General features: G+C 40.5%; 43 protein-coding genes, 6 tRNA genes and 3 rRNA genes (1 of these 52 only partly in view). 10 read left to right on the forward strand and 42 right to left on the reverse strand.

What is annotated here, in order from left to right:
• From MKL36_RS12275 to tcuB, 5 genes are all read left to right on the forward strand, one after another.
• Nucleotides 1-953, forward strand: the 3' portion of a protein-coding gene (locus MKL36_RS12275) for an MFS transporter (RefSeq protein WP_000383636.1). Its footprint begins 358 nt before the window's first position; the window shows 953 of its 1,311 coding nt (coding positions 359-1,311); the start codon falls outside the window, past its left edge; the stop codon is at nt 951-953.
• Between the two features lie 92 nt (nt 954-1,045).
• Nucleotides 1,046-1,840, forward strand: a complete 795-nt coding sequence (locus tag MKL36_RS12280; RefSeq protein ID WP_000749505.1) for a substrate-binding domain-containing protein — start codon at nt 1,046-1,048, stop codon at nt 1,838-1,840.
• Between the two features lie 131 nt (nt 1,841-1,971).
• Nucleotides 1,972-2,901, forward strand: coding sequence for a LysR family transcriptional regulator (locus MKL36_RS12285; protein ID WP_021511522.1), 930 nt, complete (start codon nt 1,972-1,974; stop codon nt 2,899-2,901).
• Nucleotides 2,902-3,004: 103 nt separating this feature from the next.
• On the forward strand, nt 3,005-4,411 hold the full coding sequence (gene tcuA, locus MKL36_RS12290; RefSeq protein WP_000543960.1) for an FAD-dependent tricarballylate dehydrogenase TcuA: 1,407 nt from the start codon (nt 3,005-3,007) through the stop codon (nt 4,409-4,411).
• Nucleotides 4,401-5,534 (forward strand): tricarballylate utilization 4Fe-4S protein TcuB, encoded by a 1,134-nt coding sequence (gene tcuB, locus MKL36_RS12295; protein ID WP_021511523.1) that lies wholly within the window; start codon nt 4,401-4,403, stop codon nt 5,532-5,534. Before tcuA ends, tcuB begins: the two co-directional genes overlap by 11 nt.
• Nucleotides 5,535-5,638: 104 nt before the next feature.
• On the opposite strand, the gene MKL36_RS12300 is transcribed toward tcuB, so the two are convergent.
• The 3 genes from MKL36_RS12300 to MKL36_RS12310 form a co-directional block, all read right to left on the reverse strand.
• Complete coding sequence (locus tag MKL36_RS12300; RefSeq protein ID WP_021511524.1) at nt 5,639-6,868, reverse strand: CaiB/BaiF CoA transferase family protein; 1,230 nt, start codon at nt 6,866-6,868, stop codon at nt 5,639-5,641.
• 52 nt (nt 6,869-6,920) lie between these two features.
• A complete protein-coding gene (locus MKL36_RS12305; RefSeq protein ID WP_021511525.1) occupies nt 6,921-8,243 on the reverse strand; it encodes an MFS transporter in 1,323 nt (440 codons plus the stop codon).
• A 221-nt stretch (nt 8,244-8,464) separates the two neighbouring features.
• Complete coding sequence (locus tag MKL36_RS12310) at nt 8,465-9,685, reverse strand: acyl-CoA dehydrogenase (protein ID WP_001016271.1); 1,221 nt, start codon at nt 9,683-9,685, stop codon at nt 8,465-8,467.
• Between the two features lie 245 nt (nt 9,686-9,930).
• Here MKL36_RS12310 and MKL36_RS12315 point away from each other — a divergent pair, with 245 nt between their 5' ends.
• Nucleotides 9,931-10,878, forward strand: coding sequence for a LysR substrate-binding domain-containing protein (locus MKL36_RS12315; RefSeq protein WP_021511526.1), 948 nt, complete (start codon nt 9,931-9,933; stop codon nt 10,876-10,878).
• A gap of 104 nt (nt 10,879-10,982) precedes the next feature.
• On the opposite strand, the gene MKL36_RS12320 is transcribed toward MKL36_RS12315, so the two are convergent.
• Complete coding sequence (locus MKL36_RS12320) at nt 10,983-12,158, reverse strand: zinc-binding dehydrogenase (protein ID WP_021511527.1); 1,176 nt, start codon at nt 12,156-12,158, stop codon at nt 10,983-10,985.
• 401 nt (nt 12,159-12,559) lie between these two features.
• Between MKL36_RS12320 and add the strand changes: the two genes are divergently transcribed.
• Nucleotides 12,560-13,555 carry an adenosine deaminase gene (gene add / locus MKL36_RS12325; protein WP_031223055.1) on the forward strand — a complete coding sequence of 332 codons (996 nt, stop codon included), beginning with the start codon at nt 12,560-12,562 and terminating at the stop codon, nt 13,553-13,555.
• Between the two features lie 148 nt (nt 13,556-13,703).
• Here add and MKL36_RS12330 read toward each other — a convergent pair.
• The 14 genes from MKL36_RS12330 to rpe form a co-directional block, all read right to left on the reverse strand.
• Nucleotides 13,704-13,780: transfer RNA gene (locus MKL36_RS12330), tRNA-Pro, on the reverse strand.
• Between the two features lie 4 nt (nt 13,781-13,784).
• Nucleotides 13,785-13,860: transfer RNA gene (locus MKL36_RS12335), tRNA-His, on the reverse strand.
• Nucleotides 13,861-13,893: 33 nt separating this feature from the next.
• Nucleotides 13,894-13,970: transfer RNA gene (locus MKL36_RS12340), tRNA-Arg, on the reverse strand.
• Between the two features lie 56 nt (nt 13,971-14,026).
• Nucleotides 14,027-14,103, reverse strand: a tRNA-Pro gene (locus tag MKL36_RS12345).
• A 142-nt stretch (nt 14,104-14,245) separates the two neighbouring features.
• Nucleotides 14,246-15,310, reverse strand: a complete 1,065-nt coding sequence (nadA, locus tag MKL36_RS12350; RefSeq protein ID WP_001278265.1) for a quinolinate synthase NadA — start codon at nt 15,308-15,310, stop codon at nt 14,246-14,248.
• A gap of 146 nt (nt 15,311-15,456) precedes the next feature.
• Nucleotides 15,457-16,677: a bifunctional glutamate N-acetyltransferase/amino-acid acetyltransferase ArgJ gene (gene argJ, locus MKL36_RS12355; protein WP_021511529.1), complete on the reverse strand. Its 1,221-nt coding sequence runs from the start codon at nt 16,675-16,677 to the stop codon at nt 15,457-15,459.
• Nucleotides 16,678-16,813: 136 nt separating this feature from the next.
• Nucleotides 16,814-17,293, reverse strand: coding sequence for a methylated-DNA--[protein]-cysteine S-methyltransferase (locus tag MKL36_RS12360; RefSeq protein ID WP_004710459.1), 480 nt, complete (start codon nt 17,291-17,293; stop codon nt 16,814-16,816).
• 11 nt (nt 17,294-17,304) lie between these two features.
• The gene (locus MKL36_RS12365; protein ID WP_002115842.1) at nt 17,305-17,625 is read right to left on the reverse strand and encodes a DMT family transporter; all 321 of its coding nucleotides are present in this window, start codon (nt 17,623-17,625) and stop codon (nt 17,305-17,307) included.
• 148 nt (nt 17,626-17,773) lie between these two features.
• Entirely contained in the window at nt 17,774-18,769 is a 996-nt protein-coding gene (locus MKL36_RS12370; RefSeq protein WP_021511530.1) for a cation transporter, read from the reverse strand.
• A gap of 28 nt (nt 18,770-18,797) precedes the next feature.
• The gene (locus MKL36_RS12375; protein ID WP_021511531.1) at nt 18,798-19,553 is read right to left on the reverse strand and encodes a copper resistance protein B; all 756 of its coding nucleotides are present in this window, start codon (nt 19,551-19,553) and stop codon (nt 18,798-18,800) included.
• Complete coding sequence (locus tag MKL36_RS12380) at nt 19,540-21,474, reverse strand: copper resistance system multicopper oxidase (RefSeq protein ID WP_021511532.1); 1,935 nt, start codon at nt 21,472-21,474, stop codon at nt 19,540-19,542. Before MKL36_RS12380 ends, MKL36_RS12375 begins: the two co-directional genes overlap by 14 nt.
• A gap of 40 nt (nt 21,475-21,514) precedes the next feature.
• On the reverse strand, nt 21,515-21,910 hold the full coding sequence (locus MKL36_RS12385; protein WP_031223058.1) for a hypothetical protein: 396 nt from the start codon (nt 21,908-21,910) through the stop codon (nt 21,515-21,517).
• 101 nt (nt 21,911-22,011) lie between these two features.
• On the reverse strand, nt 22,012-22,833 hold the full coding sequence (locus tag MKL36_RS12390; RefSeq protein ID WP_021511534.1) for a Cof-type HAD-IIB family hydrolase: 822 nt from the start codon (nt 22,831-22,833) through the stop codon (nt 22,012-22,014).
• A gap of 356 nt (nt 22,834-23,189) precedes the next feature.
• Nucleotides 23,190-23,876 carry a ribulose-phosphate 3-epimerase gene (rpe, locus tag MKL36_RS12395; protein WP_000043044.1) on the reverse strand — a complete coding sequence of 229 codons (687 nt, stop codon included), beginning with the start codon at nt 23,874-23,876 and terminating at the stop codon, nt 23,190-23,192.
• A 184-nt stretch (nt 23,877-24,060) separates the two neighbouring features.
• On the opposite strand from rpe, the gene MKL36_RS12400 reads away from it, so the two are divergent.
• Nucleotides 24,061-24,333: a DUF2218 domain-containing protein gene (locus MKL36_RS12400; RefSeq protein ID WP_000843454.1), complete on the forward strand. Its 273-nt coding sequence runs from the start codon at nt 24,061-24,063 to the stop codon at nt 24,331-24,333.
• Here the strand turns inward: MKL36_RS12400 and fghA are convergent, their stop codons facing one another.
• The 6 genes from fghA to MKL36_RS12430 all read right to left on the reverse strand — a co-directional run bounded on the left by fghA (nt 24,334) and on the right by MKL36_RS12430 (nt 29,516).
• Complete coding sequence (gene fghA, locus MKL36_RS12405; protein ID WP_021511535.1) at nt 24,334-25,182, reverse strand: S-formylglutathione hydrolase; 849 nt, start codon at nt 25,180-25,182, stop codon at nt 24,334-24,336.
• The gene (locus tag MKL36_RS12410; RefSeq protein ID WP_000566251.1) at nt 25,151-26,602 is read right to left on the reverse strand and encodes a C13 family peptidase; all 1,452 of its coding nucleotides are present in this window, start codon (nt 26,600-26,602) and stop codon (nt 25,151-25,153) included. The genes fghA and MKL36_RS12410 overlap by 32 nt, the downstream gene beginning before the upstream one ends.
• Nucleotides 26,603-26,738: 136 nt before the next feature.
• Complete coding sequence (locus MKL36_RS12415; protein ID WP_021511536.1) at nt 26,739-27,530, reverse strand: class I SAM-dependent methyltransferase; 792 nt, start codon at nt 27,528-27,530, stop codon at nt 26,739-26,741.
• Between the two features lie 11 nt (nt 27,531-27,541).
• Nucleotides 27,542-28,207, reverse strand: coding sequence for a tRNA (adenosine(37)-N6)-threonylcarbamoyltransferase complex dimerization subunit type 1 TsaB (gene tsaB / locus MKL36_RS12420; RefSeq protein WP_021511537.1), 666 nt, complete (start codon nt 28,205-28,207; stop codon nt 27,542-27,544).
• Between the two features lie 132 nt (nt 28,208-28,339).
• Nucleotides 28,340-28,867 (reverse strand): gamma carbonic anhydrase family protein, encoded by a 528-nt coding sequence (locus MKL36_RS12425; RefSeq protein WP_002000137.1) that lies wholly within the window; start codon nt 28,865-28,867, stop codon nt 28,340-28,342.
• Nucleotides 28,868-28,889: 22 nt separating this feature from the next.
• Entirely contained in the window at nt 28,890-29,516 is a 627-nt protein-coding gene (locus MKL36_RS12430; protein ID WP_002000136.1) for a CoA pyrophosphatase, read from the reverse strand.
• Nucleotides 29,517-29,630: 114 nt separating this feature from the next.
• Here MKL36_RS12430 and MKL36_RS12435 point away from each other — a divergent pair, with 114 nt between their 5' ends.
• Nucleotides 29,631-30,179 (forward strand): NUDIX hydrolase, encoded by a 549-nt coding sequence (locus tag MKL36_RS12435; RefSeq protein ID WP_000006665.1) that lies wholly within the window; start codon nt 29,631-29,633, stop codon nt 30,177-30,179.
• A gap of 46 nt (nt 30,180-30,225) precedes the next feature.
• On the opposite strand, the gene filF is transcribed toward MKL36_RS12435, so the two are convergent.
• The 6 genes from filF to filA form a co-directional block, all read right to left on the reverse strand.
• Nucleotides 30,226-32,151, reverse strand: coding sequence for a putative pilus system protein FilF (gene filF, locus MKL36_RS12440; RefSeq protein WP_021511538.1), 1,926 nt, complete (start codon nt 32,149-32,151; stop codon nt 30,226-30,228).
• 18 nt (nt 32,152-32,169) lie between these two features.
• A complete protein-coding gene (filE, locus tag MKL36_RS12445; protein ID WP_407070904.1) occupies nt 32,170-33,453 on the reverse strand; it encodes a putative pilus assembly protein FilE in 1,284 nt (427 codons plus the stop codon).
• 14 nt (nt 33,454-33,467) lie between these two features.
• Complete coding sequence (gene filD, locus MKL36_RS12450) at nt 33,468-35,132, reverse strand: putative pilus system OmpP1/FadL family transporter FilD (protein WP_086374032.1); 1,665 nt, start codon at nt 35,130-35,132, stop codon at nt 33,468-33,470.
• A gap of 12 nt (nt 35,133-35,144) precedes the next feature.
• The gene (gene filC / locus MKL36_RS12455; protein WP_021511114.1) at nt 35,145-36,332 is read right to left on the reverse strand and encodes a putative pilus system protein FilC; all 1,188 of its coding nucleotides are present in this window, start codon (nt 36,330-36,332) and stop codon (nt 35,145-35,147) included.
• 44 nt (nt 36,333-36,376) lie between these two features.
• A complete protein-coding gene (filB, locus tag MKL36_RS12460; RefSeq protein ID WP_002015438.1) occupies nt 36,377-37,210 on the reverse strand; it encodes a putative pilus system C39 family peptidase FilB in 834 nt (277 codons plus the stop codon).
• 297 nt (nt 37,211-37,507) lie between these two features.
• Entirely contained in the window at nt 37,508-38,362 is an 855-nt protein-coding gene (gene filA, locus MKL36_RS12465) for a putative pilus system protein FilA (protein ID WP_000781583.1), read from the reverse strand.
• A gap of 318 nt (nt 38,363-38,680) precedes the next feature.
• Here filA and MKL36_RS12470 point away from each other — a divergent pair, with 318 nt between their 5' ends.
• Nucleotides 38,681-40,069: an anthranilate synthase component I family protein gene (locus MKL36_RS12470; protein WP_021511113.1), complete on the forward strand. Its 1,389-nt coding sequence runs from the start codon at nt 38,681-38,683 to the stop codon at nt 40,067-40,069.
• 3 nt (nt 40,070-40,072) lie between these two features.
• Here MKL36_RS12470 and hisC read toward each other — a convergent pair whose 3' ends face one another.
• From hisC to MKL36_RS12530, 12 genes are all read right to left on the reverse strand, one after another.
• Nucleotides 40,073-41,158, reverse strand: a complete 1,086-nt coding sequence (gene hisC / locus MKL36_RS12475; RefSeq protein ID WP_021511112.1) for a histidinol-phosphate transaminase — start codon at nt 41,156-41,158, stop codon at nt 40,073-40,075.
• A 69-nt stretch (nt 41,159-41,227) separates the two neighbouring features.
• A complete protein-coding gene (hisD, locus tag MKL36_RS12480; RefSeq protein ID WP_031222762.1) occupies nt 41,228-42,517 on the reverse strand; it encodes a histidinol dehydrogenase in 1,290 nt (429 codons plus the stop codon).
• Nucleotides 42,518-42,622: 105 nt separating this feature from the next.
• Nucleotides 42,623-43,306, reverse strand: a complete 684-nt coding sequence (gene hisG / locus MKL36_RS12485) for an ATP phosphoribosyltransferase (RefSeq protein WP_001000724.1) — start codon at nt 43,304-43,306, stop codon at nt 42,623-42,625.
• The gene (gene murA / locus MKL36_RS12490; protein ID WP_000357156.1) at nt 43,306-44,562 is read right to left on the reverse strand and encodes a UDP-N-acetylglucosamine 1-carboxyvinyltransferase; all 1,257 of its coding nucleotides are present in this window, start codon (nt 44,560-44,562) and stop codon (nt 43,306-43,308) included. Before murA ends, hisG begins: the two co-directional genes overlap by 1 nt.
• A gap of 6 nt (nt 44,563-44,568) precedes the next feature.
• Nucleotides 44,569-44,820 carry a BolA family iron metabolism protein IbaG gene (gene ibaG, locus MKL36_RS12495; protein ID WP_001083680.1) on the reverse strand — a complete coding sequence of 84 codons (252 nt, stop codon included), beginning with the start codon at nt 44,818-44,820 and terminating at the stop codon, nt 44,569-44,571.
• Between the two features lie 138 nt (nt 44,821-44,958).
• A complete protein-coding gene (gene hpf, locus MKL36_RS12500) occupies nt 44,959-45,297 on the reverse strand; it encodes a ribosome hibernation-promoting factor, HPF/YfiA family (protein ID WP_001167461.1) in 339 nt (112 codons plus the stop codon).
• A 168-nt stretch (nt 45,298-45,465) separates the two neighbouring features.
• The gene (locus tag MKL36_RS12505; RefSeq protein ID WP_021511110.1) at nt 45,466-46,914 is read right to left on the reverse strand and encodes an RNA polymerase factor sigma-54; all 1,449 of its coding nucleotides are present in this window, start codon (nt 46,912-46,914) and stop codon (nt 45,466-45,468) included.
• A gap of 252 nt (nt 46,915-47,166) precedes the next feature.
• Nucleotides 47,167-47,281 (reverse strand): 5S ribosomal RNA (gene rrf / locus MKL36_RS12510).
• A gap of 184 nt (nt 47,282-47,465) precedes the next feature.
• Nucleotides 47,466-50,358: ribosomal RNA gene (locus MKL36_RS12515) — 23S ribosomal RNA — on the reverse strand.
• 340 nt (nt 50,359-50,698) lie between these two features.
• Nucleotides 50,699-50,774: transfer RNA gene (locus tag MKL36_RS12520), tRNA-Ala, on the reverse strand.
• Nucleotides 50,775-50,829: 55 nt separating this feature from the next.
• Nucleotides 50,830-50,906: transfer RNA gene (locus tag MKL36_RS12525), tRNA-Ile, on the reverse strand.
• Nucleotides 50,907-50,965: 59 nt separating this feature from the next.
• Nucleotides 50,966-52,502, reverse strand: a 16S ribosomal RNA gene (locus tag MKL36_RS12530).
• Together the 16S, 23S and 5S rRNA genes with 2 tRNA genes alongside form the textbook arrangement of a ribosomal RNA operon.
• Nucleotides 52,503-52,676: the final 174 nt, after the last annotated feature.

Raw genomic sequence — 52,676 nt, forward strand, 5'->3', positions numbered from 1 at the left:
GGCGTCTATTACAAGGCTTCTCGGCAGGTGTTGAATCTGGCGGTGTTTCAATTTACCTCGCTGAAATTGCAACCGATAAAAATCGTGGCTTTATTACTAGCTGGCAGTCTGGTAGCCAACAAATTGCGGTTGTGTTTGCGGCCTTACTTGGTTATTGGCTCAACACCATTTTAACTCATGCTCAAGTGGGTGAATGGGGCTGGCGTATTCCGTTCTTAATTGGCTGTTTAATTATTCCTTTAATCTTCTTGTTCCGTCGTACTTTAGAGGAAACTGAAGACTTTAAAGCGCAAAAAACTCATCCATCTTCAAAAGAAATTTTCAGCACACTTGTAAGCAACTGGCGCATTGTACTTGCCGGCATGATGATGAGTGCGATGACTACGACAACTTTCTACTTTATTACGGTTTACACCACGGTGTATGCGAAACGTACTTTAGAAATGTCGGTAACAGATAGCCTTTTAGCAACCGTGTTTGTGGGTTTGTCGAATTTCTTCTGGTTACCAATGGGTGGCTTACTTTCCGACAAAATTGGCCGTCGTCCAGTATTAGTGGGTATTACGACTCTTGCGATCTTTACCAGCTATCCGGTTTTAAGCTGGTTGGTGAGCGACATTAGCTTCTCAAACCTACTTATTACCCTTGCTTACTTCTCGTTCTTCTTTGGTATGTACAACGGCACTATGGTCGCAACACTTGCCGAAGTGATGCCAAAACGTGTACGTACCGTTGGCTTCTCTTTAGCATTTAGTCTTGCAGCCGCGATTTTTGGTGGTATGACTCCAATGGCTTGTACCTTCCTTGTCGAAAATACAGGTAATGCAAGCACACCAGCGTTCTGGCTCATGCTCGCTGCAGTATGCAGTCTCATCTCAAGCTTGTATTTATGTCGTGGTTCTAAACAGAAAGATCCTGACGCAATTGCTGAACCTGCAAAGGTTAGCGCTTAAAACAACTCATTCCTTAACCTGAAATTTTAATAAACAGTACGGCAGACCTTAAATCTCCGTACTGTGCTTTCTTGCAATTCAAGTGAGGCACTATGAAAAAGTCCCCTATCTTCATAACCATTTGCCTAGCTGGTGCAGGCTTAGGATCTACATTTGCCAATGCAGATACGCTCGAAGTAATTAGCTCAGGCGGTTTCTATTCATCTATGGAAAAACTCATTCCAATATTTGAAAAGCAAACTGGTCACACGGTTCACCTCTCATCTGGTTCGTCTATGGGTGAATCACCGACTGCAATTCCAAATCGACTCAATCGTGGTGAACGTTTTGACATTGTTGTGTTGGCTGCTCCTGAACTAAGCAAACTCGCAGAAAAAGGTTATGTTGACCCAAATTCACAAAGCGCTTTAGTGAATTCAAGCATTGGCATGGCTGTGCCTAAAGGTGCACCAAAGCCAGACATTAGCTCTGCAGCAAAATTTGAAAAAGTTTTATTAAATGCCAAGCACATAGGCTATTCTGCAAGTGCGAGTGGTACTCATCTTGAAAAAGATGTTTTCCCAAGCTTTCCACCTGTCGAATACAAAGTAATTTCTAGTAAAGCAGAAAAAGTGGTAGGCGACCGCGTTGCAAAACGTATTGCCGAAGGCCAGTTTGATATTGGTTTCCAGCAAATTAGTGAAATCAAACCTTTTACCGGCAAATATGGTCAAGTTGAGTTAGTTGGTCCAATCCCTGCGCCTTACCAAAAAGTTACCGTATTTGCTGCTGGTATTGGTAAAAACTCGGAACATGCAAAAGTCGCAAAAGAACTTATTCAATTTGTGAAATCGCCTCAAGCGACACAAATTATTGAAGAACAGGGTCTTGAGCAGGTTAAACAATAAAAGCTCTAAAAGGCAGCATTTTGAGAGGATGTTGCCTTTACTCTTTGAACGGTTTACTCAAAGCAATAGAACAAAATGTAGAGCAATAAACCAGTGTAGAATAATTAACAAAGGTCAAAGTAGAATTTGCCGTGGAACTTAAACAATTAAAATATTTTATTGCAGTGATCGAGTCAGGAAGCTTGGGTAAAGCTGCAAAAAATCTCGATATTGGAACGTCTGCATTAAGTCAGCAAATCTCAAAATTAGAAAGCGAGCTTTCTATTCGCCTTTTACAACGTACTGCTTTGGGTACAGTTCCCACCCCTGCGGGTTTAGCTTTTTTTCAACAGGTTCAACTGGCACTTAGACACCTAGACCATGCCGTAGACTCTGCGTACTCCTCACGTTTAAGTGGTCACGTCACCGTGGGTTTTTCACCGAGTGTTGCGGCTGTTATAGGCACGCATTTTTTAAAACTCATGAGAAATCGTTATCCCGATATTAAAGTCCGTTTAATCGAAGGCTTATCGGGTGACCTCAAAGCTTTGGTGAATGCAAGGCAGCTCGATGTCGCGATCATCTTTAGTGACGATGTCGACCCACAGTGGGCCATACAGCCTTTAGTCAAAGAACAGATGTTTTTAATCTCGCCTAAAGAAGTGCTGAGTCAGTACGACCTTGAAAGCTGTATCGACACTCAAACCATTACCCATTCACAGCTTAAAGAACTTCCCTTGATTTTACCGAGCCAACGACATGGGCTGCGCTTGTTGCTCGAACAGAAAATTCACCAACTTAAAGTGGCCTATGAAATTGATGGGCTGCACTTGTTAATGGAAAGCATTAGCCAACTCGAAATGGCAACCATTCAACCTGCGGGTGCATCGTTAAACTCACGGCAAGACCTGTGTTTACTGCGCGTTGTAGAACCTGCTATTGAACGTATTAATTATTTAATTAGTCTCTCTGAAGAAGAGCTCTCACCTGCTACTTTAGCCACCAAAGTAGTAATTCGTGCCTGTGTAACTAACTTGATTAATGAAAAGCGCTGGCCCGGTGCGGAACTCATAAACACTTAAGCCATTAGTGTTTATTTTTACTAAACACCCATTCAAACCTAGCCTCTCACTTCATCTTCCCTTTTGAAGCTACATTAGCCCTAGCTGAGAAAGGGAGAAATCCATGCATGATGTAATTGTGATTGGTGGTGGGAATGCCGCACTGTGTGCCGCGCTCACAGCAAAAGAAAGTGGTGCTTCTGTGCTTGTCATAGAAGCAGCACCTAAAGAATGGCGTGGTGGTAACTCACAACACACTCGTAACCTTCGCTGCATGCATGATGCTCCTCAAGACGTATTGGTCGATGCTTACCCCGAAGAAGAATATTGGCAAGACCTACTTAAAGTCACTGCGGGCAAAACCAATGAACACTTAGCCCGTCTAGTCATTCGTAGCACGGCAACTTGCCGCGACTGGATGCGTAAACATGGGGTGAATTTTCAGCCACCGCTATCGGGTGCTTTGCATGTTGCACGCACCAATGCCTTTTTTATGGGTGGCGGTAAAGCCCTCATTAATGCCTACTACCGTAGCGCTCAAGAACTTGGTATCGAAATTTTATACAACACAAAAATTAAAGATCTAAAGTTAAACCAAGGACATTTTGAAGCTGCAATTGCTGAAGATGGACGTGTATTTAAAGCAAAAAGCTGTGTCTTGGCCGCAGGTGGTTTTGAGTCAAATTTGGAATGGTTAAGAGAAGCATGGGGGCAAAATGAAAACGGCGAATGGCCTGCCGATAATTTCATTATTCGTGGTACCCGTTTTAATCAGGGCAACTTACTCAAATTTATGATAGATCAAGGCGCCGATATTATTGGTGACCCATCACAATCACATTGCGTCGCTGTAGATGCACGCGCACCCTTATATGACGGTGGTATTTGTACTCGTATTGACTGCGTTTCATTAGGTATTGTGGTCAATAACAAAGCCGAACGTTTTTACGATGAAGGCGAAGACTTCTGGCCAAAACGTTATGCGATTTGGGGTCGTCTTGTTGCCAAACAGCCACAGCAAATTGCCTATTCGATTATCGACTCAAAAGCAATTGGTCGCTTTATGCCCCCTGTGTTTGCAGGTGTAAAAGCAAATAGCATTCAAGAGTTAGCCGAAAAAATCGGGCTGGATGCAAAAACCTTATGCCATACCGTAGAAGAATTTAATCAAGCCTGCGTACAAGGCACCTTTAACCACACGGTTTTAGATGACTGCACCACCGAAAATATTGTTCCCAACAAAACCCATTGGGCTGTTCCTCTCGATCAACCACCCTTCTATGCCTATGCCCTTAAACCCGGCATTACCTTTACCTATTTAGGTTTAAAAGTCGAAGACGATGCTGCGGTGCGTTTTAACAATAAACCAAGCCGCAACCTATTTGTCGCAGGTGAAATGATGGCAGGTAACGTACTCGGACAGGGTTATACCGCAGGCGTTGGTATGTCGATCGGCACAACCTTTGGACGCATTGCCGGAAAAAATGCAGCCCACTATGCACTTTCACAAGGAGTTGAACATGAATGCTAGTACTAAAGCCCTAATTCCAGTTGTTCAGCTCTCTGACCATGAGCAGGAAGTTCAAAGAGCGCTACAGATTTGTAATGCTTGTCGTTACTGTGAGTCTTTTTGTGCTGTATTTGCGGCCATGACCAAGCGTCTTGAGTTTAATCAAGCCGATATTCATTACCTCGCAAACCTGTGCCATAACTGTGGTGCATGTTTACATGCTTGCCAATATGCTCCACCACACGAGTTTGGGGTAAATATTCCAAAAGCGATGGCGCAAGTACGTTTAGAAACTTATCAAGAATTTGCTACACCTCAGCCTTTAGGTCGACTTTATAAGTCTGTAGGTATTCCTTTTGTCTCGGCTTTAACACTCATTTTCTTTTTGTGCATGTTAGCCGTGGTGTGGTACAAAGGCACCGACCTGTTTGCAGGCTATCAAGGCAATTTCTATGCGATTTTCCCGCATAACTTTTTAGCGCTACTGTTTGGAGCGACCTTTACAGTTGCGATTGTTTTGCTCGGTATTGGAATTAGTAAATTTTGGCGACAGACGTCTAAAGTTATTCACGACAAAGTTGAAAAACCCGACCTTATTCAAGCCTCTCAAAATATTTTAACGCTTAAATATTTAGATGGTGGACATGGCAAAGGCTGTAATGAACAAGATGATCGTTACACACAAATCCGCCGTGTGTTCCATCACCTCACCTTTTATGGCTTTATGCTGTGCTTTGCAGCCACAGGTGTAGCGACTTTATATCACTATTTTCTTGACCTACATGCGCCGTACCCTATCTTTAGCTTGCCTGTAATTTTAGGCACTTTAGGTGGAATTGGCTTAGTTGTCGGGCCTGCTGGCTTACTCTATTTAAATCTTAAACGCCATCCGTTGCATGGTGACCGTGAGCAAAAACCTGTAGATCGAGGCTTTATTTTCCTTTTAATTTTAGTCAGTGCTTCAGGCTTAGCTCTCATGGCATTTCGTAATACCCCTTACATGGCACTTTTACTGATTTTCCATTTAGCCACGGTCATGACATTCTTTATTACCATGCCTTTTGGAAAGTTCGCACACGGTTTTTACCGCAGTGCTTCTTTACTCAAATTTGCCATTGAAGAGCGTATTTCGAAGAAGTCATAATGTTTAAGATTAGAAAAACTTCCTAATAAAAAACCGCTATAAAAGCGGTTTTTTATATTCAACTACAATGATAATTGAATGGACATATTGAAAACGGCAATAGCTTAAGCAATTTTTCCATCAATAATGCCTTTCTCTTTTAATGCAGCAAGCTCTTCTGCTGTTTTAAATCTCGATAAGATTTGAGTAGTATGTTCACCAAGCTCTGGAGGTGCATGATGATATTCAACGGGAGTATCAGACAACTTGATTGGTGAGCCAATGGTTTGGAAGTTTTCATTTAAACGATGAGGAATGTTCACCACCAAGTTGCGATATACAATTTGTGGTTCAGCTAAAGCATCTTCAATAGAGTTGATAACACCTACTGGTACTTTTAACGCATGAATCATGTCGACCCATTCTTTGGCAGTTTTTTGCAAAAAGTGCTCCGACAATAAAGGGATCAGTTCATTTCGATATTTTACGCGGTCTTGGTTGCGCACAAACTTTTCATTTTCGAGCAACTCTGGATAACCAATCGCAATACACAGATCTTTAAACTGTTTGTCGTTACCGCAAGCAATAATAAATTCTTTATCTTTAGCCTTAAAAGTTTGATACGGCACAATACTTGGGTGTTGATTACCCATGCGTTGTGGCGCTTTACCTGAAGCTAAATAATTCATTCCCTGATTTGCCAGTGCCGCGACCTGTACATCAAGGAGTGACATATCAATATACTGACCACGCCCTGTGTGCGAACGTGCAATCAGTGCCGCTTGAATGGCAATGGTGGAATACAATCCAGTTTGAATATCTACCACAGCCACTCCAACTTTTTGTGCACCACCACCTGCTACATCATCAGGCTCACCGGTAATGCTCATTAAGCCTGACATACCCTGAATAATAAAATCATAGCCGGGCTCTTCTGCACGTGGGCCATCTTGCCCAAAACCGGTAATCGAGCAATAAACAATGTTCGGGTTCAACTCACTTAATGACGCGTAGTCCAAACCATATTTAGCCAAAGATCCTGTCTTATAATTTTCAATCACGACATCGGCAGTCTTGGCAATTTCATAAATTAAAGCCTGACCTTCGGGTGTGGTAATGTCCACTGCAACCGAATATTTATTGCGGTTGGTACACTGGAAATAGCCAGATTCACGGGTCATGTTTCCGTCTTGATCGGGCATCCATGGTGGGCCCCACATACGGGTGTCATCACCTACTCGAGGACGTTCAATTTTAATGACTTCCGCGCCAAGGTCTGCCAAGATTTGCCCACACCAAGGCCCTGCAAGCACACGACTTAAATCTAAAACCCGAATTCCTTGTAATGCACCCATAACGATACCCTTATCTTTTTAGAAGGTACTCAACGTACCTCCCTGTCATTGTTTATGATTGTCTTTGTGGATCGTACTGACGATCTTGAATAAATAAGCCCGGCAATACACCCGCAACAAAATACGCAGCGCCCATCACAATAAAGGCCATGGTAAACGTACCACCCGATGCCAAGAAACCAATGGTAGCTGGTGCAATAGCGGCTCCGACACGACCAATGTTATAGGCACCGCCAATGGCTGTTCCGCGCACGTCGGTTGAAAAACTTTCAGCCATATAAGTCGCGTTTACACCATATGGAATGCCATATAAGAAGCCAAAAGTGATCAATAAATACAAAATATTGTCAGGAGTATTGAAGAAAATAATGATTGGCAAGAACACGGCGCTAGCTATTGTTCCAAACACAAAAACGGCACGGCGGTTAAATTTGTCTGCAAGATACCCTGCTAAAATTTTGCCTAGAATCATTGCAGTATATGAACCCACCATATAACTGGTTAAGTTTTTAAAGTTCATATGCACTTCTGTTTCTAAATAACTTGGCATCCAGTTGTTAATACCGTAATAACCAAACTGTAAGAAGAATGCTGTGGTCATCCACAACAGAAACATTTTACGGTGCTTAAAGTTATTAAAGATTTGCTTGTAGATACTGCTACTTTTTGGCTTTTCAGCTACTACTCTTTCTTTAGGCTGTCTGTTGACTTGCAAGCTTTCAATTTTGGTGAGCTGCCAAGATTTTGGCTCCGGCACAAATCGTTGTAGGAAAATATTAACGAAAGCAGGTACTACAGTCAGGAAGAATAAAACGCGCCAGCCATAATCTGGAATAATTGCGCCAGCTAATAACGTTGCAGCAATATAACCTACGGTCTGGCCCGTCTGTAATGTGCCCAAGACCGTTGTACGGTAAGTCGTCGGCACATATTCAGCCATTAAGGTATTACAGGCCATATAGAGTGCTCCGATTCCCAAAGCACCAATAAAACGTAAAGCCATAAATTGCTCGAAGCTTTGCGTAAAGCCTAACAAACAAGTCGCTACAGAAAAGAAAGTCACCGAGTTGGCAATGGTTCGTACGCGACCAAACTTGTCACATGCCCAACCACCCAAAATACCGCCAATCCCCATCCCTGCCAAAGAAGCACTACCTAAGGCACCTGCTTGAAAGGTACTTAAACCAAACTCTGCCTTTAAACTGGTCAAGCTATAAGACAGCAGCATAATATCAATGCCATCGACTACCATTGCAAAATAGGCAAATAACAACGCCCATTTCCATGTATTCGGTCCGATCTTTTCATATGTTCCAAGATTGCTTGGAAATGTATTTCTTAATTCTTTCGATATTACTTGAACGTCATTGTTCATCTTTTGTTCTTCATTTTCCCAAATGAGTCATCAGTAGCCTACTTATGTTTTCTGTATGACTTAATCTTCTATATTTTCATCATCTTATATTTAATTTTAAGTACACAGAGGCACATCTTTACATGAGTATCCTTACGATGAATCTTGTCATTTTCCATAAATTTTTGCGTAAAAATCCCTAAAGGTGCTCCCGAAAGAACACCTCTATTTTTAAAAATGAGTTAGTTACTAAATGCGGCAATGCCAGTTTGTGCACGACCTAAAATCAAGGCATGAACGTCATGTGTACCCTCGTAGGTATTTACGACTTCAAGATTGACCAAATGGCGTGCCACACCAAACTCATCACTAATGCCGTTTCCACCCATCATGTCACGTGCCATGCGGGCAATATCAAGCGCCTTTCCACAGTTGTTACGCTTAATTAGAGATGTACCCTCAACTGATGCAATGCCTTCATCTTTCATGCGGCCAAAACGTAAAGCTGCCTGTAAACCCAAAGCAATTTCAGTTTGCATATCTGCCAGTTTCTTTTGAATCAATTGATTTGCAGCCAGCGGGCGACCAAATTGTTTACGGTCCATGGTGTATTGATGTGCTGTATGCCAACAGAACTCGGCAGCACCCATCGCCCCCCATGCAATGCCATAACGAGCACTGTTCAAACAGGTAAATGGGCCTTTTAAGCCTCGAATTTCAGGGAATGCATTTTCTTCAGGTACAAAAACGTTATCCATCACGATTTCACCCGTAATCGAGGCACGTAAACCGACCTTGCCATGAATAGCTGGCGCAGATAGGCCTTCCCAGCCCTTTTCTAAAATGAAGCCGCGAATATCACCGACATTGCCTTCAGCAGAAACTTCTTTTGCCCAAACCACAAATACATCTGCAATTGGACTGTTGGTAATCCACATTTTGGCGCCACTTAAACGGTAACCACCTTCAACTTTTTTAGCACGGGTAATCATACTGCCCGGATCTGAACCATGGTCAGGTTCGGTCAAACCAAAACAACCAATGTATTCACCAGTAGCCAGTTTAGGTAAGTACTTCTGCTTTTGCTCTTCAGTACCAAATTCATGAATCGGAACCATGACTAATGAGCTTTGCACGCTCGCCATAGAGCGGTAGCCCGAGTCGACATATTCAATTTCACGCGCAACCAAACCATAACTCACATAGTTCAAACCCGCGCCGCCATATTGCTCAGGAATGGTTGGGCCAAGTAAGCCAAGCTCTCCCATTTCACGGAAAATAGATGGATCTGTTGTTTCATGACGGAATTGTTCAAGTACACGGGGTTGCAAACGTTCTTGACAATAAGCATGAGCCGCATCACGAATCATGCGCTCATCTGGGCTAAGCTGTTGCTCAATTAAAAATGGGTCTTGCCAGTTAAATTGAACTTTTGCTTTTTTTGTTGTCACCATGTGATTCATCGCATCCTCTGCTTGATTTGATCTTCTTTATTTAACTCGATGTTATGCGTGAAAAATGCAGTAATCAAACGATAAATGTTCATGCAGATATGCGACTTACGCATATTTAAAATGGGTCGCATTAAATTTAACTATTTAATTCGTTGTATTTCATTAAAAATGACTTATTTTTATACTAAACTCGGATATCTGCATTTAGGTCATATGCTGTTTTGAAATATGATGACAAATAAAAGGATTTATTTATGCGAAGAAGTATCCCGTCCATTCAGGGTCTAATTTGCTTTGAAAGTGCAGCGAAACATCTAAGTTATACCTATGCTGCGCAAGAGTTATGTATTACCCAAAGTGCAGTCTCGCGCCAAATTCAGCAGTTAGAAGATTTCTTGGGTGTTGAACTCTTTATACGTACTCGGCATGGCGTTGAACTCACCATTGCAGGTCAGCAGTATTTTAAAAGCATCAAGCCCTACTTATTAGGACTAGAAAAATGTACGGCCGATGTGATTTCTCATAAAGGTTTAGGTGGAACATTAAAGTTAGGTGTAGTTCCTACCTTTGCAACGCGCTGGCTGTTACCCAAACTTCATCTTTTAAATCAAAAACACCCTGAAATTACGGTTCACTTAGAAACCAGTACCAAACCTTTTTTATTTAACGACAATATTTTTGACGCTGCTATTTTTGCAGGAACGCAGCAGCAAATTGACCATTGGCCCGGCATACAAGCACATTATTTAATGGATGAAGAAATTGTACCTGTGTGCTCACCAAGACTAATCGAAAAGTATTTTCCAAATGCTGTGATGATCAATGAAAATACCTATGATCTAAGTCCTGAAGATTTACTGAAAATCCCCCTACTGCAACAAACCACTCGGCCTAGCATTTGGCAAGAATGGTTTCTCACTCATCACATGCAGCACCCTAAACCTTTTGATGGACAGCGCCATGAGTTATTTTCAATGCTTGCTGTTGCTGCTAGCCATGACATGGGAATGGCCCTAATTCCGCAAATGTTGATTGAGTCTGAACTACAAAAAAAGGAACTGGTGATTGTTTCTAATAAAAAACTAAAAGGCAGCCGAAAATACTATCTCATTCACTCAAGCCAAGACATCTCACCGACTATTCAAAAATTTGTTGAGTGGATTTACCAAGAACTAGAACAACTAAAGACCAATACGAATTAGCTGAGCAGCCCTGATTTATGTCAAATATTGCGATCTATAACCATAAAAAAGATTGTGATTAATCAAATCACAATCTTTTTAGTTAAGCGTAAATAACTTTGAAATTAATGACTCATTAATTGAATATCTGAACCACTACGTTTCGGATCAATCAGAATCTTGGCATGCTGTTCAGGGTCACGTAATGCCTCAAATGCACTCGTAACACCTTCTAGGCCAACAACACCGGTAATGAGCGGTGAACAGTTCACTTTACCTTCCGCAATCATGTGCAGCGCATCTCTAAACTCAAGCGGTGTATAGCCCAACACAAACTGAATTTCTAGCTCTTTATTAATCGCAAGTGCTGGTTCTATTTTGTCACTTTGCATACATACACCCACCCCAACAATTCGAGAAAACAGAGGTGCACCTTCAATAATTTGCTGCAAAACACCCGGCACGCCGACGCACTCAAAAATAACAGGGCGTTTTGGCAGAGCGCCCAATTTATCAATCATGCGCCATCCATGCCACCACGGTAAGCGAGTCGCTTGTAACTTATCAAACAGCCCCATGCCCATGTTAATCGCATCAGAAACATTACCAAGCAAACCAAATTCTTTCCAGTTGGCGAATGGCGATGTCTCTTTAGGGTCTACCACAATATCCGCACCGCATTGCTCGGCAAGCTTACGGCGGTTTGGTGAAAAGTCACTGGCAACTACAGTTTTCACCCCAGCTGCTTTAAGCATTAAAATGACACCTAACCCAACAGGACCACAACCAATCACAATCGCAGGTTCACTAGTTTTTACACGGCTACGGCGAACAGCATGCAATGCAACCGCCATAGGTTCGGTCATGGCAGCACTATCCGCATCTAAACCATTCGGTACTTCAAACATCAAGCTTGATTGAGCCAATACTTGCTCGGCATAACCACCCGAAGCATTTGGGGAAAGTCCCGTAGACAAATAACCATGCTGATCTACATTCAAAAGCGGCATTGCACAAACGAGTGTGTCGGCTTTAAATTTATGGCGTGTTTTTGGACCGTAGTCTAAAACCTTGCCGCAAAACTCATGTCCTAGTACAAATGGGTCTGTAGACTTGGCTAAACCATTAAACCCGACACGTGCAGCCAAATCATGCATGTGGTCGCAGTGGTGCTGCATATGTAAATCTGAACCACAGATCCCACATCGCACCACTTCCAATAAAACTTGTCCTTTTGCAGGCGTTAAGTTCGGTTGGTCTACTACTTGCAATGTTGCTTGATGACAAAGTACCGACTTCATTTGAGTGCTTCCTATTTCTTCTTTTTCATTTACTTGCCTGAAATAGATTTCTACAGATAAATTAATCGCTTTATCGGTTTGGTCTTTAGCAAGCCTTTATTCATCTTTACAAGTAAAAGGCAAAATACCAATGACCATTCTTCAGCCAATCCACTCTTGAAGAGTCAACAAAAAACAGGCTCAGCGAAATTAAAAACAATAAAAATCTTGGTGCTTGTATCTTACACAGACTGTGTTGTCTTCTTAGGCCAGAACAATGTCATCAAAATTAAAACTTATACAAATATAGTAAGTTCAAAAACTCAACTCAACCATTTTCACAAAAACATAGCAAAACCAAACTTTTATCAGTGCATCTAAACAGGCATGATGAATTGATGCAAACAGATAAGAAGAAATCTATGATTACAAAAACGCTTCCGCTTACAGATATACACCGCCACCTTGATGGCAACATCCGCATTCAAACCATTTTAGAGTTGGGGCAACAATACAATTTAGATTTGCCTGCTTACGACATTGAATCTTTACGACCACACGTACAAGTGATGGATAACCAACCCGACTTATTAAGTTTTTTATCGAAGCTCGATTGGGGCGTAAAGGTATTAGCGAGCCTAGATGCCTGTAAACGTATTGCTTTTGAAAACATGCAGGATGCAGCACAGCAAGGACTAGACTATGTAGAACTACGTTTTTCACCGGGTTATATGGGAATGACCCATCAACTTCCACTTGAAGGCGTAGTTGAAGCTGTGATTGCTGGAATAAAAGAAGGTAGTCAGGCGTACGGCGTAAAAGCGAATTTAATTGGTATTATGAGTCGTACTTTTGGTCAAGAAGCCTGCGAAAAAGAATTAAATGCCCTCCTTGCCCATAAAAATGATATTAAAGCACTGGATCTTGCTGGAGATGAGCTTGGTTTTCCGGGCAATTTATTTATTGATCACTTTAAAAAAGCACGTGATGCAGGTTGGCACATTACCGTACATGCAGGCGAAGCTGCTGGCCCAGAAAGTATTTGGCAAGCCATTGAAGAATTAGGTGCAGAACGGATTGGACATGGTGTTAAAGCAGTTCAAGATTTAAAACTTCTAGATTATTTGGCTAAACACCAGATTGGGATTGAATCTTGTCTCACCTCAAATATTCAAACCAACACAGTGCCTTCTTTAGCAGAGCATCCATTAAAGACTTTTTTAGAACATGGAGTGCTTGCTACCATTAATACAGATGACCCTGCTGTTGAAGGTATTGAAATACAACATGAATATTTAACTGCTGCTCCACTGGCAGGTTTAAGTCCTGAGCAAATTTATATAGCTCAACAAAATGGACTTAAAATCGCATTTTTATCAGAACAAGAAAAAGATGAGTTAAGGCAGAAATATCAATAGCAGAGAACAGAACTTATTTAAACAAGTTCAAATATTGGAGTGTGTATGAATTAAAATTTAAATATATAAAAACAAAAAAATTCCTTCTGTCTGTAAGACTAGAAGAAATTATTTTCAATATTTGAGAAAGCTTGAACGCTTTTAAATATGGTCGGAGCAGTAGGATTCGAACCTACGACCCCCTGGTCCCAAACCAGGTGCACTACCAGGCTGTGCTATGCTCCGAAATTGGGGTGAATGACGGGATTCGAACCCGCGACAACTGGAATCACAATCCAGGGCTCTACCAACTGAGCTACATCCACCATCAAATAAGTTCTATGTACCAAGCTACCAAATGGCGCGCCTGACAGGATTCGAACCTGTGACCATCCGCTTAGAAGGCGGATGCTCTATCCAACTGAGCTACAGGCGCTTAACCGATGATGCTTATCATGCGATACTTCGCCGATCTTAAAATATTCTTTTAAGTGGTCGGAGCAGTAGGATTCGAACCTACGACCCCCTGGTCCCAAACCAGGTGCACTACCAGGCTGTGCTATGCTCCGATCTATCTCAGCTTTTGCTGTATCGCACATCGTGCGGTACGGTGTGCATTCTAGGCGCGACGCCCTCAGACGTCAACACCTATTGTCAAAAAAAGTTAAAAATCCTTATCAAATGTATATTTAACAAGCATTTTGAGGCTTTTTAACGTTTTAACGATGCACTAAAGGCTAACATTCGATCTAAAGGCATTTTGGCACGTTCAGCAAGCGCTGGATCAACGTGTATTTCTTGATCGCCTTTTTGTAAAACTTCTAAAATTCCATCAAGTTCATTCATTGCCATCCACGGACAATGCGCACATGAACGACAAGTTGCTCCCTCACCCGCCGTTGGAGCTTCAACTAAAATCTTATCTGGTACTGCTTGCTGCATTTTGTAGAAAATACCACGGTCAGTTGCCACAATGAGTCTTTCATTTGGCAAAGTCTGTGCAGCTTTAATGAGTTGAGAAGTACTACCTACCGCATCAGCAATTTCTACTACCGACTCTGGCGACTCTGGATGTACCAATACAGCAGCGTCTGGATACAGTGCTTTCATGTTGGCAATGCCACGTGCACGGAATTCTTCATGCACAATACATGCGCCATCCCAAAGCAACATATCTGCACCAGTTTTCTTTTGAATATAGCGACCTAAGTGCTGATCTGGTGCCCAAATAATTTTTTCGCCCAAACTGTCTAGGTGCTCAACAATTTCAACTGCACAGCTGGAAGTCACTACCCAATCCGCACGTGCTTTAACAGCAGCCGATGTATTGGCATAAACCACTACGGTGTGGTCAGGGTGTTGATCACAAAATGCTGTGAACTCATCGACTGGACAACCTAAGTCAAGTGAACAAGTTGCTTCAAGTGTCGGCATCAGGATTGTTTTTTCAGGAGACAGAATTTTAGCTGTTTCTCCCATAAACTTAACACCAGCTACAACCAGTGTAGAGGCTGCATGATCTCGTCCAAAACGGGCCATTTCTAAAGAGTCAGAAACGCATCCACCTGTTTTTTCTGCAAGTTCTTGTACATCGGGATCGCAATAGTAGTGAGCAACAAGGACAGCATCACGTTTTTTGAGCTCTGCTTCGATCTGTGCAAACTTTTGTTGTTTTGCTTCTTCACTTAGGCGGTTGTCTTTTGGTTCACCTAAACGGTCTAAATGCGCTTGTACAATGTTTTTTGCATCGTTGGCAATTAAAGTCGCATCACTCATAAAACGTCTTCTCTATCCTTCATGCTGGCATACCTGCTCGCATATAACGTTACTGCTTAAATGATTTACTAAATTGAATCATTTAATATCAAAAGATGGGGCTAATAAAAAAGCCTCTTTGTCGAGGCTTGATTATAACTGAATATTTACGAACGGTAATCTGCATTAATCTTGACATAGTCGTAAGATAAATCGCAGGTGTAGACCGTGTCTTTGGCTTGACCGCGACCTAAATCAACGCGAATGGTAATTTCGGTTTGTGCCATAACACGAGCACCTGCTTCCTCGGTATAGTCCTCGGCTGCGCCACCATCTTTACAGATTTGAACTTCATCTAACCACACCTGAATTTTAGACACGTCTAAGTCTTTAACTCCTGCATAGCCAATTGCCGCTAAAATACGTCCCCAGTTCGGGTCAGATGCAAACAGTGCAGTTTTAACGAGTGGAGAATGTGCAATGCTATAGGCAATGTCACAACACTCTTGAGTGTTACCACCACCCTCTACCGCAACAGTAATGAACTTGGTCGCACCTTCGCCATCACGTATAATTAACTGTGCTAAGCGGTTCATGACACGAGCAAGCACTTCTAATACTTTTGCGTAGCGCACATCGCTATCTGATGTAATTTCAATGCCACCAGCCTGACCAGTCGCCACAAAAATACAAGAGTCATTTGTTGAAGTATCGCCATCAATGGTAATACGGTTAAATGAATGCTCAACCGTTGTCTTTAATAGCTTTTGGACTAAATCACGGCTAATAGGCGCATCTGTTGCCACAAAGCTCAACATGGTTGCCATGTTTGGACGGATCATGCCTGCACCTTTACTAATACCGGTCATGGTATAAGTAATGCCATCAAGTTCAAATTGTTCAGATGCACCTTTAGGGACTGTATCTGTCGTCATAATGCCAGTTGCTGCATCATTCCAAGCAGCATCTTGTACGCTATTTAATGCAGGTTGAAGACCAGCAAGTAAACGTTCCATTGGAAGCTGTTCACCGATCACCCCTGTAGAAAACGGAAGTACTTCAAAACTGTTCACACCAGCAAGCTCAGCTAACCTCGCGCAAGTAGCTTGAGCATTTTTTAAGCCTGTAGGTCCAGTACCCGCATTGGCATTACCTGTATTAATTACTAAATAACGAGGATTGCCTTGAGCAAGATGAGCTTTAGAGACATGAACAGGTGCTGCACAGAAGGCGTTTTGAGTAAATACACCCGCAACATTTGAACCTTCTGCAAACTCAAAAATGACTAAATCTCGTCGGTTTTGGTAACGTACATATGCTTCTGTTGAGCCAATTTTTACACCTTTTACCACATGCATTTGTGGCATTGTTACGTCGCCGACAGCCATTTTTAGAACATCCAGAGTTTGTTATGAAAAGATCAATATTTCAGAAAATAGCGAGGTCATAAAACCCGCTTTATATGAAATATCAGTATTGACAGCTTATTAGAAAAGCCTGAAAAAATCGAGCGCTAAAAATAGCTTATTTTTGCTCTAATTTTAATAAAATATCTTTCTTATCAAGACCACCAGCAAAACCCACTAAAGCACCACCCGCGCCAATGACTCGGTGACAAGGTGCAATAATTGAAATCGGGTTTTTACCATTGGCAGCCCCTACTGCTCGTACTGCTTTTTCATTGCCAATTTGAACAGCTATCTCTTTATAACTTCTTGTTTCGCCATAAGGAATGCTGAGTAATGCGGTCCATACCTGTTTTTGAAATGGTGTACCTTCAAAATCTAATGGCAATGTAAATTCACGGCGTTTGCCTTCAAAGTATTCTTTTAACTGTTGCTCAGTTTTTAATAAAACCGGATGCTCAGCTTGTTCGACCAGCTCTGCCAGTCGAACACGTTTTGGATTTTCATTGTCCCAAAGTACTGCCACCAAAGCATTTTCATTCGCAACTAGTTTTAATTGCCCAACAGGCGAATTGATATACTTATAAGACAGCAACATACTTTATCCTTTTAAGATGGAGACGAAATTTTCATTAGAACCAGTCCCGATACAATCAGTACAGCGGCAATCATTCTCATTGCACCAATAGGCTCATGAAGAAAAAATATACCCACTAAAAATGATCCAATTGCACCTATGCCTGTCCAAACCGTATAAGCAGTACCAAGAGGTAAAGTTTTCATTGATATTGAAAGTAGAACTACACTCAAAATCATAAAAACTACGGTAATAACACTAGGGGTTAAACGTGTAAAACCTTCAGACATTTTCATAGAATATGCCCAAATGATTTCAAATACACCTGCTAAAATTAAAATAGCCCAAGCCATAACATTCACTAATTTTTATAGTGTCAGGTCGTCCCGACATGATTACCCATTATGGGGGAGGTCGTTCCTCCTTATGTGAAGACTCAGTTTACTTTAAAATAAAAAATGAAGGCAAACCCGAACTCAAGCTTGCCTTTATCAGAAAATATTATTCATTTTTGAGTTGTAGAATTTTCCGAGCACCATTTAAAACAAACAAAACAATAATCAATCCAATAATTAAATCAGGATAACGAGAGCCAGTGATTGCAACTAATATTCCCGCAATAATGACACCTAAGTTTACGATGACATCATTGGCAGAGAATATATAACTCGCCTTCATATGTGCCCCACTCTCCTTATGATCTCTCATTAAATAAAGACAACTACCATTGGCTGCAAGCGCTAAACCACCAATTAAAATCATAAGAATTGAAACAGGTTCACTGCCGTATATAAAACGACGTAATACATCAACTAACACAATCATGGCTAAGCCAAACTGAAACCATCCAGAAATATGTGCGGCCTTTAATTGAGCATTGAGGTTTTTACCTACCACAAATAAAGCAATTCCATAAATTGTCGCATCGGCAAACATATCGAGTGAGTCAGCAATTAATCCTGTTGATGACGCAATGATGCCTGCCATAAATTCGATAAAAAACATCACTGCATTAATAAGTAACAACCATTGTAAAACCTGTTTTTGTGCTGCATTGGCTGAAGAACTAACACGTACCTTTTTAGGCTTTTCAACGGGTTCATAGTGAGGTTGAGTTTGCTGTAACTCTGCCCCTAAACCTAGGCGTTGCAGGCTTTGGGTAATTTTTTCAGCTTCTGTACTGTGATACACCGCTAAATGCCGAGCAGGCAAATCAAATTCAAGTTCTTGAATATGACCAGCATAAGGTGCTAACGCGATTCGCACCATCTGCTCTTCTGCTGCACAATCCATGTGAGGAATATGGTAATAACTCACCCATTGGATTTTATTTGCCATAGGTTCACTCGGCATAGAATATTCCTGAGTTGCTACGCTTGAACACCCACAGCTTGAGCAGCTTTTATTTACATTTATTTGATTCTCTTGTTTTTCTGAAGCCATCTTTGCACCATAACTGACACAAAAAACAATGCCATTAGTATAAACTAATGGCATGTCATTAAGCTTACTTTTTGTTCGGCAATTAAAATTTAAGTGTTAAACCTGCACCATAATACCAACCATTTTCAGAGTCGGTTCCAGTTTGCCAAGCGGTTTGTTTTAAACCTTTTTCATAACCATAACCGACATCAACAAATGGCATGACCTTTTTATTGATTTCATAACGGGTTTGAAAACCTGCCTGTAAACTTGATAGCCCCGTTTTACTGGCATAGCTAGATTCATCTTGCAAAACAACGTTTGCTTTTAAATAGGGCTTACCAATCAACTTTTGGGTAAAAAGCAAATCTCTTTCAGACTCTAGGCTTAACTTCCATAACTGATCTTCACCTACATAAAGATAGGCATCGGTTTCAAAAAAGTAAGGCGCCATGCCATGTAAACCCACTACACCAGCCCAGCGTTCTTGCTTTTCGTCTTCCCGTTGTAAACGTTCATAGTTTACGCCAGCCTGTACATCCCAATAGTTGGCTACATTTCGGCTATAAAGTACTGAACCGCCATAATTGGCATCTTCCGACTCGGCCTTTTCAACATGGGCTTTAATGAACAATTTATTTTCATCCGTTCCCACCCAGCTTTCCAATTCAGAAGAAAAACTGCCTTCACCCTCTTCATTTTGAGTCCAGCCAGTATCAATTTTTGTTGCTTGATAAACCTGTCCACCATGTTCGCGTAAATGATCGTGTGTTAAAGGTTCTTGAGCAAAAGTAAATACAGATATACCCGAGAAAGCACCGCAACAGATCATTTGAGAAAATAACTTAGTGATGCGCATGACTAGCTCCTTTCTCATTTTCAGATTGAAGGGTTGGCTGTGATTGAGGTGGTTGTTGGCTGCCATTTACTTGAGCAACAATCAACTTATTCATCATTCCCGCACTCATGTGATAGAGCAAATGACAATGAATCGCCCATTCCCCCAAGGCATCGGCTGTCAACAACGCAGTAACGGTTTTTCCAGGTGGAACAATAACGGTATGTTTATTTGGTAAGTTTTCAGCTTGTTGGCCATTTTCCAATTGCATGAACATGCCATGTAAATGCATTGGATGGGCCATCATGCTGTCATTCACGAACTTCAAGCGAATACGTTCGCCATATTTAACTTGTAATGGTTCAGCTTCGTTAAATTTCTTACCATTAATGGTCCAGATATAACGCTCCATGTTGCCACCCAAATGAATGACTAATTCACGCTCGGGCGCACGAGTATCTGGCTGCGGTGTTAAAGACTGCAAATCACTATATTGCAGCGCTTTCATACCTGCTGGTGTTGAAGCATTTGCCCAGCCATAAACTGGTTCATCATTTTTAGGCTTATTCTCAGATTGAGATGGCATCCCATGATCCATATTCTTCATAGCGTGATCATGTTCGCTAGATGACATAGTCTGCATATCATGATTCATTTCAGGCATGGCCGACATGTCATGCTTCATGTGCATCATAGAATGGTTATGCCCGTCAGATGACATATCTTTCATGTCATGGTCCATTTTCATCATTGTAGAATCATGATTAGCATGGTTCGCTTCTTTTTTCATCTCAGGCATGGCCGACATGTCATGTTGCATAGTCATTTGATGGCCAGCATGTTGATCGCTTTTACCCCCATGACTCATGCCCATATCGTCCATGGTTAATAAAGCACGTGGACGTGATGCTGGGATTTGAACCGGTCCTACAGCTTGGGTATTTTCATCATGCAGAGTACCAATGGCAAAACCACTACGGTCAATAGACTCTGCTTCAATCTGATAATTTGATTGCGTAGGTTCTACAATGACATCGTAGGTTTCCGCTGTACCAATACGAAACTCATCAATTGCTACAGGCTTAACTGGCTGTCCGTCTGCACTCACAACAGTCATTTTCAAATTTGGAATTCTGACATCAAAAAATGACATTGCCGATGCATTAATAAATCGTAACCGAACCTTATCTCCAGCTTTAAAATTACCTGTCCAGTTTTGCTGTGGTGTCTTGCCGTTAACTAAGAAGGTATAACCCGTCACATCAGACATATCGGTTTTTAACATCCGCATCTGATTCCACATCGAACGATCTTGCCAAGTTGCCTTTAAGCCTTGTGCTTTAACTTGCTTCCACACATCAGATACGGTTTCACGGCGGTTTTGATAATACTCAGCAGATTTCTTTAAATTCTTTAAAATACTATCGCTAGAAGACTGATGAAAATCTGAAAGCATCACCACATAATCACGATTAGTTTTTTCATGCGCTGCAACTGGTATTTTTCCTTTGGGGTAAATTACGAGTGGCCCATATAAACCATCTTGCTCTTGGCCTTTACTATGCGCGTGATACCAATAAGTACCATTTTGCTTCACCTTAAAGCGGTAAACAAAATCTCCGTTTGGCGCGATTCCTTTAAAACCATTGAAACCCGGTACACCATCCATTAACCCTGGCAGTAACAACCCATGCCAATGCAAAGACGTATCTTGATTCTTTAATTGGTTATGAACATGAATAACAGCCTCATCCCCTTCCTCAAACTCAAGAAGTGGGGCTGTAAATTTTCCATTTACGGTAATTCGTTTGAGCGGCTGACCCGTAACATTGACCTGTTGTTCATTAATATTAAGGTGATATTCCTTAATTGCCGCGAGAGTCCATGGTGAAACCAATAGACCAAATACAGCGACGAGGCTGCTAATTGTTTTATGAGACATTGCTGTAATCCTTTGAACTAAAAAAATAAGTAAGAAAGGATTAAGCTTTTGGAGGACGTAAAATTTCTTGCCAGTATCCGGCTAAATGCTGAGCCTGATAAATACTACTAAATTGAGACGAGATAGGAATGAATTGCGAGTCAATATCTGGTACTGCTTGCTGTAATGCCAAATTCACCATCTGGCAATGGACAGGATTACAGTCTTGGCAATGTTCGCCATGTTGAGAAACTTTCACCATAGATTGATGACATATCGCCTGATCATCAGCTTGACCATGCATAGTGTAATGTGTCATTTGCTTACTATGGCATGGCATTGTATGAAGATCACGCTGCATAGGCATCTGAGCAACAGACACACCACTCCACCCAATGACCAAAGTCATTAGGAACACAAACCAAGCATACTTGCGTAAGTGTTGCAGCAGCGTCATCATTTATTGCCTTGAGCAATCCATTTATCTATAGGGTATAAGCATAACCAAGTTTTAAAACAGATACAATTTTACATCTTAATTGATTGTTTTTATGGTCATTAAGCAAATGGAGGTTGATGCTGAAGAACTAAATCAATCACTTCTAGTGCACCTTCTCGTTCATTACTTCGTGTTGTATAAGGTGCTACTGCTTTTAAAGCTTCAATAGCATTTTCAACCGCAAACCCATAACCTGCTGCTTTGATCATCTGGATATCATTATTGTTATCACCAATCGCAACCACTTGATCGGGTTGAACCTGCCATTTTTGCAATAATAGCTTCAAACCATGTGCTTTGTGCTGGTCCGGAAGAATCAAATCGATAAAATTAAAGCCACTTGAAACTGGTACCAAAACCTTATCTTTTACAAAACTTTGCTTCTGAAAATGCTCAAAAATCGTAAAACTTTCATTTTCCTGCGCAGTAAAAGTAATTTTACACACCAAGTCATCTAGTGCATAAAAGTCATCTATAACCGTCAGCTTTTCAAAATAGCGAGCGACTTTAGCATAATCTTCTGCATTCATACTGCTATGCACATAAGCACTCTGTTTTCCGCAGATCACCATTTTAGAGGTATACACTGGGTCAATCGCATTTAAAATCTCAATGAATTGCTCTTTGCTTAAATGAGCAAAAGCTAACTCTTGCCCCGCATCTACAACATGAGCACCATTTTCGGCAATAAAAGCAATCTCATGATTAATTTCTGGAAAATACGTAACAAGCTTTGCAAGCTGGTTACCACTAGCGACTACAAAACGGATATTATTTTGTTTTAGTTGTTCATACTGTTTTAAAAAACGTGCTTTGTTGTACTGCTTCTTAGAATTAAGAAAAGTCCCATCCATATCTACCGCTAAAATTTTTACTGTCATTAATGATCTAGGTCTCTTACTAAAATCTTATTAAATCAAATTTAGCTTTATTTTTCATGACACTTTTACAGTTTTCTATTCAATATATTTTAAAAAGTTTTACACAAGCCCTCTCGTTTTTTGCACAGGTTATTTTTTAGCAAAGCTTAATAAAAAAACAGATCCAAAAATATCCCTATAGAATAGAAAAAGAACGCCAAAGCGTTCTTTTTTCATACATTTTGCTTAGAGAATAAACGGTTGATCTCATTTTGTTTATTTTACCAACATCTTATCCATATGGTTATCAACACAGTTATCCATACAGTTATAAACAAAGTTATCCACAAGTTTACTCTCAGCCTAATATTCTTTTTTTAAGCGTCTACACTACCGACTTTTGCAAGCTCTGCACGCATTTGATCAATCACAACTTTATAATCTGGTTGACCAAAAATTGCCGAGCCAGCAACGAACATATCAGCACCAGCTTCTGCAATTTCACGGATATTTGCAGGACCAACTCCACCGTCTACTTCTAAACGGATATCACGGCCACTTGCATCAATAATTTTACGCGCTTCACGTAATTTTTCTAAAGTCATTGGAATGAACTTTTGGCCACCAAAACCTGGGTTTACACTCATTAATAAAATTTGGTCAACTTTATCAAGAACATAGTCTAGATAATGCAATGGTGTTGCTGGGTTAAAAACTAATCCTGCTTTAGCACCACCAGACTTAATAAGCTGTAATGAACGGTCAATGTGATGAGAAGCTTCTGGGTGAAACGTAATGATATCTGCGCCTGCTTCTAGGAAATCACCAATAATACGGTCAACTGGAGATACCATTAAATGCACATCAACAGGAGCAGTAATTCCATAATTTTTTAAAGCCTTACACACACCTGCACCAAAAGTTAAATTTGGAACATAGTGATTATCCATCACATCAAAATGCACTACATCGGCACCTGCAGCTAACACTTTGTCTACATCTTCGCCTAAACGAGCAAAATCGGCAGATAAAATAGAAGGAGCAATCAAATAAGGCTTGGACATAGGTGGATGACCTGGCTAAAAATTTAAGGAGAGGCTAAAAATTATAACAAAAAAGAACCTACTTGGCCCGCTCTTCCTTGCTTAAATGACAACATTTCAAACTTGCAACGTAACGTTGCTACTATAGAATGCCAAGTGCCAAACGAATTTGTTAAGGTACATTAAACCAATGTGAGGATTGATAATGAAAAGCACAACTCATCTATTAACAAATGATGGAAAACGCATTGCAAAACGTCTAGTTAATCATTGGAAACATAAATTTGAAGTACAAGAAACTGAACAAGATTTTAAAATCTTAATGCCTACCGCAACCATTACGCTTGCACCAGAAACAGAACAGTTAAATGTTGCTATTGATAGCCAGTTAGATGACCATGATCACTTAGAAAAAGTTGTCCTTGATCATCTAAACCGTATGGCTCAACAAGAATTTCAGGTGCAATGGCAGCACTAATTATTCGCCAGCGACTTTTTCCAATTGGATTGCATGAAACTGCAAATGCTCATCCATAAAGGTCTGGATAAAATAATAGCCATGATCATAGCCAGCATGTTGTCTTAAAGTTAAAGGCTGTCCTGCCTTTAAACATGCTTGCTTAAATTTTTCAGGGTGAAGTTGTTCATAAAATTGGTCATCTAACCCCTGATCCACTAAAATTTCATTAAATACCGCACCATTTTTTGAAACTAAAGCCGTGGCATCATGAGCCAACCAGCTATCGCGGTCTGTACCTAAATAATGGCTAAATGCTTTTTCACCCCATGCACATTCAGTTGGCGCGCAAATCGGTGCAAATGCAGACACTGAATTAAACTTCTCAGGATATTTAAAAGCTAAAGTTAAGGCGCCATGTCCCCCCATCGAATGTCCAAAGATACCGACCTGTTGAGCATTGACTGGAAAACTTTTTAAAATAAGTGGATATAACTCATCGATTAAATAGCTTTCCATCTGATAATGCTCAGACCAAGGCGCTTGCGTTGCATTAATATAAAAGCCTGCGCCTTGACCTAAATCCCAATTGTCACCTACTGCAACTTGTTCACCACGAGGTGAAGTATCAGGTGTAATCAGTATAAGACTAAGCTGGGCAGCCATATGCTGTGCATGTGCCTTAATGGCAAAAGTTTCTTCAGTACACGTTAAACCCGCTAAGTAAAACAAAGTTGAACAAGGTTTACCTTCTAAAGCAGCAGGTGGCAAATAAACCCCAAACTTAGTAGAGCCTTTTAATAATTGAGAATCAAACTGATAAATGCGCTGCTCACCTTCAAAGCAGCGGTTTTTTTGCAGGAGTTGCATCGTTTTTAGCCTCTGTTTGTGTCTGAGCAATATTTACACTACCTGTATTTGGTTGAGGAAAAAGATATTTTTCCAACTGAGGTAGCATAAGTTCCATATTCTTACCAATCATCCATTGTGGCTCTGAAGGTTCTACACCTTGAGCTACTTCCCATTTGGTTACGGTTTGCTTAGCGGCATTAAACGAATCTTTCATAGAAGACTGCTCTCGCATCGCCAAATCAAAGAAAGCTCGTCCAAAATAAGTATAATCAGCTTCGTTATTACAACCGAACGAAGTTTTATCCGCAGCAGATGCCGTAATAATTAAAGTATCAGGTGACTGTAACGCCGGAATAAAACTTCCTGAGTAACAAGCAGAAATGACAATCACACGCCAACGTATCCCCGCTTTATCGAGCGTTTCACGTAACCATTTCGGATCGACTTGCCCCAAATCTAGAGGTGCATTTTCAATTTCAAAATGGTTTTGTTCACCGTGCGATGTCATATATAAAAATAACACATCACTATCACGGTTCATTTGCTGACCCATACGGCGTAAGGCCAACTCTATACTGGTTTTAGATGCAATCGGGATTTCGGTTCGGGTATCCGGATTATTAACCAGCATCATTGAACGCCCGACTGTACCAAAACGCGTATCGAATTGTTCTTTAATACGAACCACTTCCGATTTAAAAACGTCTTGATAACTATCGCCTGCAACACCCAAGAAATACCAATGACTTTTAGCTAACTCACCATATTGAACTTGCTCTAAAGCATCATGAAGTAATTTACTTTGTGCATAAAAAGCATCTTCGGCAAAAGTAGGTGGAGAATCTTCCACTTTCCAAATAGGCTGATCTTTTACTGAAAGTTGCCAAACCACCATGGTCGCAATGGTCGCAACCATAACCAATGCCCGCTCCCACCAAGGCCACTTAAGCTCACGTGAGAACACCCAAATGACCGCCAAACTTTGCCACACAAAAAGTGCTACAAACAAACCAGGTAAAATACCGTTATAAATAGCATCCGGAATAAAGTTTAGATAACCATTAGATCCCAAATATTGAATTAAACACTGTATTAATAAAATATTGGTATCTAAAACCAACCACAATAAGGCTGGAACCAACATTAAACGCGGCTGATTAATACGCTGTGATAAGAAAATGCCAACAATAAGCGCAATAAAAGGCCAAAGTGCGTATCCAATTAGACCTTGTGAGTTGAAGTCGCCAATTTGACCGGCAACAAGCCAACTATAAAGTGAGTTGGTACACCCACCTAATATTCCCCAAACAATGAGCTGAAGAATAGAGGGATGTACGATCTGTAAGGAACGTCTTGACCCCAAAAATAACCACATTCCGGCAAGCTGGTTACTTTTAAAATCATGCCAAAAGTTAATGGAAGGTTTGAGATCAATCATAAAAAGGTTTCAAAAATTTCGTTTTTGTCAGGCACCATAAGTGTATGCCTGCTAAGAATTTTAGCAATCATGCTTTTGAACTATATCACATATATTTGTGCATTATTCAAGCAATAAAACTTAACCTTACATAAGCTTACTGAAAGTAAGCATCAAAACGACAAGCATCCCCCTGCCACTGATGGGCTGGCTCTTGATTTGCTAAAAAAATAGCATGTCGTGGACGTTTTACAATCACTCGCTTTGCAACTTTTTTGGCTAGCTCTAGCAAATGATCACCCAAATCCATTTCTCCATCTTCGGGTAAAAGTAAATGCAAAAGCTGCATCTGCTTTTTGACTTGGGCTTGTTTTTTAATTGCTTGTTGATTTTGATCGCGCTGTGGGAACATCGGGTCAAGGTAGACCACATCAACTGTTTTTTCTTCTTGATCTAATTGCTGTAAATAGCTTGCAGAGTCAGCGAAGATCAGTTGGATACGATCCATAAATTGGCTTAAAAATGGATCATGCTGTGCCTGAGCTTTTGAATCTTCAAGTAAAGTAAATAAAATCGGATGACGCTCAACAAGCTGGATTTGGGCTCCTAGATAAGCCATAAGTAAGCTGTCATGACCTAAGCCCGCTGTAGCATCGACCAGTACTGGCTTTTCACTTAACTGACAAGCACGAGCAATCATTTCCGATTTAAGACTTGCTCGTTTTAAACGAGAAATTTCAGCTTTCCAGTCAGGCTGCATTTTCATGCCGTTAGCAGATAACCAAAGTCCGTTTTCATCTACACAAAGAGCCAAGTCAGGATTTAAACGTAAAAAACGGGCATTAAGTTTTTCAATAGGCTGTAAATCGACAGTCACGCCTCTAGAATAAAGCACAGCTTGGTAGTGCTGTGCTTGTTCTTGAAAATCTACTTCAAAATATATGTGCATGCGCAGTGCCTTTAATTTGCTTTACCCTGATCCGCAATTTTTTTCCATGCATCATCACGCAAGTAAACCGGTAAAGCATGTTCAGCATCAACCCACTGCTTTTGCGCTGCATACACACGTGCAATCGAAGCAATGTCTTGTGCAGTGGCAGTGATTGTTTGATGTTCTGCATCAGTTTGAAGAAGCTTAGCACCCGAACCGATTAAGCAATGCTTTGCATAGGCAGCCGCTTGCTCGTAGTTCATTAATTTTTCTTCATCTATACACTGCATGATGCCTCGCTCATCTAGAACAAAACTTGCAATGTAAACTTCATTCATACGTGCATCGAGTACCGCAGTCACCTGTTCTAAACCTTCAAGTCGGTAAGCCGTTTGTGCTAAAGCCTGTAAGGTAGAAACTGGAATTACTGGTAAATCTTGTGACCAAGCTAAAGCCTGAGCAACAGCAGCATTAATTCGAACACCACTAAAAGAACCGGGCCCTCGACTAAAGGCAATTGCATCTAAACCAGCTACGTCAAGTCCAGTTTGTTGTAACCCTTGCTCAATCATTGGCAAAATGGTCTGGGTTTGTGCTTTCGCTCGCGTATCGAGTTGGAAAAAGAGTTCTTGGGTTTCATCGATTAATGAAATGGAACATTGCTCGTTTGCAGTTTCCAACGCCAGCAGTTTCATGCACAACCTTAGTATTCAATCAGATTAAAAACGGAAGTTATGATACCCCACTCGGCTCTGATAGGCGAGTTGTTCCTATCTAAATAAAAATGCCAAGCTGGTGCTTGGCATAGAAAATATCTCGCTAAAATTTTAAAAGTGGAATTCTTTCAAATCGGTATAGCTTTTAAAGTGTTCAGCATAATGTAGTGCGCTCAAGCGTATTTTTGCTGCGCCTTCTTCATCTAAAGTTTTTACAATTTTTCCAGGTGAGCCCATTACCACTGAGTTATCTGGAATCACTTTACCTTCCGGTATTAAAGCATTAGCACCAATAATACAGTTCTTACCAATCACAGCTCGATTTAAAATGACGGCGTTCATACCAATCAAACTGTTATCGCCAATTGTACAACCATGCAACATGACTTTATGTCCAACGGTGACATATTCGCCAATATTTAGCTCAAGGCCCGCATCAGTATGTAATACCGAATTTTCTTGAATATTAGAAAAATTACCAATCCGAACGACACAATTATCGGCACGCACTACAGCACCAAACCAAATACTGACCTGACGGCCTAGTTCTACTTGTCCAATAAGCGTTGCGGTTGGAGCAACCCAGCCATCCCATGGCTCATGTAAGGCTTTTGGATGCTGCCCTTGATAGCTATACATCATAATTTATCAGTCCTGATCTTTATTTTTTATGAGAAAATTTTGGCATTCCAAACGTTGGTGCATTCAGTAGAAATGGCCATTCTTTTTGGTAGCCTAAACCATATTTAAATAAGGCAATTAACATTCGCGCTGTGAGACCCCAAATAATTTCATTATCAATCTGCAAGCTTGGGAAGTATAAAGATTGATGAGCATATCGCACTTCATATGGCGTCGGACGCGTCTCTATAAGTTGCTGTAAAGGCACAAAGAAAATTCGATCAATTTCGGTGGGCTGAGGAATTAAAGTTACCTCAGGAGGAATAAGCCCAACAATCGGTTTTACAGACAAGCCACTTCTTGCACGTTGCATCGGCAAATCGCCTAACAACTGCACATCAAACGGATTTAAAGCCGTCTCTTCTTGAGCTTCTCTTAGCGCTACAACGATATTACTAGTATCACTAGGGTCACGCTTGCCACCAGGAAAAGAAACTTCCCCCGCATGGTTGTTCATATGTATTGAACGACGTGTAAGCAGTACCTTAGGATTATTTTCATTCGTAATCGCAATAAGTACCGCAGCTTGTGCTTCTTGTATGCGGGTGGAAAAGCGCAATCTTTGCTGTAACTTTTGTGTTAGCAAGTGCTCTTCCATACCATTCACCTATTATTCTGTCTCTCTTTGCATCATATCTGAAAATCAAACTTAGGGAATAGAGTTGATGCGTAAGTCTAAAAATTCAGTTATGCTGAGGCATCTCTATACTCGATGATAATTATGAGTTTCTGTGTAGCGTGTGGGCATAAAACCGAACAAAAAATTCCTTTAGGTGATCATAAAGTACGCCGTGTTTGTACTCATTGTGGAAATATTCACTATGAAAACCCCAAAGTAATCTGCGGTGCCTTAGCGTTATGGGAAGACAAAGTACTACTTTGTCGTCGCGCGATTGAACCTCGTTATGGCTTATGGACTTTGCCTGCGGGTTATATGGAATTATTCGAGACGATGGAACAAGGTGCGGCGCGTGAAACTCGTGAAGAGGCAGAAGCCGAGATTGAAATAGAACAACTTTATTGCATGTATAATATTCCCCGTATTGGGCAAATTTATGTACTTTTCAAAGCACAGCTGAAAGATGGCCTTTTTGGTGCTGGCGAAGAAAGTATCGAATGTCGACTGTTTGAAGAACATGAAATCCCATGGGGTGAACTTGCCTTTCCTAGTGTTGAACACACATTAAGACATTATTTCGAAGACCGTAAACAACAAGTTTTTCCAACACATCTAGAGACGTTAGGAACTCGTTTAGACCATACAGGTTAATTTAGTTAATAAAAAAAGACCGCTTTCGCGGTCTTTTTTATGGTTTTTATTTTGTCTTAATTTGATAACAATCAGCCGTTCTAATCGTTATCGTTCCACTCATTCGCTCAGCTAAAGCTTTATCCTCTTCTGTAGGAGCGGGGCTCACATCCTTAATATTATTATACACTCGTTGATAGAAGGCATATGGATTTAACCATGAAACTGTCTTGTTATCATAAGTTGTAAGGTTAATACCATTTAACTGCCCTTGTAATAAGTTGGCAACGTTAATTTTTGCTCCACTTACAATGAGTGTCTGACCGCCTGTCTCGGTAGTAGCTTGAACAACATTCGAGTTTAACCCCGCCATAATACCATTGAGCTTACCTAGTTTAGGTTCAGAAAAAATCATTTTTACTGTAATTGATTTATCATTTGAAGCAGACTCAGTACCACCCGTTGTCCCTATGCGATACTGTTGAACGCCATTGTTATCAATTAAAGTATTATCTGAAACAACTCCACATTGGCCAGACATATCCGTTGCTGTCGCATTAGGTTTAATATCAGTACGAATGTCACCATTTTCATCAATCACAATACCTAAATCGATTGGTGAAATTCCAGCAGTATCAAATTTAATATTTAAAGTACCATATAACGGGAAAATATAAGTTTGCCCTGAGCTCACATTTTTTGAAGTTCTAAAGATATCCTTTGCAAGATAACTTGCTGGAGTTACTTTATAGATGTCTAGCGAACCATTATAGTTTTGGTTGCCTATACCTTGACGCCATAGCGCATAGTGTTGAGGATTTGGTGTTTTACTATTTATTGCCCCTAAATATAGACTTTCACGACCGGCAATAAACGAATCATTTAATAATTTACCTTGATAAATTAGTAAATCTTCACTGGTATTAGCTGAGGCTTTTAAATGGAATGGTTGTGTTGATTTAATCTCAGCTTGCAATGGATCGAGCCATGTGGTTTGAGCATTTGCTGTAAGTTGCGCTGGCTTAGATTTAGTTAATACTTCCATTACAGCCGTAACTGTTGAGTTACTGGTAGTCGTACTTGTTCCTTTCCATTGTAAACCATAACCAAATGTATAGCCTTGACGATCTGATAGTAAAAATAAATTGCCTATCACGTGTTGGGTATTGGCAGCATTTTTTGGGCAATCTGCTAAATTAGCTAAATTACACCCATAAAAATTTTCTGAAATTAAGTTTGGTTTGGCTAAGGTCAAGTAATCTGATTGATATAAACCGACTAAACTTAAATGAGCTAATTGAGTTACTAAAGCAAAAGCTTGATTATCATCAATTTGGCTAACATCTAGCCAAGGTTTCAAAATACCAGCGTATGCACCACTTTTCCACTCAGCAGCAGTAATATTTTGAAGTACAACATTTAACGTGTTTTTCTTATCTTCAGTAAATAGTGTAGGTTGTATATCTCCAACAACATTATCACCACGCTCTATACCAACGCTTTGAAATAATTTAACCAAGGCCATCGCTACACGAATGGTAGGATCATCTTGACTTAATGAAACCGGTGCTACCCCCGTTAAAGCCGTTGCCATATCGATAACTTTTAAACGTGGTGAGACAATCACTTTAATTTTTGAAATATTATCTAAATTGATAGAACCTAAATCGATCTTTGTTTTAGTTTGAGTACCTTGTAAAAAGAAGTTTGCGGTATCACCAATTTTACATGTACCAACAACACTGTTTCCCGAAGCTTTAGTGACAAAACTCTGATTTGCAGCACTACTACAGGTAAAATTTAGACCAGCAACCGGATAATCGAGTGAAAACTCTAAACAATCATTGCTTGATGCAGCGCAACTTCCATTTGCATTTGAATTACCAGAACCACTTGTAGGATCTTCATTAATGGTTGAGCTACCACCGCCACAACCATTCAGCATCATTGCTAATGTGGTTAATGCAAAAGGCCATAATAATTTTTTATTCATTAGATACCCTACTTATTTTTAACGTAATACTGAAATTTGAATCTGTCCCTGATTAGATAACTCGTGTTCTGCTACATCTACAGAGGAAGATAACGGAGTTAACATCATATAACGTGCATGAGGTGGCACCCTTAAAGTACCTTGAATCGATGCATGTTGTAATATTGTAGAAGGATAAGACTTGCTCTTAAAACCACTTGCACCTTCTAAAATACAACCCTTCTCATCTAAGAATATAGCTAAAGGCCAATAATATAGAGGTGCGGAATTACTCGCTGCAAATGACATAAGTTGTAAATGTTGTACAGATGAATCTAGTTTTACCAACTCATATTCAAACTTTTCTTTTAATGGCTTTCGAGGCCATAAATTTACTTCTTTTTTAGCTCCAAGCACTTTGATTGACTTTTTATAGCCTTGAACAAAACATTTATCTTGCTCAAAAGTCGTTTCTAATTCTTTTTGAGACAGACGTATATAAGTTGGAGCTAAAACAATCGCTCCTTGATCTTCCTGAGTTTGCTTATTAAACAATTGTTCTAAGGTAGACTGGCTTACACCTTTTTTTCTTTCGATAAACTCTGTTCTTCCAAGTCCATCCGGCATAACATAAAAGCGTTTTTTACCTTCAAGATTAAATTCCTGATCTTCAAGATATTCATTATTTACATACTCTACGCCATCAATACTTGTAAATTTAGATTTATCTTTTGAAGAATCCGAATTTGCGCCAGCCTGTGTGGTAGTTGGCATAGATAAAGAAGAGCTATCAACTTTCTTTACTTCTTCACTCATTATTCTAGAAGGACTACTTTGACTCTTTAGTACTCTAGCAACATTCGTTTGTTCCTTAATTTCTCCCTGATTAGGCTTAATATGAGTTAAGGAATGCTTAGGTGCAGGCGGTGCAGTCGGTGCAGTCGGTGCAGTCGGTGCAGTCGGTGCAGTCGGTGCAGTCGGTGCAGTCGGTGCAGTCGGTGCAGTCGGTGCAGTCGGTGCAGTCGGTGCAGTATTTAATTTGTCTTGGACATGTTGTTCCAGTTTTTTCGGTAAATTTTTAATTTGTTCTTTTTCTTTAGATGTTTTTTGTGCAGAATCTACTATAGGTTGATTCTGCTGAGTTTGTGGTTTTCTTTCCTCTATTTTAGGGATAGGTTGTTTTTTCTGATCAATTCTTTTACTCGGCACAATCATTGGGCGACCATCTGGACCAATGATTGTATAGAAACCATCTGCATAAGATACAGAAACGCTTGCTATCGCAATGCATAAAGCCGAAATAGCAAATTTAGGTCGAAACATCCATTTATATTGTTTTACCATTTTGTTCTATAGCTCAAACCAAGTACTGTAACTTTTGTATTCGTTTTTACATCTAAGCCAGAATAAGGGTTTAATAAAATATTATCGACACCACATTTATTCGATAAAGTACTCGTACAAGCTGGAATGTTATCACGACTACGAAGGAACCCTACTGAAAGATCTAAATCTGTATCTGCATCAAAACGATACCCTAACCCGAGACCAAATAATTGCGCATTATTGATCGGAACCATAGTATTGCGTTTATCATTAGGTATTGAACTGGCACGCGGCTCATAACCAGCCCTTAATTTCAAACGATCAGTTGCTGAATATTCAAGGCCAATTCCCCAGCTCCACGGCGAAGTGAATTTCAATGGTAATGCTAATGAGTTATCAGTAACGTCATTAGATAAAAGTTTAGCTACTTTTAATAAGGTGATTTGGCGGTCAAACTCAAATTTAAATTTATTCCATGCAGAATAATCAGTCCATCCTACATCAAAGTTAACTTGTAAATCTGGTAATATTTTATATTTAATACCTGCTTGGAAATGTGCTGGATATTCAAGATCCATTGCAACCAAACCTGATTCTATATCAGGGACATAACCAGGTAGACCAAGAATAGCAGCTAAAATTTGCCCCGTAGCAGATGAGTTAAGGCCTTTTATAAGTTCTTGGGGAGCCTTCGCATTATCAATCAGATATTTTCCTTTTAAACGCATTTTGGCAGCACTTTGATATACCATACCAAAACCAAAATCGTCTGTTGGTTCCCAAAGTAAGCCTAAGTTATAGCTTGGACTTAATGATTGTTCTAATGAAACTTGTAATGCCCCCATTTTATTAAATGGATTCATACCTTCTTGGGCATTACACATACCAAATAATAGTAAATCAGTAATCATGTCACTATTATTTTTAAAGGGAGCACACACAACTTCATCAACCATACGCAATACACCAATCATCTCATTCGGAAAACGTAAATCAGTTTTCAGTGCGATTGCGTTATAGGACATCCCTACGGAAGCACCAATCGATAAATGATCATTTACCTGATAACCGAAAGATGGGGATAAGTAGGTGATCCGCTCAACTGCAACTTGTTGGCCCATATAGTTACCTGGATTACCATTCTCTGCCCCAAAACCTGCGACTAATGGAGCATACATGGCGGTCGCGTAGGTAATTTTTGAACCTGGTGGTTTATAGGCAATTCCTGCTGTAGGAGCAACTAGTGGATAACCAGCTCCGAGATCTACCATTTTTTTAAGAATAGGTACATACAGGCTCGCGTACTCCACATCACCATGTACTGTCCCTTTAAAATCTGTACAAATATTAGCTGAAACCTCAGGACCATCATTACAAACGAGAGGGTCATCTGAATAACCAAAGATGTTATAACCAGGTGGAGCTGAAAACTCACGCTGAATATCAAAGTTAGCAAGGATCCCCTGCACATCTGTTTGCAGGCCATCAATTTTTGCTAAAGCTGCAGGGTTAAAATGAACTGCACTAATACCAGGGGGGTCTGCAGTTACAGCATTCCCCATCGATAGTGAGCGAATATCAACAGCTAAGTTTTGTCCTAATTGAGCATTGGCAAAGCTAGAAAAACCGGAGATAACAATTGCCGCCGTTAAAGGACATAATTTAGGATATTTCACCTGCATATCTCCTTATTTTTGTTTTTTATTAAAACCTAAAATATCTAACGGGAATGACAGACCAAGTGAAATATCTGGTGCATCTTCAGTTAAACCAATACCAACCGTACCGTTAACGATCGTTTCAGGCGAAACCCGAACACCTAAAGCAAAAGACAACATCGCACTACTTTGATCAGGTGATTTATAGCTTTCTCCATTTTCAAACTGGAATTCGGCATCCATATTGAAACTTTGCTGATATGACATGGTTAAAGACACGTCATAGTTAAATGAGTAAGCAAAGCCAAATGAGAAACCACCACTAATTCCTGGATCAAAAGATTCTAAAGTACGATTATTACCACGTACCTGATTTAAACCAGACTCCTTAAAACCATAATTGGCAGAGGCAGAAGCGAAGAGAACGACTGGATCAATATATTTACGGGTACTGGCCCCTACACCAACCGAGTAATAACCTTTACCCGTTGATAGCTCATCTAAACCAATCTCATAAGGGCTATCCCCTGTTTTTGTAGAGACACTACCAAAAAGAACCAAGGGTAAACGGCCTTGTTTTAAAGGAAATGGTTCCCAACGCGCACCAAGTGAAATATCACCCAATCCTGCAGTTGTTGTATCTCGAATAATTTCAGACTTTGCTACAAAAGGAAGAGTTGCGGATAAAGTTAAGTTATCCAATACCCCATATTGAAAAGTAAAACTATTCGTTAATGTATGGTTTGCATCTTCTTCAACACGTAAACGATTAAGCTGAGATGAATTATCTGCTAAAGCCAAATCAATTCGAGTATCGCGATAATAGGTATAATCGAGATCATAATAAGAAGAAATTACGCCCTTCTTAATCAAAGAGTATTGACGTTCATTTGAAGTAAATACCTCTTGTAAATTTGTCTCTTGAGTTGCATCACCTTCTTTCTTCTGTAGGGCGTTAGCAGCTTGATTTGCCCCGCTATTATTTTCAGATACATTCTCTGTAGAAGGTGTTTCAGAAGCTTGTGTTCCCGCATCTGTACCAACAGAAGAAGAATTTGTTGCTTCAGCAGCTAGAGAATTTACCTCGACTCCTGCATCCGTGCTCTGATTCGATAATTCTACCTGTGTTTGTTGTACCTGATCTTCGGCATAAATTGTCCCTGTAATGGCGCTCATACTTAAAGCCAACACACTCATATTTATCCATCGATTATTCATGTTTTTCCTACCCAATTTATTTATTTTACTAACTTTAAATTTGACTATTTACGTTTGTAATAAAGCCGCATATAGGTTTCTATCGGCTGTCCATAAGTCGCAGAATGATTATCGTTATCCAAGACACGTCTCATAGTTGAAGCTTTGTTTGCTAAACGATCATAATTAAACGCCGGATATTGCACATCAACAAAAGCATATCTATTGACCGTTGCGTCTTCCACATGGCGCATATCTGCATCTTTTAACGCCAATAAGTCTTTACGCTGTGATTCAGGAACAGAAATAACAAATAAAGTATTATTATCCCAAATTTCTTTAAAACGTCCCTCATCAAAACTGATATTCCCTAAAGCAGGGTCAGCTACGTATACTCGTCCATCTTTATAAGCTTTATATACGACAAAATGTTTAAAACCAGCATATGAAATAGGCACAATTGCTGGCTGCCCCAGTTTGACTAAATCAGAAAAGTCACCTCGATAACCACCGCTTTCTAAACCAATTGCTGTGACAAAGCGCTTCATATCAAGTAATGAGAAACTTCGACGCTCAATAATACGTTGATATTCGCCATACTGAAGCAAACCACTCATTGTTTGCTGTTCAGTTAAGCTCGTTCCAACATAGCCGTTTAATAAAGTCGTAAGTGCAGCAGAACCACAGCTATAATCATAGGCTTGTCGAACAATGCCACGAAACTGGTCTTCAACAGCTGGTTTTATGGTGACAGGTTCAATATGGTTTCGATGAAATGATAAATTACGTGAATCGGCAGTCTCTGTATAATAAACAGTTCCCGGCGGCTTTTTTTCTATTTCGAAGGCTTCTGTCGCAAAGTAATACATCAATGCTGAGCCTAAAACTATCTCTAACATAAGCACTTGGTCTAAATGGTGGCCTACCGGCCTTATTCATTTTATTCTTAGAGCAATAGCTCTACATCCCTGTGTGTTGAAGATACCTTTTTTTTTTGTAAAAAACAGCTTTTTTTTAATCTTTTTGATGAATGCATAGTTTTACATTTATAAACTGATAATTAATTCTCATTTCAAATGTTTTATAATCTTTCTTATTATATAAGCTAATATTATTTAAACAGAAAAGCGTAGATATTAGTTTTATTAAGATAAATAAAAAAGCGCGTATAAACGCGCTTTTTATCAGCCTTTAAATTAGTGACCAGAAATAGTAATTGTAGAAGTTCCTACATTTAAACCTTGGATTTCTAAGTCACCAATTGAAGCATTACCCGCTGCACCTAGGTGTACGCCCTGTGCATAAACGTTCATACCTTGTGTACTGTTATTTTGGATACGTAAACCTGTAGGAACAACAGAAATGTTCGCATTCACATCCAAGTCACCAGTTGTATTACCCGCACCCGCACCACGAACCATTACTTTGTCTAGGACAATTTTACCACCACCAGCAGCATCATTAATACCGAAGTTAGATAGTGTTAAACCACCTTTTAAGCTAGAATTCACTTTGATCATCGCGCCTTGCGGAGTTGAACCTAACTGAACATTTGCAGAAATTTGACCCAAAGATAGATCTAAGCCAGAAATAATTTCAGTTGGAGCTGTTTCAGTAATACCACGTACAGCAGTAGTCGTATTTAATGTACCAGAAGTACCTACGCCAATTGAACCTACATGTACATCAACTGCGCCCACTGTTGCTGCAACGTTTAAGAAAGCACCATTTGAATCTGCAGCACCATTTGTATCAATTTTTAAATCTAAAAGATTACCTGTACCTTTTTGAGTTACCGTAACACCACTAATTGCGATTGAACCCGCTGTACCTGAAGCACCAGTGATACCAGTAGCTGACGCTAAACCATCATTATCATGTAGGTATAGCTTATCGATAGAAATACCACTAGAACCCAAAGCAATACCGATATTAATACCATCTTGACCTGTAGCAGCACTAAGCGCTGCATCATCCATTGATTGCATTGCCATTGCATTTGCACTGATAGCTAAAGAAGAAACTAAAGCAAGTTTAGTGAACATTTTCATTGAGCACTCTCCCAAGAGCATTTATTTTTTGACTTTAACCACTCTCACTGTCTCAAGTTGCATTTTTCTTTTATGGCAACCGAAACTTCCAATCCTTGAGTAGTTTTGCTTAGCAATTACTAAATTACAGCTGCGTTAATTTTTGTTCAACTACTGTAATACATTTTTTGCCAATTACCCGACAAACGGTACGGTGTCTGACTAACTAAAAAGCTTTATTACTACTCTGAAGGCTGAAGGATAATTTGGTTATTTTTTCCACGAAATGTTAGGGTCTTCTCACTCAACTGCCTGTTGAACTCTAACTTGTAGTAAACTATGCCACCTCTTCCAAACTCTCACATGTTTAAAATGTCTCATTTAAAGAAAAAAATCTCTTTAGAAAGCTATTACTCTGCTGCCGATATTTTAAAAAAATTAGAAGAGTTAACTGGACTTGTATATCTTCAAGATGATAACAACCCTATTATTGGTTTTTTGCCAAAAAATTATTTAATCACTCAAAACAACCAAAACTTTTTATTCACTAAAACTGATTTAAATAAATATAAGCTTTCATCTTATATAGAAAATCTTTTAGATTTTACACAATTCCAATCTCAAGAAATAGAAAATAGCAATAGAGAAAAAATAAGTTTTAAGGGTGGATATATTGGTTTTATTAGCTATGACTTTTCTGCACATCAATTTATAAATAATCAATCACATAAACAACCGTCTTTATTTATAGGTTCCTATTATTCTTTTATTAAAAAAATAAATAATGAATGGTATTTTTTTAGCGATGAATATAATGCTTTTGAAATTTTTAACTATCTTTCAGCTCTACTCAATAAACCTTCTAGCAAACTACAAAAAAACAATTTTAAACTAGAACAAAATATTCATCCTCGCTGGTCTAAAAATACATACTTAACAGCTTTTCATAAAATACAAGAATATATTAAGGCAGGAGATTGTTATCAAATTAACCTTACTCAAGAATTCAAAGCGAATTTTACTGGTTCGTTATTAAATAAAGCAGATGAGCTATGGAATTTAACCAATGCACCATATTCTGGTTATTTAAAATTAACAGAATTTGAGTTGTTAAGTTGCTCTCCTGAATTATTTATTGAATTTAATGTAGATAAACAAATTAAAACCAGACCCATTAAAGGTACAATGCCTCGTTATGAAAATAAAGAGCAGGATTTACTTTCAAAACAAACTTTAAAAAATTCTAAAAAAGATCAAGCAGAAAATGTGATGATCGTTGATCTATTACGTAATGATTTGAGCATTTATGCCAATACAGGTTCGGTAAAAACAACAAAACTATTTGAAATTGAGAGCTTCAATCAAGTTCATCATATGGTGAGTGAGATTACGGCTACACTTAAAAATGATATTAATCCTATGCAGATGTTACTCACTGCTTTACCAGGAGGGTCAATTACAGGAGCTCCTAAAATTCGGGCAATGCAAATTATTGAAGAGCTAGAAGGCGCACCTCGGGGAGCATATTGCGGCACTTTAGGATATTTTAATTTCGATGGTACTGGACGCTGGAATATTTTAATTCGTAGTTTTCAACAATATCAAAACCAGCTCTCTATTTGGGCAGGCGGCGGTATTACTATTGCTTCAGAGGCTGAGGCTGAATATCAGGAAAGTCTTGATAAAATCTCTGCTATGCTGAATTTGATGAACAGCACAGCAGAATAAGTATTAAAGAATATCTTGCTTCAAAGTTTGAATTAAACGCGCGTTTTGCTCATCAGTTCCAACCGTGATACGTAAAAACTGATTAATGCGAGGCTTATTGAAGTAACGAACAATAATGCCCTGCTCACGTAATTTTTGTGCAAGTTGCCCAGCATCATGCTGTGAATGCGTAGCAAAAATAAAATTCGCTTTCGATGGCAAAACGTTAAAACCAAGTTCAGTTAAATCACGAACAAGTTTCTCTCGACTTGTTATAACTTTTTGGCACTGCTCTTCAAAATAAGCTTGGTCTTCAAAAGAAGCTACCGCTGCTGCAATAGCAAAGCGATCAATTGGATATGAATTAAAACTATTTTTTACAGCCTCAAGTGCTGCAATCAAGTGCGACTGAGCAATCGCAAACCCGACTCGTAGGCCTGCTAAAGAACGAGACTTTGAAGTCGTTTGGCATACCACAAGATTTTCATAGCGGTTTATCAAACTTACAGCTGACTCAGCACCAAAATCAACATAAGCTTCATCAATCACAACCACGCGGTCCGGATTTGCCTGTAATACTTGTTCGATTTCTGCCAAGCTGAGCGCAATACTTGTTGGTGCATTTGGGTTGGTAATAATAACCCCACCATTTGGCTGGGTATAATCTCGCACATCAATTTCGAAATTCTCATTGAGAGGAATTTCTTTTGTTTTTGTACCAAAAAATTGGCTATAAACTGGATAGAAACTATAAGTGATGTCCGGATACAGGATTGGTTCATCTTGAAGAAAAAATGCTTTAAAGATATGAGCCAATACCTCATCAGAACCGTTACCTACAAAAACTTGAGATACATCAATATTCTGTTGTTTCGCAATTGCTTGCTTTAACGCTGTCGCATCCGGATCTGGATATAGACGCAGCACATCGGCTTGTTCATGTAACACCGCTTGAACTGCTTCTACTACTTTTGGTGATGGTGGATACGGGTTTTCATTGGTATTTAACTTTAATAGATTCTGGATTTTAGGTTGTTCACCTGGCACATACGGCTCTAATTCACGAACCTCAGGACTCCAAAAACGCATTTGTGCTGTAGATACAGTCATTGTCTTATCTCAAAAAAGGGCTGAAAGTCAGCCCTGAATAATCATTAAAAACACTATTAGGCTTAAAACTTATTGATAACGATAACGCGCCGAGCGTGCATGGGCATCGAGATTTTCTTGAACAGCAAGTACGTCAGCTGTTTTAGCCAAAGTCTTAACACCATCTTTTGAACACATGATCAAACTAGAGCGCTTTTGAAAATCATATACACCAAGTGGCGAAGAGAAACGAGCTGTGCCAGATGTTGGTAATACGTGGTTTGGGCCAGCACAATAATCACCAATTGCTTCAGGTGTATAGCGACCCATAAAAATTGCCCCTGCATGACGAATATCTAGGCTCATCGCTTCGGCATCATCAAGACATAATTCCAAATGCTCTGGTGCAACCTGATTAATCAAATCAACTGCTTCAGCACGGTCTTTTACCAAAACTAATGCACCACGATTTTCAATCGATGTACGCGCAATCTCGGCTTTAGGCAATTCATTTAAATGTTTCTCAATTGCAGACTCTACTGCTTCTAATAATGCTTCATCTGGAGTAATGAAAATAGCTTGAGCTACTGTGTCATGTTCAGCCTGAGATAATACATCCATCGCTAACCATTCAGCATTATTCACACCTTCTGCATAAACTAATATTTCAGAAGGTCCAGCAATCATGTCGATACCCACCTGACCAAATACAGCACGTTTAGCAGCTGCCACAAATCGGTTTCCAGGACCAGTAATTTTATCAACACGTGGAACAGTTTGAGTACCATAAGCTAAAGCAGCAACAGCTTGTGCCCCACCAATGGTAAATACTCGGCTAACACCTGCTAGATAGGCGGCAGCTAAAACGAGTGGATTTAGTTCACCATTTGGCGCTGGCACAACCATAATAATTTCAGGTACACCGGCCACATGTGCTGGTACCGCATTCATAAGTACAGATGAAGGATAAGATGCAAGTCCGCCTGGTACATAAATACCAACACGGTCAAGTGGAGTCACTTTTTGTCCTAGGGTATTACCCAAATCATCCACATAAGTCCAGCTATCTTGTCTTTGAGCTTCATGAAAAGTACGAATACGATCAGCTGCAAGTTGCAGGGCTTCACGAATCTCTTGATTTAAACCATCAAAAGCAGCTTTAAGTTGTTGTTGAGACAATTCTAGATCGGAAAATTGATGCGCTGGATGTCGATCGAACTGTTGAGTAAGTTTTAAAACATGATCATCACCATACTGACGAACATCAGTAATAATTTGATCTACTGTTTGAACTAAATTAGGATCATTAACGGTTTCAAAAGCTAAAAGCTCAGCAAAAACCTGTTTGAAGTTCTGATCTTGAGTCGATAAACGTCGCATCAATTTACCCACAAGGCGAAAAAGAAAAACCAAGTTTACTCTTTTTCTAAGCTCTTGTGGGCATCATATCTACAACTATCGCAAAAGCATGATAGGAAATTACTTTTAACGTGATTGAACAGCTTGTTCAAGTTGGGAAATGATTGGGTTCAATAAAACTTGTTTACGCTTAAAGCTCGCTTTATTGACAATAAGACGTGAAGATACTTTGCAAATTTCTTCTAATGGCTCAAGGCCATTTGCTCGTAAAGTATTTCCAGTATCCACTACGTCAACAATATAATCGCCCAAACCAACTAATGGTGCTAACTCCATAGAACCATAAAGTTTAATAACATCCACCTGCTCGCCTAAGCTCGCATAATATTGACGTGTAAGATTGACATACTTAGTGGCAATTTTTAAACGACCTTTTGGGCGTTCCATTCCTACTTTACCAGCAGTCATTAATTTACATTTCGCAATCTGCAGGTCCAATAACTCATAGACATGCTGAGCGCCATGTTCCATAAGTACATCTTTACCAGCTACACCTAAGTCAGCTGCACCATTCTCAACATAAGTTGGCACATCAGATGCACGTAAAATTAAAATACGAACCTGCTTATGTGTGGTTGGAAAAATTAACTTACGCGATTTTTCCGGGTCTTCAAGCAAGTTAATACCGGCTGTAGCAAGTAAAGGTAAAGTTTCTTTTAAAATACGTCCTTTACTCAGTGCCAAGGTCAAACCATGATCAAAATTACCCATTACGTTAAAATTAGGATCATCGTTTCTTACGTCATTCATTAACTTACTCGCTTAATTTTGGCACCTAAACCTTGAAGTTTTTCTTCGACATGCTCATAACCACGGTCAATATGGTAGATACGGTCAATTAATGTATCACCTTCAGCAACCAAAGCCGCTAAAACCAAAGAGAATGAAGCACGTAAATCTGTTGCCATTACAGGTGCTGCCTGTAATTTTTCAACACCAGTCACAACAGCATCATGGCCTTCGACCTGAATATTAGCACCCATACGTGACAATTCAGGAACATGCATGAAACGATTTTCAAAAATGGTCTCAGAAATCGTTGCAAACCCGCGGCCAATTGCATTTACAGCCATAATTTGTGCTTGCATGTCGGTCGGGAATTCTGGGTGAGGTAATGTTCTAAAGCTTACTGCTTTAGGACGCTTACCCAACATATCCAATTCAATCCAGTCATCGCCACGGGTAACTTCAGCACCCATTTCTTCAAACTTATCTAAAACAGCCTCAAGCAATGAAGGATCTGTATGGGTGGTTTTTACACGTCCACCAGTAATCGCAGCAGCAGCTAAGTAAGAACCTGTTTCGATGCGGTCTGCAACAACTGCATATTCACAGCCATGTAGACTTTCTACACCAGTAACAACCAATGTATCCGTATCTAAACCTTCAATTTTTGCGCCCATTTTAATAAGCATTTGCGCAAGATCAGTAATTTCAGGTTCACGTGCAGCATTACGAATTGTGGTTACACCGTCTGCCAAAGCAGCTGCCATTAAAATATTTTCGGTACCACCAACAGTAACCATATCAAAAACCACTTCGCCGCCTTTCAGACGACCATCAACAGTGGCATGTACATAACCATTTTCAACTTCGATATGTGCACCCAATGCTTCTAGGGCTTTTAAGTGTTGATCTACTGGACGAGAGCCAATAGCACATCCACCAGGTAATGAAACCTTGGCATTTCCATAACGCGCTAATAATGGCCCTAATACCAAAATAGATGCACGCATTGTTTTGACAAGCTCATAAGGAGCAAACTGGTTATCTAAAGTAGAAGTATCCGCCTTAACCGTGTCATTTTCATAACTAATTGTGACACCCAGTCCACCAATTAATTTCACCAAAGTATTTACATCTTTAAGATTTGGAACATTGGTTAATGTAATTGGAGAGTCAGCAAGAATCATTGCCGCAAGTAACGGTAAAGCCGCATTTTTAGCACCAGAAATGCGTACTTCCCCTTCGAGCTTAACACCGCCCGTGATTAAAAATTTATCCATTAATATTTAAGCTCCGAAAAGGCTTGCTTTGCGCCATTCATCTTTGGTCATCGCACGAATTGTTACGGCATGAACTTCGCCACTTGCAATATAAGTATTTAATGGTGCATAAACTGCTTGTTGGCGGGCAACAGTACGCTTACCTTCAAATTGATCATCCACAATACGGAGGTCAAATTTTCCAGCCTGTCCGCTCACCACTACTTCCGCCTCAGGAAAAGCTTCTTTTAAAATTTGAGTGAGCTGTTCACTATTCATTGCAAAGACCTCTGACACAACCTACGGTGTAAAACGAAGTATTTTACTATAACTTTTTCAAAGAATTCAGTACGTGTTTATATTTTATCAATAAAAAAGAGGCTATATTCCAAGCCTCTCTCAATTATTAAAAACTTATTAAATAGAAACAGCAACTTGAGAATATGTACATTGCATTTTTCGATATTTTAACAATTGTTTTTTTAATTTTTCAGTCAGTTTTTTTATTGAAGTATACATATCATCCGCTGTTGCTTGAGCAAATAGCTCAATTCCAGGTAATCGAACTATCGCTTCAGCCACATGATTAGAGCTACCCTTATGTGAGCGCTTATCAATCTGATGATCTTTCGTTAACTTAATCTGCATACTATTCACCTGATCAAGATGTTTCGTTAACTGATTAAATTTTGCTTTAATATTTTCTTCTATAGCTGGTGTAATTGCTAAATGATGTCCACGAATCGTTATTTGCATAATTCTATCCCTCACCTTTTTGGGTTATATAAAGAAGAACTAAAACGATTTAATGCAATCTAAAAAGATGATTTGGGACAATTAAACCATTTTAGCTACTCCTCTTGGTGAAAATGAAATTTCATTATTTCGTCATAATGAATGAGTAGAATAGCCATACTTCAAAATTTAGATCAAGACTTTTCTCTCGGATGACGATGGAATATGTAACGATTCTCTATATTTTGCTACAGTCCTTCTAGCTACTTCTATTCCCTCCTCTTTCAATAAAGCAGCAATTGCATTATCAGACAAAGGTTTACGCGGATTTTCATTAGAAACTAACTTTTTAATCATTGCCCGAATTGCGGTAGAAGAAGCCTCACCTCCTGTGGTTGTCCCCACATGACTAGAAAAGAAGTATTTCAACTCAAAAAGTCCACGTGGAGTAAGCATATACTTATTTGTGGTAACGCGAGAAACGGTCGACTCATGTAATTCTACTTCTTCTGCAACATCCCTTAGTACTAAGGGTTTCATTGCTTCGGGACCTATTTCAAGAAATGCTTTTTGATGCTCAACAATACAAGTCGCAACTTTTAATAATGTTTTGTGGCGTTCATCAATACTTTTTATAAAATTTTTAGCCTCAAGCATTTGATTACGTAGATATAAATTATCATCACTTTGATCTGCTCTACGAATCATACTCGAATAAAAAGAATTGATTCTTAATTTTGGCATCACATCAGGATTTAACTGAACTTGCCAATGCAAGTCCTTCTTGGCAACGACTACGTCAGGAATTTGATATTCTGATTCTTGCTTTTCAAAGTCCATGCCTGGATAAGGCTTTAATGTTTTTAATAAATCAACTGCAAATTTTAATTGTTCTTTGGAAAGCCCTGTTTGCTTCAATAATTTATTAAGATCATTCGCAATCAGTAATTCGTAATATTGAAGTAGACTTCTGGCTTCTTTCAAATATTCAGTTTCTCGAGGCAAGAACTCCAACTGAACTTTTAAACATTCAGCTAAATTACGAGCTCCAATACCAATTGGATCAAGACGTTGAATATGTTTTAAAACTACTAAAACTTCATCCTCTTCCACTTCCTCATCTATATCCATCTCACTTAATAAATGCTGTACTGCCAAAATAATCTCTTCTAATTCAGCATCCAGAAAACCTTTATCATCTAAAGCATCAACTATGCAATAAGCAATCAACTGATCTATTTTTGAAAAATGCAGCAAGTTCACTTGCTCCAAAATATGTTCTTTAAGCGTCAGGTGAACTTGGCGATTATCTTCACGCTCTTCGAACTCAGGAGTACCCAAAGCAGTGGATTGATGTGTATAAATGTCATCCCATTCAGTATCAACAGGTAAGTCATCAGGTAAGTGATCAGCATTCAACTCTGTTGTAAGGTCATCAGGTTCTTTGTGTTCTAAAGTAGATAAACTTTCTGCTAGTGATTCATCTTCTACTTTTTCAAGTAATGGATTACTATCTAATTGAATTTGGATTTCTTGCTCTAACTCTAGGCTAGAAAGTTGTAGTAAACGGATTGCCTGCTGCAATTGAGGCGTTAACGATAATGAATTCGCAACTTTCAATCCAACAGATAATTTCATATATTTCTCTTTCCAAAAAACAAGCAAAAATCATGCCTATTAATTATTTATAGCATAGAGTAATGATTTATCCTATACATTGACTCATCAATTCATAAGAAAAATAGAAATTTATTTCTTAAAAACGATAGGATTTTTATTCTGTCTTATTCTTTTAGTATCGATGATTCTTTGCAATAATTCTTTATTGATTGATTTTTTGATATAAAAAACACCCCAACCTCTTTTGAGATTGGGGTGTTTAGAATAATGAGCTGGCGATGACTTACTCTCACATGGGTAATCCCACACTACCATCAGCGCTAAGAGGTTTCACTTCTGAGTTCGGGAAGGGATCAGGTGGTTCACTCTTGCTATGGTCGCCAGCACAACTGTTTATGGATACTTGCTTGGGTCTTATTTGATGCCGAAGCGTTTTCCAAATCTGTAACAGACTGGGCTGATTGAATCTTACTTTACTTGTTCATTTTAGCTAGAGGTATAACTAAATCAAGTTGTCTTGCATATTTAAGAATCGATTGATGCTTCATATACAACTGCTTGGGTGTTGTATAGTCAAGCCTCACGAGCAATTAGTATTGGTCAGCTTCACATATCACTATGCTTCCACATCCAACCTATCAACGTCCTAGTCTCGAACGGCTCTTTAGAGGACATAAAGTCCTAGGGAAATCTTATCTTGAGGTAGGCTTCCCGCTTAGATGCTTTCAGCGGTTATCCCTTCCGAACATAGCTACCCGGCGATGCGACTGGCGTCACAACCGGTACACCAGAGGTTCGTCCACTCTGGTCCTCTCGTACTAGGAGCAGATCCTCTCAAATTTCCAGCGCCCACGGTAGATAGGGACCGAACTGTCTCACGACGTTCTAAACCCAGCTCGCGTACCTCTTTAAATGGCGAACAGCCATACCCTTGGGACCTGCTTCAGCCCCAGGATGAGATGAGCCGACATCGAGGTGCCAAACACCGCCGTCGATATGAACTCTTGGGCGGTATCAGCCTGTTATCCCCAGAGTACCTTTTATCCGTTGAGCGATGGCCCTTCCATACAGAACCACCGGATCACTAAGACCTACTTTCGTACCTGCTCGACTTGTGGGTCTCGCAGTTAAGCGCGCTTTTGCCTTTATACTCTACGCGTGATTTCCGACCACGCTGAGCGCACCTTCGTACTCCTCCGTTACTCTTTAGGAGGAGACCGCCCCAGTCAAACTACCCACCAGACACGGTCCTCGTCCCGGATCACGGGACAGAGTTAGAACCTCAACATTACCAGGGTGGTATTTCAAGGACGGCTCCACTGGAACTAGCGTTCCAGCTTCAAAGCCTCCCACCTATCCTACACAAGTAAGGTCAAAGTTCAGTGTCAAGCTGCAGTAAAGGTTCACGGGGTCTTTCCGTCTAGCCGCGGGTACACTGCATCTTCACAGCGATTTCGATTTCACTGAGCCTCTGCTGGAGACAGCGCCGCCATCATTATGCCATTCGTGCAGGTCGGAACTTACCCGACAAGGAATTTCGCTACCTTAGGACCGTTATAGTTACGGCCGCCGTTTACTGGGGCTTCGATCAAGAGCTTCGCTTACGCTAACCCCATCAATTAACCTTCCAGCACCGGGCAGGCATCACACCCTATACGTCCACTTTCGTGTTTGCAGAGTGCTATGTTTTTAATAAACAGTTGCAGCGGCCTGGTTTCTGCGGCTGTCGTCAGCTCAGGAAGCGAGTTCCATCACCAACAACAGCGTACCTTCTCCCGAAGTTACGGTACCATTTTGCCTAGTTCCTTCAGCAGAGTTCTCTCAAGCGCCTTGGTCTACTCGACCTGACCACCTGTGTCGGTTTCGGGTACGATTCCTGTGTAACTGAAGCTTAGAGACTTTTCCTGGAAGCATGGCATCAACCACTTCGCTGTACAAGTACAGCTTGCTATCAGATCTCAGCATAGAGTACCCCGGATTTGCCTAAGATACATGCCTACATCCTTTCACCTGGACAACCAACGCCAGGCTGATTTAGCCTTCTCCGTCCTCTCATCGCATTACACAGAAGTAATGGAATATTAACCATTTTCCCATCGACTACGCCTTTCGGCCTCGCCTTAGGGGTCGACTCACCCAGCCCCGATTAACGTTGGACTGGAACCCTTGGTCTTTCGGCGAACGGGTTTTTCACCCGTTTTGTCGTTACTCACGTCAGCATTCGCACTTCTGATACCTCCAGCATGCTTCTCAACACACCTTCATCGGCTTACAGAACGCTCCCCTACCACGTATACAAAGTATACATCCGCAGCTTCGGCACATAGTTTTAGCCCCGTTACATCTTCCGCGCAGGCCGACTCGACTAGTGAGCTATTACGCTTTCTTTAAAGGGTGGCTGCTTCTAAGCCAACCTCCTAGCTGTCTATGCCTTCCCACATCGTTTCCCACTTAACTATGATTTTGGGGCCTTAGCTGGCGGTCTGGATTGTTTTCCTCTTGACTACGGACGTTAGCACCCGCAGTCTGTCTCCCGGATAGTACTCATAGGTATTCGGAGTTTGCATCGGTTTGGTAAGTCGGGATGACCCCCTAGCCGAAACAGTGCTCTACCCCCTATGGTATTCGTCCGAGGCGCTACCTAAATAGCTTTCGGGGAGAACCAGCTATCACCAGGCTTGATTAGCCTTTCACCCCTATCCACAAGTCATCCCCTGGCTTTTCAACGACAGTGGGTTCGGTCCTCCAGTTAGTGTTACCCAACCTTCAACCTGCTCATGGATAGATCGCCTGGTTTCGGGTCTATACCCAGCAACTAAACGCCCTATTAAGACTCGATTTCTCTACGGCTCCCCTATACGGTTAACCTCGCTACTGAATATAAGTCGCTGACCCATTATACAAAAGGTACGCAGTCACACCACGAAGGTGCTCCCACTGCTTGTATGCATGCGGTTTCAGGATCTATTTCACTCCCCTCACAGGGGTTCTTTTCGCCTTTCCCTCACGGTACTGGTTCACTATCGGTCAGTCAGGAGTATTTAGCCTTGGAGGATGGTCCCCCCATATTCAGACAAGGTTTCACGTGCCTCGCCCTACTCGTCATCATTATGTGTGCCCTTTCGTGTACGGGAATATCACCCTCTACGTTCGCACTTCCCAGAGCGTTCCACTAAAACACACATAACTTAATGGGCTGATCCCCGTTCGCTCGCCGCTACTGAGGGAATCTCAATTGATTTCTTTTCCTAAGGGTACTGAGATGTTTCACTTCCCCTCGTTCGCCTTGCAACACTATGTATTCATGTTGCAATACCTACCTTAAAGTAGGTGGGTTCCCCCATTCAGACATCTCCGGATCAAAGGATATTTGCCGCCTCCCCGGAGCTTTTCGCAGGCTATCACGTCTTTCATCGCCTCTGACTGCCAAGGCATCCACCACATGCACTTAATTACTTGACTATACAACCCCAAACAGTCGATGTTACCTACAAGTTAGTAACTTCAACATTTCAGTTTAGAGCACTGTGCACTTAAGCACCGTACAGCTTCAATCTAAATTCACATACCAAAACGCTTGATTCAGTTAATTTGCTAGTTCTCAATTCATCTAGATTAATTGCTTAACCTAAACTCTTGAGTGAACAATTTATTTCAGACTCAATTTTGCCAATCTGTTAATGAGTTAATGTGTCTTCGTCAGATCACACTAATTACCGTGATAATGAAATCACAGAAGTTAATAAACCAAGATCTCAATCTTTATTTACTAATTTCTGTAATCCGAACTTATCTTAAGTTCTGGTGGAGACTAGGAGAGTCGAACTCCTGACCTCCTGCGTGCAAAGCAGGCGCTCTACCAACTAAGCTAAGTCCCCAGCTTACATCATCAATCATGTATCTTTTATCTATAACTTCAACCAGTCAAAGTCATGGTGGGTCTGACAAGACTTGAACTTGTGACCCCACGCTTATCAAGCGTGTGCTCTAACCAACTGAGCTACAGACCCTCAGATACATCTATGAAGAACAACTTGTTGTGGATTCTTACCAATCGTCAATCTTTCGTTAAGGAGGTGATCCAGCCGCAGGTTCCCCTACGGCTACCTTGTTACGACTTCACCCCAGTCATCGGCCACACCGTGGTAACCGCCCTCTTTGCAGTTAGGCTAGCTACTTCTGGTGCAACAAACTCCCATGGTGTGACGGGCGGTGTGTACAAGGCCCGGGAACGTATTCACCGCGGCATTCTGATCCGCGATTACTAGCGATTCCGACTTCATGGAGTCGAGTTGCAGACTCCAATCCGGACTACGATCGGCTTTTTGAGATTAGCATCACATCGCTGTGTAGCAACCCTTTGTACCGACCATTGTAGCACGTGTGTAGCCCTGGCCGTAAGGGCCATGATGACTTGACGTCGTCCCCGCCTTCCTCCAGTTTGTCACTGGCAGTATCCTTAAAGTTCCCATCCGAAATGCTGGCAAGTAAGGAAAAGGGTTGCGCTCGTTGCGGGACTTAACCCAACATCTCACGACACGAGCTGACGACAGCCATGCAGCACCTGTATCTAGATTCCCGAAGGCACCAATCCATCTCTGGAAAGTTTCTAGTATGTCAAGGCCAGGTAAGGTTCTTCGCGTTGCATCGAATTAAACCACATGCTCCACCGCTTGTGCGGGCCCCCGTCAATTCATTTGAGTTTTAGTCTTGCGACCGTACTCCCCAGGCGGTCTACTTATCGCGTTAGCTGCGCCACTAAAGCCTCAAAGGCCCCAACGGCTAGTAGACATCGTTTACGGCATGGACTACCAGGGTATCTAATCCTGTTTGCTCCCCATGCTTTCGTACCTCAGCGTCAGTATTAGGCCAGATGGCTGCCTTCGCCATCGGTATTCCTCCAGATCTCTACGCATTTCACCGCTACACCTGGAATTCTACCATCCTCTCCCATACTCTAGCTCACCAGTATCGAATGCAATTCCCAAGTTAAGCTCGGGGATTTCACATCCGACTTAATAAGCCGCCTACGCACGCTTTACGCCCAGTAAATCCGATTAACGCTCGCACCCTCTGTATTACCGCGGCTGCTGGCACAGAGTTAGCCGGTGCTTATTCTGCGAGTAACGTCCACTATCCCTAGGTATTAACTAGAGTAGCCTCCTCCTCGCTTAAAGTGCTTTACAACCATAAGGCCTTCTTCACACACGCGGCATGGCTGGATCAGGGTTCCCCCCATTGTCCAATATTCCCCACTGCTGCCTCCCGTAGGAGTCTGGGCCGTGTCTCAGTCCCAGTGTGGCGGATCATCCTCTCAGACCCGCTACAGATCGTCGCCTTGGTAGGCCTTTACCCCACCAACTAGCTAATCCGACTTAGGCTCATCTATTAGCGCAAGGTCCGAAGATCCCCTGCTTTCTCCCGTAGGACGTATGCGGTATTAGCATCCCTTTCGAGATGTTGTCCCCCACTAATAGGCAGATTCCTAAGCATTACTCACCCGTCCGCCGCTAGGTCCAGTAGCAAGCTACCTTCCCCCGCTCGACTTGCATGTGTTAAGCCTGCCGCCAGCGTTCAATCTGAGCCATGATCAAACTCTTCAGTTAAAATCATTTTGCACCTTATTTATAGACAAGGTGCCAATTCTGGCTCATCAATTACTGACTTAAATTTCGCTCAAATAAACTTCGAGTAATTTAAACCAATCAATCAATGAAAATTATTTCGATTAATCAATCAGTAAAAATCCACACAAGTTGTTCTTCAATTCTCTTAATGAT

This window comes from Acinetobacter sp. AOR12_HL (genome assembly GCF_027855275.1).
GTDB lineage: Bacteria > Pseudomonadota > Gammaproteobacteria > Pseudomonadales > Moraxellaceae > Acinetobacter > Acinetobacter baumannii.

Bases quoted from the DNA above. Each gene is read 5' to 3' on its own strand.
- MKL36_RS12280 (WP_000749505.1), top strand. From the start codon at position 1,046: ATGAAAAAGTCCCCTATCTTCATAACCATTTGCCTAGCTGGTGCAGGC.
- tcuA (WP_000543960.1), top strand. From the start codon at position 3,005: ATGCATGATGTAATTGTGATTGGTGGTGGGAATGCCGCACTGTGTGCC.
- tcuB (WP_021511523.1), top strand. From the start codon at position 4,401: ATGAATGCTAGTACTAAAGCCCTAATTCCAGTTGTTCAGCTCTCTGAC.
- MKL36_RS12300 (WP_021511524.1), bottom strand. From the start codon at position 6,868: ATGGGTGCATTACAAGGAATTCGGGTTTTAGATTTAAGTCGTGTGCTT.
- MKL36_RS12305 (WP_021511525.1), bottom strand. From the start codon at position 8,243: ATGAACAATGACGTTCAAGTAATATCGAAAGAATTAAGAAATACATTT.
- MKL36_RS12310 (WP_001016271.1), bottom strand. From the start codon at position 9,685: ATGAATCACATGGTGACAACAAAAAAAGCAAAAGTTCAATTTAACTGG.
- MKL36_RS12315 (WP_021511526.1), top strand. From the start codon at position 9,931: ATGCGAAGAAGTATCCCGTCCATTCAGGGTCTAATTTGCTTTGAAAGT.
- MKL36_RS12320 (WP_021511527.1), bottom strand. From the start codon at position 12,158: ATGAAGTCGGTACTTTGTCATCAAGCAACATTGCAAGTAGTAGACCAA.
- add (WP_031223055.1), top strand. From the start codon at position 12,560: ATGATTACAAAAACGCTTCCGCTTACAGATATACACCGCCACCTTGAT.
- nadA (WP_001278265.1), bottom strand. From the start codon at position 15,310: ATGAGTGATGCGACTTTAATTGCCAACGATGCAAAAAACATTGTACAA.
- argJ (WP_021511529.1), bottom strand. From the start codon at position 16,677: ATGGCTGTCGGCGACGTAACAATGCCACAAATGCATGTGGTAAAAGGT.
- MKL36_RS12360 (WP_004710459.1), bottom strand. From the start codon at position 17,293: ATGTTGCTGTCTTATAAGTATATCAATTCGCCTGTTGGGCAATTAAAA.
- MKL36_RS12365 (WP_002115842.1), bottom strand. From the start codon at position 17,625: ATGGCTTGGGCTATTTTAATTTTAGCAGGTGTATTTGAAATCATTTGG.
- MKL36_RS12370 (WP_021511530.1), bottom strand. From the start codon at position 18,769: ATGCCATTAGTTTATACTAATGGCATTGTTTTTTGTGTCAGTTATGGT.
- MKL36_RS12375 (WP_021511531.1), bottom strand. From the start codon at position 19,553: ATGCGCATCACTAAGTTATTTTCTCAAATGATCTGTTGCGGTGCTTTC.
- MKL36_RS12380 (WP_021511532.1), bottom strand. From the start codon at position 21,474: ATGTCTCATAAAACAATTAGCAGCCTCGTCGCTGTATTTGGTCTATTG.
- MKL36_RS12385 (WP_031223058.1), bottom strand. From the start codon at position 21,910: ATGACGCTGCTGCAACACTTACGCAAGTATGCTTGGTTTGTGTTCCTA.
- MKL36_RS12390 (WP_021511534.1), bottom strand. From the start codon at position 22,833: ATGACAGTAAAAATTTTAGCGGTAGATATGGATGGGACTTTTCTTAAT.
- rpe (WP_000043044.1), bottom strand. From the start codon at position 23,876: ATGTCCAAGCCTTATTTGATTGCTCCTTCTATTTTATCTGCCGATTTT.
- MKL36_RS12400 (WP_000843454.1), top strand. From the start codon at position 24,061: ATGAAAAGCACAACTCATCTATTAACAAATGATGGAAAACGCATTGCA.
- fghA (WP_021511535.1), bottom strand. From the start codon at position 25,182: ATGCAACTCCTGCAAAAAAACCGCTGCTTTGAAGGTGAGCAGCGCATT.
- MKL36_RS12410 (WP_000566251.1), bottom strand. From the start codon at position 26,602: ATGATTGATCTCAAACCTTCCATTAACTTTTGGCATGATTTTAAAAGT.
- MKL36_RS12415 (WP_021511536.1), bottom strand. From the start codon at position 27,530: ATGCACATATATTTTGAAGTAGATTTTCAAGAACAAGCACAGCACTAC.
- tsaB (WP_021511537.1), bottom strand. From the start codon at position 28,207: ATGAAACTGCTGGCGTTGGAAACTGCAAACGAGCAATGTTCCATTTCA.
- MKL36_RS12425 (WP_002000137.1), bottom strand. From the start codon at position 28,867: ATGTATAGCTATCAAGGGCAGCATCCAAAAGCCTTACATGAGCCATGG.
- MKL36_RS12435 (WP_000006665.1), top strand. From the start codon at position 29,631: ATGAGTTTCTGTGTAGCGTGTGGGCATAAAACCGAACAAAAAATTCCT.
- filF (WP_021511538.1), bottom strand. From the start codon at position 32,151: ATGAATAAAAAATTATTATGGCCTTTTGCATTAACCACATTAGCAATG.
- filE (WP_407070904.1), bottom strand. From the start codon at position 33,453: ATGTTTCGACCTAAATTTGCTATTTCGGCTTTATGCATTGCGATAGCA.
- filC (WP_021511114.1), bottom strand. From the start codon at position 36,332: ATGAATAATCGATGGATAAATATGAGTGTGTTGGCTTTAAGTATGAGC.
- filB (WP_002015438.1), bottom strand. From the start codon at position 37,210: ATGTTAGAGATAGTTTTAGGCTCAGCATTGATGTATTACTTTGCGACA.
- filA (WP_000781583.1), bottom strand. From the start codon at position 38,362: ATGAAAATGTTCACTAAACTTGCTTTAGTTTCTTCTTTAGCTATCAGT.
- MKL36_RS12470 (WP_021511113.1), top strand. From the start codon at position 38,681: ATGCCACCTCTTCCAAACTCTCACATGTTTAAAATGTCTCATTTAAAG.
- hisC (WP_021511112.1), bottom strand. From the start codon at position 41,158: ATGACTGTATCTACAGCACAAATGCGTTTTTGGAGTCCTGAGGTTCGT.
- hisD (WP_031222762.1), bottom strand. From the start codon at position 42,517: ATGCGACGTTTATCGACTCAAGATCAGAACTTCAAACAGGTTTTTGCT.
- hisG (WP_001000724.1), bottom strand. From the start codon at position 43,306: ATGAATGACGTAAGAAACGATGATCCTAATTTTAACGTAATGGGTAAT.
- murA (WP_000357156.1), bottom strand. From the start codon at position 44,562: ATGGATAAATTTTTAATCACGGGCGGTGTTAAGCTCGAAGGGGAAGTA.
- ibaG (WP_001083680.1), bottom strand. From the start codon at position 44,820: ATGAATAGTGAACAGCTCACTCAAATTTTAAAAGAAGCTTTTCCTGAG.
- hpf (WP_001167461.1), bottom strand. From the start codon at position 45,297: ATGCAAATAACGATTCGTGGACATCATTTAGCAATTACACCAGCTATA.
- MKL36_RS12505 (WP_021511110.1), bottom strand. From the start codon at position 46,914: ATGAAATTATCTGTTGGATTGAAAGTTGCGAATTCATTATCGTTAACG.